Source organism: Dehalococcoidia bacterium, from assembly GCA_035310145.1.
Classification (GTDB): domain Bacteria; phylum Chloroflexota; class Dehalococcoidia; order CAUJGQ01; family CAUJGQ01; genus CALFMN01.
Genome location: DATGEL010000094.1, coordinates 56,204 through 109,100, shown reverse-complemented (window position 1 = coordinate 109,100; position 52,897 = coordinate 56,204). Strand labels below are relative to the sequence as shown.

The 52,897-nt window shown below is 70.1% G+C and carries 61 protein-coding genes and 1 pseudogene (1 of these 62 only partly in view); 30 read left to right on the top strand and 32 right to left on the bottom strand.

Translation table 11 applies throughout. The features are described 5' to 3' along the window. Positions 1-61: 61 nt before the first annotated feature. Positions 62-961, bottom strand: coding sequence for a LysR family transcriptional regulator (locus VKV26_18105; protein ID HLZ71820.1), 900 nt, complete (start codon positions 959-961; stop codon positions 62-64). A gap of 157 nt (positions 962-1,118) precedes the next feature. Here VKV26_18105 and VKV26_18100 point away from each other — a divergent pair, with 157 nt between their 5' ends. The 8 genes from VKV26_18100 (at position 1,119) to VKV26_18065 (ending at position 7,326) form a co-directional block, all read left to right on the top strand. Further along, positions 1,119-2,438, top strand: a complete 1,320-nt coding sequence (locus tag VKV26_18100; protein HLZ71819.1) for an inositol-3-phosphate synthase — start codon at positions 1,119-1,121, stop codon at positions 2,436-2,438. Between the two features lie 315 nt (positions 2,439-2,753). Further along, the gene (locus VKV26_18095) at positions 2,754-2,993 is read left to right on the top strand and encodes a hypothetical protein (protein HLZ71818.1); all 240 of its coding nucleotides are present in this window, start codon (positions 2,754-2,756) and stop codon (positions 2,991-2,993) included. A gap of 105 nt (positions 2,994-3,098) precedes the next feature. Next, positions 3,099-4,052, top strand: coding sequence for a TerC family protein (locus tag VKV26_18090; GenBank protein HLZ71817.1), 954 nt, complete (start codon positions 3,099-3,101; stop codon positions 4,050-4,052). A 44-nt stretch (positions 4,053-4,096) separates the two neighbouring features. After that, on the top strand, positions 4,097-4,264 hold the full coding sequence (locus VKV26_18085; GenBank protein HLZ71816.1) for a hypothetical protein: 168 nt from the start codon (positions 4,097-4,099) through the stop codon (positions 4,262-4,264). Between the two features lie 63 nt (positions 4,265-4,327). Then, positions 4,328-5,515, top strand: a complete 1,188-nt coding sequence (locus VKV26_18080) for a site-2 protease family protein (protein ID HLZ71815.1) — start codon at positions 4,328-4,330, stop codon at positions 5,513-5,515. Between the two features lie 45 nt (positions 5,516-5,560). Beyond that, positions 5,561-6,076: a heavy metal-binding domain-containing protein gene (locus VKV26_18075; protein HLZ71814.1), complete on the top strand. Its 516-nt coding sequence runs from the start codon at positions 5,561-5,563 to the stop codon at positions 6,074-6,076. A gap of 81 nt (positions 6,077-6,157) precedes the next feature. Then, positions 6,158-6,658: a DUF3995 domain-containing protein gene (locus tag VKV26_18070; protein ID HLZ71813.1), complete on the top strand. Its 501-nt coding sequence runs from the start codon at positions 6,158-6,160 to the stop codon at positions 6,656-6,658. A gap of 218 nt (positions 6,659-6,876) precedes the next feature. Then, a complete protein-coding gene (locus VKV26_18065) occupies positions 6,877-7,326 on the top strand; it encodes a hypothetical protein (GenBank protein HLZ71812.1) in 450 nt (149 codons plus the stop codon). Positions 7,327-7,429: 103 nt separating this feature from the next. Here VKV26_18065 and VKV26_18060 read toward each other — a convergent pair whose 3' ends face one another. The 6 genes from VKV26_18060 to VKV26_18035 all read right to left on the bottom strand — a co-directional run bounded on the left by VKV26_18060 (position 7,430) and on the right by VKV26_18035 (position 10,490). Beyond that, a complete protein-coding gene (locus tag VKV26_18060) occupies positions 7,430-8,125 on the bottom strand; it encodes an alpha/beta family hydrolase (protein ID HLZ71811.1) in 696 nt (231 codons plus the stop codon). A gap of 165 nt (positions 8,126-8,290) precedes the next feature. Further along, a complete protein-coding gene (locus VKV26_18055; GenBank protein ID HLZ71810.1) occupies positions 8,291-8,473 on the bottom strand; it encodes a hypothetical protein in 183 nt (60 codons plus the stop codon). Positions 8,474-8,665: 192 nt separating this feature from the next. After that, positions 8,666-8,836 (bottom strand): hypothetical protein, encoded by a 171-nt coding sequence (locus tag VKV26_18050; GenBank protein HLZ71809.1) that lies wholly within the window; start codon positions 8,834-8,836, stop codon positions 8,666-8,668. 44 nt (positions 8,837-8,880) lie between these two features. After that, positions 8,881-9,162, bottom strand: a complete 282-nt coding sequence (locus VKV26_18045; GenBank protein ID HLZ71808.1) for a hypothetical protein — start codon at positions 9,160-9,162, stop codon at positions 8,881-8,883. Between the two features lie 396 nt (positions 9,163-9,558). Continuing rightward, positions 9,559-10,161 carry an HPP family protein gene (locus VKV26_18040; GenBank protein ID HLZ71807.1) on the bottom strand — a complete coding sequence of 201 codons (603 nt, stop codon included), beginning with the start codon at positions 10,159-10,161 and terminating at the stop codon, positions 9,559-9,561. Then, positions 10,158-10,490, bottom strand: a complete 333-nt coding sequence (locus VKV26_18035; protein HLZ71806.1) for a hypothetical protein — start codon at positions 10,488-10,490, stop codon at positions 10,158-10,160. Before VKV26_18035 ends, VKV26_18040 begins: the two co-directional genes overlap by 4 nt. A 314-nt stretch (positions 10,491-10,804) precedes the next feature. Here VKV26_18035 and VKV26_18030 point away from each other — a divergent pair, with 314 nt between their 5' ends. Together VKV26_18030 and VKV26_18025 are read left to right on the top strand one after the other, a co-directional pair. Then, positions 10,805-11,836 carry a zinc-binding dehydrogenase gene (locus tag VKV26_18030; GenBank protein HLZ71805.1) on the top strand — a complete coding sequence of 344 codons (1,032 nt, stop codon included), beginning with the start codon at positions 10,805-10,807 and terminating at the stop codon, positions 11,834-11,836. Between the two features lie 133 nt (positions 11,837-11,969). After that, positions 11,970-12,764, top strand: coding sequence for an SDR family NAD(P)-dependent oxidoreductase (locus tag VKV26_18025; GenBank protein ID HLZ71804.1), 795 nt, complete (start codon positions 11,970-11,972; stop codon positions 12,762-12,764). A gap of 45 nt (positions 12,765-12,809) precedes the next feature. Here the strand turns inward: VKV26_18025 and VKV26_18020 are convergent, their stop codons facing one another. Then, positions 12,810-13,202 carry a type II toxin-antitoxin system VapC family toxin gene (locus VKV26_18020; protein ID HLZ71803.1) on the bottom strand — a complete coding sequence of 131 codons (393 nt, stop codon included), beginning with the start codon at positions 13,200-13,202 and terminating at the stop codon, positions 12,810-12,812. A 15-nt stretch (positions 13,203-13,217) separates the two neighbouring features. Further along, positions 13,218-13,592 (bottom strand): AbrB/MazE/SpoVT family DNA-binding domain-containing protein, encoded by a 375-nt coding sequence (locus VKV26_18015; GenBank protein HLZ71802.1) that lies wholly within the window; start codon positions 13,590-13,592, stop codon positions 13,218-13,220. 344 nt (positions 13,593-13,936) lie between these two features. On the opposite strand from VKV26_18015, the gene VKV26_18010 reads away from it, so the two are divergent. The 5 genes from VKV26_18010 to VKV26_17990 all read left to right on the top strand — a co-directional run bounded on the left by VKV26_18010 (position 13,937) and on the right by VKV26_17990 (position 18,872). After that, positions 13,937-15,292, top strand: coding sequence for an aspartate aminotransferase family protein (locus tag VKV26_18010; GenBank protein ID HLZ71801.1), 1,356 nt, complete (start codon positions 13,937-13,939; stop codon positions 15,290-15,292). Positions 15,293-15,494: 202 nt separating this feature from the next. Beyond that, on the top strand, positions 15,495-16,766 hold the full coding sequence (locus tag VKV26_18005) for an MFS transporter (protein HLZ71800.1): 1,272 nt from the start codon (positions 15,495-15,497) through the stop codon (positions 16,764-16,766). Positions 16,767-17,461: 695 nt separating this feature from the next. After that, positions 17,462-17,740: a hypothetical protein gene (locus tag VKV26_18000; GenBank protein HLZ71799.1), complete on the top strand. Its 279-nt coding sequence runs from the start codon at positions 17,462-17,464 to the stop codon at positions 17,738-17,740. A gap of 137 nt (positions 17,741-17,877) precedes the next feature. Beyond that, positions 17,878-18,483, top strand: coding sequence for a hypothetical protein (locus tag VKV26_17995; GenBank protein ID HLZ71798.1), 606 nt, complete (start codon positions 17,878-17,880; stop codon positions 18,481-18,483). A 71-nt stretch (positions 18,484-18,554) separates the two neighbouring features. Next, positions 18,555-18,872 (top strand): hypothetical protein, encoded by a 318-nt coding sequence (locus VKV26_17990; GenBank protein ID HLZ71797.1) that lies wholly within the window; start codon positions 18,555-18,557, stop codon positions 18,870-18,872. A 105-nt stretch (positions 18,873-18,977) separates the two neighbouring features. On the opposite strand, the gene acs is transcribed toward VKV26_17990, so the two are convergent. From acs to VKV26_17955, 7 genes are all read right to left on the bottom strand, one after another. Further along, positions 18,978-20,879, bottom strand: coding sequence for an acetate--CoA ligase (acs, locus tag VKV26_17985; protein HLZ71796.1), 1,902 nt, complete (start codon positions 20,877-20,879; stop codon positions 18,978-18,980). A 201-nt stretch (positions 20,880-21,080) separates the two neighbouring features. Further along, on the bottom strand, positions 21,081-22,277 hold the full coding sequence (locus VKV26_17980) for an acyl-CoA dehydrogenase family protein (protein HLZ71795.1): 1,197 nt from the start codon (positions 22,275-22,277) through the stop codon (positions 21,081-21,083). A gap of 109 nt (positions 22,278-22,386) precedes the next feature. After that, positions 22,387-23,571, bottom strand: coding sequence for an acyl-CoA dehydrogenase family protein (locus VKV26_17975; protein ID HLZ71794.1), 1,185 nt, complete (start codon positions 23,569-23,571; stop codon positions 22,387-22,389). Positions 23,572-23,848: 277 nt separating this feature from the next. Next, a complete protein-coding gene (locus tag VKV26_17970) occupies positions 23,849-24,271 on the bottom strand; it encodes a hypothetical protein (GenBank protein HLZ71793.1) in 423 nt (140 codons plus the stop codon). After that, a complete protein-coding gene (locus VKV26_17965) occupies positions 24,268-25,560 on the bottom strand; it encodes a Glu/Leu/Phe/Val dehydrogenase (GenBank protein HLZ71792.1) in 1,293 nt (430 codons plus the stop codon). The genes VKV26_17970 and VKV26_17965 overlap by 4 nt, the downstream gene beginning before the upstream one ends. 194 nt (positions 25,561-25,754) lie before the next feature. Beyond that, the gene (locus VKV26_17960; protein ID HLZ71791.1) at positions 25,755-26,114 is read right to left on the bottom strand and encodes a cupin domain-containing protein; all 360 of its coding nucleotides are present in this window, start codon (positions 26,112-26,114) and stop codon (positions 25,755-25,757) included. Positions 26,115-26,252: 138 nt separating this feature from the next. Beyond that, entirely contained in the window at positions 26,253-27,656 is a 1,404-nt protein-coding gene (locus VKV26_17955; protein ID HLZ71790.1) for a glycoside hydrolase family 3 N-terminal domain-containing protein, read from the bottom strand. A gap of 126 nt (positions 27,657-27,782) precedes the next feature. Here VKV26_17955 and VKV26_17950 point away from each other — a divergent pair, with 126 nt between their 5' ends. After that, positions 27,783-28,454, top strand: a complete 672-nt coding sequence (locus tag VKV26_17950; GenBank protein ID HLZ71789.1) for a nitroreductase family protein — start codon at positions 27,783-27,785, stop codon at positions 28,452-28,454. A gap of 111 nt (positions 28,455-28,565) precedes the next feature. Here the strand turns inward: VKV26_17950 and VKV26_17945 are convergent, their stop codons facing one another. From VKV26_17945 to VKV26_17935, 3 genes are all read right to left on the bottom strand, one after another. Next, on the bottom strand, positions 28,566-28,838 hold the full coding sequence (locus VKV26_17945) for a hypothetical protein (protein HLZ71788.1): 273 nt from the start codon (positions 28,836-28,838) through the stop codon (positions 28,566-28,568). 175 nt (positions 28,839-29,013) lie between these two features. After that, on the bottom strand, positions 29,014-31,029 hold the full coding sequence (locus tag VKV26_17940) for a radical SAM protein (GenBank protein HLZ71787.1): 2,016 nt from the start codon (positions 31,027-31,029) through the stop codon (positions 29,014-29,016). Positions 31,030-31,376: 347 nt separating this feature from the next. Beyond that, a complete protein-coding gene (locus VKV26_17935; GenBank protein ID HLZ71786.1) occupies positions 31,377-31,925 on the bottom strand; it encodes a hemerythrin domain-containing protein in 549 nt (182 codons plus the stop codon). 375 nt (positions 31,926-32,300) lie between these two features. Between VKV26_17935 and VKV26_17930 the strand changes: the two genes are divergently transcribed. Further along, complete coding sequence (locus VKV26_17930; GenBank protein HLZ71785.1) at positions 32,301-32,678, top strand: hypothetical protein; 378 nt, start codon at positions 32,301-32,303, stop codon at positions 32,676-32,678. Positions 32,679-32,699: 21 nt separating this feature from the next. On the opposite strand, the gene VKV26_17925 is transcribed toward VKV26_17930, so the two are convergent. After that, positions 32,700-33,446, bottom strand: coding sequence for an HAD family hydrolase (locus VKV26_17925; protein HLZ71784.1), 747 nt, complete (start codon positions 33,444-33,446; stop codon positions 32,700-32,702). Positions 33,447-33,534: 88 nt separating this feature from the next. Between VKV26_17925 and VKV26_17920 the strand changes: the two genes are divergently transcribed. Both VKV26_17920 and VKV26_17915 read left to right on the top strand, forming a co-directional pair. Beyond that, entirely contained in the window at positions 33,535-33,786 is a 252-nt protein-coding gene (locus VKV26_17920) for a hypothetical protein (GenBank protein HLZ71783.1), read from the top strand. A gap of 6 nt (positions 33,787-33,792) precedes the next feature. After that, complete coding sequence (locus VKV26_17915) at positions 33,793-34,044, top strand: DUF5615 family PIN-like protein (GenBank protein HLZ71782.1); 252 nt, start codon at positions 33,793-33,795, stop codon at positions 34,042-34,044. Between the two features lie 139 nt (positions 34,045-34,183). On the opposite strand, the gene VKV26_17910 is transcribed toward VKV26_17915, so the two are convergent. The 3 genes from VKV26_17910 to VKV26_17900 form a co-directional block, all read right to left on the bottom strand. Then, complete coding sequence (locus tag VKV26_17910) at positions 34,184-34,945, bottom strand: methyltransferase domain-containing protein (GenBank protein HLZ71781.1); 762 nt, start codon at positions 34,943-34,945, stop codon at positions 34,184-34,186. An 11-nt stretch (positions 34,946-34,956) separates the two neighbouring features. Further along, a complete protein-coding gene (locus VKV26_17905; protein HLZ71780.1) occupies positions 34,957-35,487 on the bottom strand; it encodes an O-acetyl-ADP-ribose deacetylase in 531 nt (176 codons plus the stop codon). A gap of 131 nt (positions 35,488-35,618) precedes the next feature. Continuing rightward, complete coding sequence (locus VKV26_17900; protein HLZ71779.1) at positions 35,619-36,380, bottom strand: SDR family NAD(P)-dependent oxidoreductase; 762 nt, start codon at positions 36,378-36,380, stop codon at positions 35,619-35,621. A gap of 235 nt (positions 36,381-36,615) precedes the next feature. Here VKV26_17900 and VKV26_17895 point away from each other — a divergent pair. Continuing rightward, a pseudogene (locus tag VKV26_17895) lies at positions 36,616-36,948 on the top strand (FKBP-type peptidyl-prolyl cis-trans isomerase). Between the two features lie 9 nt (positions 36,949-36,957). On the opposite strand, the gene VKV26_17890 reads toward VKV26_17895, so the two are convergent. Together VKV26_17890 and VKV26_17885 are read right to left on the bottom strand one after the other, a co-directional pair. Next, positions 36,958-37,743, bottom strand: coding sequence for a hypothetical protein (locus VKV26_17890; GenBank protein HLZ71778.1), 786 nt, complete (start codon positions 37,741-37,743; stop codon positions 36,958-36,960). Continuing rightward, positions 37,740-38,063, bottom strand: coding sequence for a PadR family transcriptional regulator (locus VKV26_17885; protein ID HLZ71777.1), 324 nt, complete (start codon positions 38,061-38,063; stop codon positions 37,740-37,742). The genes VKV26_17890 and VKV26_17885 overlap by 4 nt, the downstream gene beginning before the upstream one ends. A 96-nt stretch (positions 38,064-38,159) precedes the next feature. On the opposite strand from VKV26_17885, the gene VKV26_17880 reads away from it, so the two are divergent. The 3 genes from VKV26_17880 to VKV26_17870 all read left to right on the top strand — a co-directional run bounded on the left by VKV26_17880 (position 38,160) and on the right by VKV26_17870 (position 39,768). After that, positions 38,160-38,693 carry a hypothetical protein gene (locus VKV26_17880; GenBank protein HLZ71776.1) on the top strand — a complete coding sequence of 178 codons (534 nt, stop codon included), beginning with the start codon at positions 38,160-38,162 and terminating at the stop codon, positions 38,691-38,693. A gap of 169 nt (positions 38,694-38,862) precedes the next feature. Beyond that, positions 38,863-39,210 (top strand): helix-turn-helix transcriptional regulator, encoded by a 348-nt coding sequence (locus tag VKV26_17875; GenBank protein HLZ71775.1) that lies wholly within the window; start codon positions 38,863-38,865, stop codon positions 39,208-39,210. Next, positions 39,211-39,768, top strand: a complete 558-nt coding sequence (locus VKV26_17870; protein ID HLZ71774.1) for an RES domain-containing protein — start codon at positions 39,211-39,213, stop codon at positions 39,766-39,768. A 23-nt stretch (positions 39,769-39,791) separates the two neighbouring features. Here the strand turns inward: VKV26_17870 and VKV26_17865 are convergent, their stop codons facing one another. After that, positions 39,792-40,751: a peptidyl-alpha-hydroxyglycine alpha-amidating lyase family protein gene (locus VKV26_17865; GenBank protein ID HLZ71773.1), complete on the bottom strand. Its 960-nt coding sequence runs from the start codon at positions 40,749-40,751 to the stop codon at positions 39,792-39,794. A 116-nt stretch (positions 40,752-40,867) separates the two neighbouring features. On the opposite strand from VKV26_17865, the gene VKV26_17860 reads away from it, so the two are divergent. Beyond that, the gene (locus VKV26_17860; GenBank protein ID HLZ71772.1) at positions 40,868-41,230 is read left to right on the top strand and encodes a DUF5615 family PIN-like protein; all 363 of its coding nucleotides are present in this window, start codon (positions 40,868-40,870) and stop codon (positions 41,228-41,230) included. Here VKV26_17860 and VKV26_17855 read toward each other — a convergent pair. From VKV26_17855 to VKV26_17845, 3 genes are all read right to left on the bottom strand, one after another. Next, a complete protein-coding gene (locus VKV26_17855; protein ID HLZ71771.1) occupies positions 41,206-41,556 on the bottom strand; it encodes a hypothetical protein in 351 nt (116 codons plus the stop codon). The two genes, VKV26_17860 and VKV26_17855, sit on opposite strands and share 25 nt — an antisense overlap. A 607-nt stretch (positions 41,557-42,163) precedes the next feature. Then, the gene (locus VKV26_17850) at positions 42,164-42,724 is read right to left on the bottom strand and encodes a Uma2 family endonuclease (GenBank protein ID HLZ71770.1); all 561 of its coding nucleotides are present in this window, start codon (positions 42,722-42,724) and stop codon (positions 42,164-42,166) included. Between the two features lie 61 nt (positions 42,725-42,785). Beyond that, positions 42,786-45,725: an insulinase family protein gene (locus VKV26_17845; protein ID HLZ71769.1), complete on the bottom strand. Its 2,940-nt coding sequence runs from the start codon at positions 45,723-45,725 to the stop codon at positions 42,786-42,788. 344 nt (positions 45,726-46,069) lie between these two features. On the opposite strand from VKV26_17845, the gene greA reads away from it, so the two are divergent. From greA to VKV26_17830, 3 genes are all read left to right on the top strand, one after another. Next, positions 46,070-46,549, top strand: coding sequence for a transcription elongation factor GreA (gene greA, locus VKV26_17840; GenBank protein ID HLZ71768.1), 480 nt, complete (start codon positions 46,070-46,072; stop codon positions 46,547-46,549). A gap of 94 nt (positions 46,550-46,643) precedes the next feature. Next, positions 46,644-47,258, top strand: a complete 615-nt coding sequence (locus VKV26_17835) for a hypothetical protein (protein ID HLZ71767.1) — start codon at positions 46,644-46,646, stop codon at positions 47,256-47,258. Beyond that, positions 47,251-47,628, top strand: a complete 378-nt coding sequence (locus tag VKV26_17830; protein HLZ71766.1) for a transcriptional regulator — start codon at positions 47,251-47,253, stop codon at positions 47,626-47,628. Before VKV26_17835 ends, VKV26_17830 begins: the two co-directional genes overlap by 8 nt. 208 nt (positions 47,629-47,836) lie before the next feature. Here VKV26_17830 and VKV26_17825 read toward each other — a convergent pair whose 3' ends face one another. The 3 genes from VKV26_17825 to VKV26_17815 all read right to left on the bottom strand — a co-directional run bounded on the left by VKV26_17825 (position 47,837) and on the right by VKV26_17815 (position 50,447). Next, the gene (locus VKV26_17825) at positions 47,837-48,238 is read right to left on the bottom strand and encodes a TIGR03618 family F420-dependent PPOX class oxidoreductase (protein HLZ71765.1); all 402 of its coding nucleotides are present in this window, start codon (positions 48,236-48,238) and stop codon (positions 47,837-47,839) included. A 226-nt stretch (positions 48,239-48,464) separates the two neighbouring features. Continuing rightward, positions 48,465-49,313 (bottom strand): ABC transporter permease, encoded by an 849-nt coding sequence (locus tag VKV26_17820; GenBank protein ID HLZ71764.1) that lies wholly within the window; start codon positions 49,311-49,313, stop codon positions 48,465-48,467. A 108-nt stretch (positions 49,314-49,421) separates the two neighbouring features. Then, complete coding sequence (locus VKV26_17815) at positions 49,422-50,447, bottom strand: ABC transporter ATP-binding protein (protein HLZ71763.1); 1,026 nt, start codon at positions 50,445-50,447, stop codon at positions 49,422-49,424. 196 nt (positions 50,448-50,643) lie between these two features. On the opposite strand from VKV26_17815, the gene VKV26_17810 reads away from it, so the two are divergent. The 3 genes in view from VKV26_17810 to VKV26_17800 are tightly spaced (at most 8 nt apart) and all read left to right on the top strand, a layout consistent with a single transcriptional unit that may run on beyond the window. Further along, complete coding sequence (locus VKV26_17810; protein ID HLZ71762.1) at positions 50,644-51,363, top strand: response regulator transcription factor; 720 nt, start codon at positions 50,644-50,646, stop codon at positions 51,361-51,363. Then, positions 51,360-52,883, top strand: a complete 1,524-nt coding sequence (locus tag VKV26_17805; protein ID HLZ71761.1) for a HAMP domain-containing sensor histidine kinase — start codon at positions 51,360-51,362, stop codon at positions 52,881-52,883. Before VKV26_17810 ends, VKV26_17805 begins: the two co-directional genes overlap by 4 nt. An 8-nt stretch (positions 52,884-52,891) precedes the next feature. After that, positions 52,892-52,897, top strand: partial view of a phosphotransferase gene (locus VKV26_17800; protein ID HLZ71760.1) — the 5' portion only. It continues 1,020 nt past the right edge of the window; only the first 6 of its 1,026 coding nucleotides appear in the window; the start codon lies at positions 52,892-52,894; its stop codon lies off the right edge, out of view.

The window sequence follows — 52,897 nt, the reverse complement described above, 5'->3', positions numbered from 1 at the left end:
GCGTAGCGCGGGGCCGACGGCAGCGGCCGCCGCCGACCAGTACCGATCCGCCCGTACTACGCTACTCCGTGGCCTGCCCAGCGGCGAGCGCCAGGCGCAGGAAGACCTCCGCCCGCGGGTCGGGCGGGCTGGCGCGGCGGCGCACCACGCAGAGCGGCCGTTCGGCCAGTACTTCGTCGCGGCGCAGGCCGGCGGCTTCGGGGCCGCTTTCGGCGATCGCCGGCGGCAGCACGCTCCAGCCCAGGCCCATCGCCACCATCTGGCGCAGCACCTGCGGGTTGCCGCTCTCCAGCGCCACGTCGGGCCGGATACCCGCCCGCGCGAAGGCCGCGTCGATGATGCCGCGGGTGTGCGAGCCTTCGGGATAGAGCACCCAGCGCGCCGCCCGCGGATCGAGCGCGTGGCCGGCGGGGGCATAGAGATAGAGTGGCTCGCGCAGGATTTCGACGGCGTGCAGATCGGGCGCCTCGGCCGGGCCGACGACGAAGGCCAGGTCCAGCGCGAAGGCGCGCAGCCGCGCCAGCAGCTCCTCGCTCGTCGCCACCGTGAGTTTCAACTCGACCTGCGGATGCTCGTCGCGGAAGCGCCGCACCACGGCGGGCAGCACGTAGAGGCTGGCAGCGTCGATCATGCCGACGCTGAGCGGCCCGGCGTTGCCGCCGCGGTAGGCGGCCAGCCGTTGCGCCAGCGCCTCAGCCAGCGCCAACGTCTCCTCCGCGAAGGCGATCACTTCCTGCCCCGCCGCGGTGGGCCGGCGGCCGCGTCCGGCGCGCTCGAACAGCGCCAGGCCGAACCTGCGCTCCAACTCGGCGAGCGCCTGCGAGAGCGCCGGCTGGCTGACGTGCAGCGCCTCTGCCGCCCTGGTCAGGCTGCCCTGCCGCGCCACCTCGCGCAGATAGGCGAGTTGCTGCAGGTGCAGGTTCGGCGCGGCGCGCTCGGGGAGCGGTGTATCGCCGATCATCGTCTACCCGGCTCCGTATGTGCCACGACACCGCGGCCCGTCAGCGGCTTTAGCATAAGCATACGTTACACTATTCATAAGATACATCAGCTTGGCGGAAGTGTGGAGCGCCACCTAGGGTTGAAGAAGAGCCACTCTTCGCCAAGGAGCAGCCACCATGGCGCTAGCCACCGATATTCGCCCCGCCGGCGGCCGCCTCGGGATTCTCACGCCGGGCATGGGCGCCGTCGCCACAACGACCTACGCCGGCATCCTCGCCGTGCGCCAGGGCCGCGCGAAGCCGATCGGCTCGCTCACGCAGATGGGCCGCATCCGCCTGGGCAAGCGCACCGAGCACCGCAACCCGCTGATCAAGGAGTTCGTGCCGCTGGCTGGACTCGACAGCCTCGTCTTCGGCGGCTGGGATCCGTTCCCCGACAACGCCTTCGAGGCCGCCTGCAAGGCCGGCGTCCTTTCCGCCGCCGACCTGCTGCCGCTGCGCGACGAGCTGGACGCAATCCGGCCGATGCCCGCCGTCTTCGACCGCGCCTACGTGCGCAACCTGGACGGCAGCAACGTTAAGCACGGCGAGACGAAGATGGACCTTGCCCAGCAGATCATGGAGGACATGCAGCGCTTCAAGGCGGAGCAGCACTGCGACCGGCTGGTCGTCGTCTGGTGCGCGAGCACGGAGATCTTCGCCGAGCCGACCGAGGTTCACCAGAGCGTCGCGGCCTTCGAGCGCGGCCTGCGCAACAGCGACCCCAACATTGCGCCCAGCCAGATCTACGCCTACGCCGCGCTCTCGCTCGGCATCCCCTTCGCCAACGGCGCTCCCAACCTGACCGTGGACACGCCGGCGATGATCGAGCTGGCGCAGCGCAACGGCGTGCCGATCTGCGGCAAGGATTTCAAGACCGGCCAGACGCTGATGAAGACGATCCTGGCGCCCGGCTTCAAGGCGCGCATGCTCGGCGTGCAGGGCTGGTTCAGTACCAATATCCTCGGCAATCGAGACGGCGAGGTGCTGGACGACCCGGACAGTTTTAAGACCAAAGAGGTCAGCAAGCTCGGCGTGCTGGAGACGATCCTGCAGCCCGACCAGTATCCGGAGCTGTACGGCGACCTCTATCACAAGGTCCGGATCAACTACTATCCGCCGCGCGGCGACAACAAAGAGGGCTGGGACAACATCGACATCGTGGGCTGGCTCGGCTACCCGATGCAGATTAAAGTCGATTTCCTCTGCCGCGACAGCATTCTGGCCGCACCGATCGTGCTCGACCTGGCGCTGTTCATGGACCTGGCCAGCCGCGCCGGCCAGCACGGCATTCAAGAATGGCTGAGCTTCTACTTCAAGAGCCCGCAGGCCGCGGCCGAGCTGTATCCGGAGCACGACTTGTTCATCCAGCAGACGAAGCTGAAGAACACGCTGCGCCACTGGCTGGGCGAGGAGCCGATCACCCACCTGGGCACGGAGTACTACGAGGAGGACTGAGCGTTGGCCCTTGCGCAGCGCGATGCCGGGTACGCCACGGCGCTGCCGCCTGCCCGGCTCAACGGGAGATCGGCCACGCCAGCCATCTTTCGGCTGGCGATCGCGTGCTGTTGCCACGGCGCGGCCGCTGTGGTAGGCTGCTCCTAGCAAGGGGAGTAACCCACGCCCCGTTCGCGGGGCGGGTCCGTATCGTCAAGACCCCCGACCATCTCGGGGCGGTACGGACAGCGAGCGCCTTCTCGCCGGGTAAGACCTTGGCTCCATCCTTTGAGGATGCGGCCGGGTCTTATTCCGAGCCGCGGGAGGCGTTTTTTCATGTTCGAGTTTCTCGAAGACCTGTTCGACCGGCCAGGCCGCGACCGCGACGGCCGCACGGGCAAGATCGGCGGTCTGCTCGACCGCTTCCACCGACGCGACGATCGTCACACCTGCGACCGCTGGCACGACGACCACGACGACCCCTGGGACGATGACGACGAGCGCTACGCGCGCACGCGGCGGGATGGCGATCGCCGCCCGCCCCGCCGGCGTGACCCCGACTTCGACTGGGATTAGCCGATCCTCGGTGCAGTGATGCCCGGCCGCGTACGTGGCCGGGCAGGCGCGGTTGCCGCCGGAGGATTCACGATCCCGCCCGGCGGCGCCTTTCGGGAGTAATCCGTGATCGGCGAAATTCTTCCCTGGCTCCTGTTTCTCGCCTTCGTGCTCGGCATGCTCGCCCTCGACCTGGGCGTCGTCCAGCGACGGGCGCACGCCGTCTCGCGGCGGGAGGCGCTCGCCTGGAGCGGCGTCTGGATCGGGCTGGCGGCACTGTTCAATCTTGGCGTCTTCAGCGTGCGCGGCACAGACGACGGCATCGCCTGGACGGCCGGCTACCTCATCGAGAAGAGCCTGAGCGTGGACAACGTCTTCCTGTTCCTGCTCATCTTCTCGGCCTTCGCCGTGCCGGCGGCCCACCAGCACCGCGTGCTCTTCTGGGGCGTGATCGGCGCCTTGGCGATGCGCGCCGTGCTGATCATCGCCGGCGGCGCCCTGCTCGCGCAGTTCCACGCGATCATCTACGTCTTCGGCGCCGTGCTGGTCGTCAGCGGCCTGCGCTTCCTGCGGGGAGAGCAGCAGGCGCCGTCGCTGGAGCAGAACCGGCTGATCCGGCTGGTGCGCCGGGTGCTTCCCGCCACCAGCGAGTACGACGGCCAGCGCTTCTTCACCCGGCGCGGCGGCGCTCTGGCGATGACGCCGCTCTTCCTCGTGCTGCTGCTGGTGGAGAACGCCGACCTCGTCTTCGCCGTGGACTCGATCCCCGCGATCTACGGCGTCACCGACGATCCGTTTCTGGTCTTCACCTCGAACGTGTTCGCGGTGCTCGGCCTGCGCTCGCTCTACTTCGTGCTGGCGGGCTATCTCGGCGGGCTGCGCTACCTGCGGCCGGCGCTGGCGGCGGTGCTGCTGTTCGTCGGCGCGAAGATGCTGCTCAGCGGCATCGTGACGCTCTCCGCACCGCTGAGCCTGGCGGTGATCGTCGCCATCCTCGCGATCGCGGTCGCAGCCTCGCTGCTGCGGCGCCCGCCCCTGACGGCCGCCGCTCCTGTTGCCCGGCCCGAACCGCTGCGCTGAGCTGAACGGCCGCCATTCACACGACTAAACGGAGGCAACAGACTATGCGGGAAGAAGCTATCCAAACCACGCCGAACCCGGCGCCCGCGAGACGGGACTGGGGCGAATCGTACTATCCCATCTCGCTCGTGATGACGATCATCGCCGGTGCGCTGCTGCCGGCGATCACGCTCTTCGGCTACCTGAAGTACCTGATCACCGGGCACGGTTAGCCCCGCGGCTCATCCAACGAACAACGAACAACGAACAACGAACAACGAAGGCTCGGTACAGAGATGCAGAACCACCACCTTTCACCACCCCGCGGTACACCATCGCCGGCCCGTGTGGGCGCGTTCCGGCTCGGCCACCTGTTCGGCGTCGAGATCCTGGCGCACTGGAGCTGGCCGATCGTCATTGCCCTGCTCACCTGGTCGCTGCAGGCGGGCTTCCTGCCCGCGGCCTACCCCGAGTGGACGGCGCAGCAGCGCTGGGCGGTAGGCTTGCTCACCAGCCTGTTGCTGTTTGGCTCGGTGCTCGCGCACGAGCTGGCGCACGCGCTGGTCGCCCGGCGGCGCGGTTATTCCGCCGAGCGGATCGTGCTCTACCTGTTCGGCGGCGGCACGGAGCTGGCCGACGAGCCGCGGCGGCCGCGGGACGAGTTCTGGATCGCGGCCGCCGGCCCGCTGACAAGCGTCGCCGCCGTTGCGGCCTGCGCCGGGCTGTGGCTGTTCGGCCGCGCCCTCGACCTGCAGCCGCTCTACCCGCTTGCCGGCTACCTGGCGCTGATGAACGCCACCCTGGCCGCCTTCAACCTGCTGCCCGGTCTGCCACTCGACGGCGGCCGCATGCTGCGGGCGCTGCTCTGGGGCGGGCGCCGCACCCGGTTGCAGGCTACGCACACGGCCAGCATCGGCGGCCGCATCATCGCCGCACTGCTGCTCGGCCTGGGCATTCTGCGGGTGCTGGGCGGCGACGTGGGCGGCCTCTGGGTCGCGCTGATCGGCTGGTTCCTCTGGGAGGCGGCGCAGACGAGCTACCGGCGCCTGCTGATCGAGAGCGCGCTGGGCGCCGTGCCCGTCTCCGCGCTGATCGATCGCGGCGTGCCGCGTCTGCCGCCCGACCTCACCATGCGGCGCTTCGTCGACGAGTACGTGCTCGGCCGGCAGGTGCAGGCGGTGTTCGTGGCGCCAACGGAGGACGCCGACGTGCTGGGCCTGATCACGCTCTCCGACCTGCGCCGCGTGCCGGCGGAGCAGTGGTCCGAGGTCTCCCTCTACCGGGCTATGACGCCGCGCGACCGGCTGATCACGGCCACGCCCAGCACGGCGGCGCTGACGGCGCTGGAGACGATGGCGGCGCATCAGGTGCAGCAGTTGCCGGTCTTCCAGGGCCGGTCCGCGCTGGGGCTGATCACGCTCTCGACCCTGGCGCGAGCTATTCAGCTACGGCAAACGCTGCCGCCGGGGCAGCAGACGGGATAGCCACCGGCCGCGCGCCGCGGCGCCAGATCGGATGGAGAAGAGCCGATGTCTATGCTGATCACCACGACCGCGACGCTGCAGGGCCGCCTGGTGCTGCGCTATCTCGGCCTGGTCTGCGGCGAAGCGACGCTCGCGCTGCGCCGCCGGCGGCGCGGCGCGAGCGCCCTGGAGGATCCCGAGCGACTCGCCTGGGTCTGCGAACAGGAGGTGCAATGCGCCAGAGACGCCGCGATCGCGGGCATGCGCGTCCAGGCCGAACAGCTCGGTGCCAACGCGATCGTCGCGGTCGATCTCGATTTTGAGCGCCTCGACCGGGGGCTGCTGCTGATCTGCGCCAGCGGCACTGCCGTGCTCTACGAGGAGGCGACTGCCGTGGTGGTGGACGCCGCCACGCAACCGGGGGCACTGAGCGCCTGGCGGGCGTTGCACTTGCCGTCCCCGCCGGCGGTGGTGCAGCGGCGAGCCATACCCCTGGCGCCGGCCGGCGGGCGGGACTCGTCGTATTGCCGCCGACGGCCACCTTCCGTACGCCAGGAGCGGGCGGATGCAAACCCCGGCTGATGCCATTCAGCGATACCCGCGCCCGTTGCTGGTGGCGGGATGTGCGCCTCTGCCGACAATGGCGGGCGGAAAGCGGCGGCGATGTTAACCACGGCGATTTCCAGCAAGCGTTCGCCCTCGCTGGCCTGGGCGGGGTACGCGGCCTTCGCCTGGGCCATGCTTTTCGCTGCGCTGAGCTTTTACTGGGCGGCTGGCGGCGCCGCGGGTGTGGAGACGAACGCACCCGCGATCACGCGGCTGGTGCTGGCACGCGACCCGGTCTGGATCGCGATCCTCTGGGCCACCGGCGCGCTGAAGGTGCTCGCGGGGCTGCTGGCGCTGGCGCTGGTGCAGCGCTGGGGCCGCGTGCTGCCGCGCCGGCTGCTGCTCGCCGCCGGCTGGGCCGCGTTTGCGATCATGGCGCTGTATGAAGGCGCTGCCAGCCTGGTGCAGCACGCGCTGATGGTGTCCGGCGCCATCTCCACGCCGGCGGGGCTGGGCGAAACCTCGGCCCGCTGGCACCTCTTCCTCTGGGACCCATGGTGGCTGCTCGGCGGCGTGCTCTTCGGTCTCGCCGCCTGGCGCCGGCAACAGCGCGATTGACCGCGCTACCGCTGGATCGGTCCCCGTTGCGATCTTGCAACGCCGGCATACATCCGGCGGCGCCGTCGATCACGTATCACCATCGACGCGGCCATCACGAGCCGCACCCCGATCGGGCTACGCCAGGGCGGCCGCCCCGCCGCATGGCGATCTTCAGAATCCGGTACAATCCCCACGAATGGGTCGAAATTCCGTTCTCCGTGCAAGGAAGGTGCGTGATGACTACTTCCACCGCGCTGCGGCTGCCTGCGACCGCTCGTCTCTGGATCCTGCTCGCTGCCCTGGCGACCCTGGCCGCGCTCGGCGCCGGCCGGGCCGCCCGAGCACAAACCAGCCCCACGGTGCTGGTCGCGCAGAACGACAACCTCGGTATGGCGATCCTGACCGACGCCAACGGCATGACGCTCTACACGTTCGCCAACGATGCGCCGGGCATGAGCACCTGCAGCGGCGGCTGCGCCAACATCTGGCCCGCGTTCCAGCCACCCGCCGGCGACCTGACCCTGCCCGACGGCGCCACCGGCACGCTGGACGTGATCACGCGCGACGACGGCAGCATGCAGGTGACCTACAACGGCATGCCGCTCTACTACTTCTCCGGTGACATGAACCCCGGCGACACGAACGGCCAGGGCATCGGCGGTGTCTGGTACGCGGCCATGCCGTAGGCAACCGCGGCCATCGCTCCTCGATACCGAACAGGGCCCAGCGCTCAGCCCGCACAGCCGGGCTGAGCGCTGGGCATTGTGGCGCCGCCGGCAATCTGACGCGTCAGGAACCCGTTGCGGGCGCCGCCGTCGCGCCGAGATGGCGGGCAAACCAGGTCGACGCCAGCCGCACGACCTGGGCGAGGGCGCCGGGCTCTTCGAAGAGGTGCGTGGCGCCGGGCACCAGCTCCAGCACGGCCTCGGCGCTCAGGCGGGCCAGCGCCTGCCGGTTCAGCTCGATCACCGCGCGGTCATCGCCGCCGACGATCAGCAGCACCGGCGCCTGCACCCGTGTCAGGGCAGCGCCGGCCAGGTCCGGCCGCCCGCCGCGTGAGACGACCGCGCCGACGGCTTTCGGCCGGGCAGCGGCGGCCAGCAGCGCCGCCGCGGCGCCCGTGCTGGCGCCGAACAGCCCGATCGGCAGCGCCCGCGTCTCCGCGGTGCGGCCAAGCCAATCGACAGCACCGATCATGCGCTGGCCAAGCAGGGGAATATCGAAGCGGTGTGCCGCGCTGCGTTCGTCGACGTCCGCCTCAGCCGGCGTGAGCAGATCGAAGAGCAGCGTGGCGAAGCCGACGACGTTCAGGGCCGCCGCCACCTGCCGGTTGCGCGGGCTGCGGTGGCTGCTGCCGCTGCCATGGGCGAAGGCGATGAGCGCCTTCGCCTGCTCCGGCAGTGTCAGATCGCCTACCAGCTGTGCGTCGCCGGCCTGCACGACGATTGGGCGCGGCTGCGCATTCCGCCCTGTATGCCCGCTCACCGCCGGCTCGCTCTCCTCTCGACCGGACGTAGTGTACCGAACCCGCGCAGCAGGGAACCCGCCGCGCGTCCCCATGGCGAGGGCCGGCGACGGGTCCAAGATGCGGTTTGCGTTGCTGCAGCGGGTGGAACGGGCGCGTCGGCGTACGTGAAGCCACGAGGCCGGTCAGTCGACGTCGTTGCCAAGCCGCCCCGCCTCGTGCGCGCGCGAGGTGCAGGTGCAGCCGCTGCCCGTGGCGCAGCCTTCGCAGCAAAACGTCTCGCGGCCGCGCTGGTAGCCCCGGCCGCCGTTGCCCTGCCAGTCCTCCCGCGGCATGCCGCAGTTGGGACACGACTGAATGAACGCCATGATCTCTCTCCTTTGCGGGCCGTATCCTCACCCCGGCCGTCGGCCCTCACCCCCGGTCAATCTCACGGTCCCAATCCTGGGCGAGGGGAGCTTCCACGCCGCGCCTTCAGCCCCAACCCATCCGCTGATAGATCTCCCCTTCCCCTGGAATTGGGGGCAAGAGAGATGAACCGGGGGGTGGGGGCCAGGGCCTTACTGCCCCTTCTTGTGGCCCTCTTCCTTGTGGCGCTTCAGCACCGTGCGGGCGGCGACCTCCTCGGCCCGGTCGCCGTAGCGGCCGGACCGCTCCGCGTCCTTCTTGATCTCTTCGTACATGCGCTGCTCTTTCGAGCCGACGCCTTTCAGGTGCTTTCCTCCGGGCATGAGATCACCTCACCTCTGCCGGTGCTCGACGCTTTTCGGCCGGCTCAGACGTGCGGCTGGTTTGGCGCCGTGTGGTCGTGGACGTGTGCCTCCTTGGGATGGCCCGCGACCTCGTCGTCCTGGTTGTAGTCGTGCGAGTGCGTCAGCAGCGCGTGGTTGTGCTCGTGCGTGTGCCAGGCGGTGCGGTGCTCCCAGTCGCCGGTGATGCCGCCTTTGTGATGATGCGTGACGTGGTAGTGATCGTGCGTATGCACGGTCGATGGATGTACATGTGTGGGCTGTTTGCCCTCGCCCTCGGTGTGCTGGGTTGCGGTCTGCATGGTCATCGCCGGACACTCCTTACCCCGTAAACTGGCACGTTGACCTGACTGCAAACGGCGGGATGCCCTGTGTGCGTTGCCCGCGCCGGCGCTGCCTCAGACCGGCCGTCGCGGTGGCTCCGGTGCGGGCGGCAGCGGATCGGGGCGGGGTGGCTCGGCGGGTGGCGGCAGCGGGTCCGGCGGCAGGGGCGCCGGCGGCACGGTAGCGTTTGCCATCTCACCGCCCTATGTCCTATGTGTCGCCACTGCCGGTGTGGCGGCCACCCTCGGAGTCCGCCGCGGGCGGGTGCGGCTGCCGTCATGCGGATCGTACCGCCGCCGGCGCGCGGCTCGATCCCTCCGACGGGCTATACGGGTGCGCCGATCAGGAAGTAGCCGCCGCCGTTTGCGCGCCGCCGAGGCTCAGACCAGGGCGTCGCGGGAATTGGGGTTGGGCGGGTCGCGGGGCGTCGCGCCGGGAGCGTTGCCCAGCCGGGCGCGGCGCAGCAGCTCGCCCGTAAGCGCCACGACGAGCACACCGACGGCGATCGTCAGTGCGTCGTGCCAGGTAGGCCGGAAACTGCCCAGCGCCAGCAGCATGCTGGTGGAAACGGCCGGCGGGTGCGAGGCGCGCAGCAGCAGCGAGCCGGCGATCGTCAGCGCCACGGCGATCACGGCGGCCCAGGTGCGCGCGGCGGTCAGGTGGTGTACGACGAGCACCGAGGAACTGCTGCTTGCTCCCACCAGCCAGACGGCGATTAGCCCGGCCGCCAACCCGACGCCGTGCCCCGCGATCACATGATAGAGGCGCGCCGTACGGTGCGCGGGATACTCGGCCTGCAAGAACGCGGTGGGGCCGAGGCTGGGAAAGAGCCACGGCTGCTGCGCCACCGTGCCCAGCGCCCCGACGATCAGCATCAACCCGGCGGCGGAGAGCGGGGCGAAGACCGCGTCGGGCACGCCGGGCGGCCAGTGGATGCGCCGTCGCCGAGGCGCACCGGGCTCGGACGCGGGCGGATCGTTCACTGCTCGCTTTGCGCGCCGGCAGCGCTTGTCGAACCGGCGACGACCTGCGCATGGTTCAGCGCCGCCACCAGCGAGAAGCCCATCGAGAGGCCGGCCGCAAACCCGGACCACGCCAGCGCGCGGGCCGGCCGGCGCAGCTCGTCCTCGCCCTCACGCCGAATCGCCTTGTAGACGACCGGCGCACGCACGGCCGAGCGCTGTTCGGCCTCCCGGTGCTCTCCCCTGGAAAGCTCGACCACCGGCGGCGCCGGCTGGCCCAGCTCATCGCGGTCGGCCGCAGCGGGCACGGAGCCGGCCCGCGGCGGATCGCCCGTCTGGTTTCGCCGCATTCACCCTCCCCGGCGTGGCGGCGCCTGCACCGCCTGCCCGATCCGTCCGCGCACAGCAAAGCACCGAGTCCGGCCGAGCAGCATCAGCCGTCCGGGTGACGGACCATGCCGGGGCGATACTGCCCGGCGACTTTGCCGTAGCCGCCGCATTGCGTACCGTGACGGTGCCCACGAGGCTGCAGCCAGACGACTGCTGGTCGGGCGACCCGGCCGCGTTCGCGGAGGAGGAGCCATCCTCCCCACCAATCCGTACTCCTTCCAAAATCCTCCCCTCTCCAGCGGCGCTGGGGAGGGGACCGAGAGGTGAGGCTACGATGCGTGCAATGCTCCTGCGCCGCGGCGGCGAACTGACGGTTGGCGAGGTCGAGCGGCCGAAGCCTGGGCCGTTGCAGGTGCTGGCGCGGGTGCGCGGCTGTGGCATCTGCGGCAGCGACCTGCATTTCGCCCGGTACGCCGACGATCTGGTCGGCTCGACCGAGGGCAACAAGCTGCCCGTCGGCTCGGTGATCGATCTCGACCGCGGCGTGGTGATGGGCCACGAGTTCGTTGCCGAGGTGGTGGAGGCCGGCCCCGGTGGCGAGGCCTTCCCACCCGGCACGCGCGTGACCAGCGTGCCGGTGCTGCCCGACCCGTCCTCGCCGCGCGGCCACCAGGCGATCGGCTACAGTACCGAGTATCCCGGCGCCTACGGAGAGTACGTGCTGCTGAGCGTGCCGCTCTTGCTGCGCGTGCCCGACGGCGTGCCTGACCACGTCGCCGCCACCACCGAGCCCTGCGGCGTCGGCCTGCACGCCGTGCGCGAGGCGAAGCTGCACGCCGGCGAGCGGGTGCTGGTGATGGGCGCCGGGCCGATCGGGCTGATGACCCTGCTCTGGCTCAAGCACGAGGGCGTTGAGCACGTGACCGTCAGCGACCCGGCGGCACCGCGCCGCGAGCTGGCGCACAAACTCGGCGCCGACGCGCTGCTCAACCCGGCCGAAGCGAACACCACGGAATGGCTGGTGGAGCACGGCGGCCTGCCGCAGGTCGTGTTCGAGTGCGTGGGCGTCGAAGGCACGATTCAGCAGGCGATCGACAACGTGGCGCTGCACGGGCGTGTGATCGTCGTCGGCGTCTGCATGACACAGGACCGTTTCTTCCCGCGCGCCGGCATCAACAAGCAGTGCTCGCTGCACTTTGTGCTCGGCTACACTGCGGAAGAGTTCGCCGAGGCGCTGGGCGCGATTGCGGAGGGCGCCGTGGACACCTCGCCGCTGGTCACGCGCATCACCGACCTGGACGGCCTGCCGGCGGCGTTCAAGGCGCTCTCCGACCCGCACGAGTGCAAGGTGGTGTACCGGCCGTAGGAACGAGGAACGAGGAACCAGGAGCGAGGTACGAGGAAATAGAATTCAGGAAATAGAAAATAGGGGGGAACGGTTCTCACCTCGGTCCTATTTTCTCTTTCCTCTCTCCTATTTCCTCGCCCCGGAGGGGCGTATGGGCAGGCTCGACGGCAAAGTCGCGCTGATCACGGGCGCGGCCTCGGGCATCGGCGCGGCGACGGCGCGGCTGTTCGCGGCCGAGGGCGCCGCGGTGTTGCTTGCAGACGTGCAGGATGAACGCGGCAAGACGGTGCTGGCCGAGATCGAGGCGGCCGGCAGCAAGGCGGCCTACGTCCACACCGATGTCTCCGTGGCCGAAGACGTGGCCGGCATGGTGCGCACCGCCGTAGAGCGTTTCGGCAAGCTCGACCTGCTCTACAACAACGCCGGGCTGGGCCGCGGCGGCAGCATCACCGAGATCGTCGAAGATGACTGGGATCTCGTGATCGACGTGGACCTGAAGTCGATTTATTTAGGCTGCAAGTACGCAATTCCGGAGCTGCGCAAGGCGGGCGGCGGCGCGATCGTGAGCACGGCCTCGGTCGCGGGCCTGCGCGGCTCGGCGCTGCTGCACGCCTACAGCGCGGCGAAGGCGGGCGTGATCAACCTCACGCGCTCGATCGCCGCCGAAGTGGGGCGCGACGGCATCCGCGTCAACTGCGTCTGCCCGGGCATCATCCGCACGCCGATCTTCCGCAACATCGCCGAGCTGCCGGCGGAGCAGCAGGAGCCGGTCTGGCAGCAGATGGGCCAGCGCGTGCTGCTGGGCCGCGTGGGCCGGCCGGAGGAGATCGCGCGAGCGGTGCTCTTTCTCTGCTCGGATGAGGCCTCGTACATCACCGGCCACGCGCTGGTGGTAGACGGCGGCCTCACCGCCGGCGACGTGCCGCGGCCGTTGCCGGGAACATAGGCCGCGAGCGAGGCGTTCTCGATCACTGAGCATCGCGGATGGAACTCACACCTGGCCGTCGTCCGCATGGTAGAGGCGCAGATCGGGGATGCGCTCGAAATGACGGCGGTTGAACGTAAGCACGGTCAGATCATGGTGGAGCGCCGTTGCTCCGAGCAGGATATCGAAGTCCGAGATGATCTGGCGACGTCGGCGCAGATAAGCGCGAATTTCCGCGAAACGGATTGCAATCGGCTCGTTGACACCCAGCAGTTGGAACGGCTGCAGAAAGGCGCGCAAACCAGCGATCCTGGCATCGGGATTCGAGGAACTGAAGGCCGCTTCGTGGATTTCCGCCGCCGTGATCACGCTGACGGCGATCGCGCGCGACGCAAGGCCGCACGAGCGTCCCCGTCGCCCGCGGCCGCCCGGCCGCCGCCTCAATGATCCAGTCGGCATCGAGGATAAAGGTCATCAGGGCCGGCCCGCTGGGCGCGAACCCACCTGCCGCCGGCGGTAGATCTCGGCAATGATCTTGTCGGGGTCGAGATCCGACCAACTCCCGGAGAACTTCACGATGGCCGCCCTCGCCGCCTCGGAGTCATAGCCGGCGTCGAGCCCTCCGTCTCGTTCACCAGCAATCTCGTGGACCTTGCGGGTGCGGCCGGCCCGGTACTCGGCCGCCGTCCCCTCTGCCAGAGCATCGAAAGGGTTTTGCGCTCTCGAAAAGCGCAGCACGGAGCCTTCGATCTCCATGTAGAAGACATCCCCAGGACGAACGGCCAGCTTGTCGCGCGCCGCCTTCGGAATCGACAGCCGCCCCTTCGCGTCGACACGTACACTGTGCATCGTTCGTACCTTCTGGTTGGTGGGATCCTCCCACCCGAGTGTAGCACGAGGATGCGAAGGAGCCGGTGGGAACCGGCCGCGAAACACCAGCAGGCCACGGTCGCAGAACCTTCATGCCGCTTAACGGCGAACATCCGCTTTCCGATTGGCGTGTTCATCGGCTCGGCTCGGTCGAGCGTTACCAATGCGATGCCCGCCGCGTTGTCTAGCAGGATGCTGTTCCGGGCCATCGCCGTACTCCGCCGTCTGGGCCGCGGCGCATGCTGGCAGCGGGGCGCGGCCGGGTCCGGCTTGCTATGATGGCCGGCAGAACCTCCTCATTCTTTCCCGGAGCGAGATCTGTCATGACCACCACCACGCAAACCGACGAGCTGGCCCGCGCCGATCTCGAGCACCTGATCCACCCGCTCTACCACCCCGCAGCGCAGCAGGGCGCGGTGATCTTCGCGCGCGGCGAGGGCGTCTGGCTCTGGGACACGAACGGCAAGCGCTATTTGGACGGCCTCTCCTGCCTGTGGAACGTGAACATCGGCCACGGGCGCAAAGAGGTGGCCGAGGCGGCGCGCGAGCAGATGAGCACGCTCGCCTTCGCCAACGGCTACACCGGCTTCTCCAACGTGCCGGCGATCCGGCTGGCCGAGCGGTTGGCGAAGCTCGCCCCCGGCGACCTCAACGCCGTCTTCTTCACCAGCGGCGGCGGCGAGTCGAACGAGTCGGCCTTCAAGATGGCGCGTTTCCTGTGGAACGTGCAGGGCAAGCCGGAGAAGTTCAAGGTCATCGCCCGCTTCGACGCCTACCACGGCGTCACCACGGCGGCGATGGCCGCGACGGGCATGGCGCCCTACTGGGAGCGCTTCGGCCCGCCCGCACCCGGCTTCCTGCACGCCGCCGCGCCGAACCCCTACCGCCTGGGCGACGGCCCGGAGGAGACGGCGAAGCTGGCGCTTGACTCGATCGAGGCGATCGTGGCGCGCGAGGGCGCGGAGACGATCGCGGCGATCATCGCCGAGCCGATCCAGGGCGCCGGCGGCGTGATCATCCCACCCGACGCCTACATGCGCGGCCTGCGCGAGCTGTGCGACCGGCACCAGTTCTACCTGGTCGCCGACGAAGTGATCACCGGCTTCGGCCGCACCGGCACCTGGTTCGGCATGGAGCAGTTCGGCGTGCAGGCCGACATGATGTCCTTCGCCAAGGGCGTGACCAGCGGCTACCAGCAGCTCGGCGGCCTGATGGTCTCCGAGCGCATCCAGGCGGTGCTGGCCGCGCAGCCGCCCGACGTGAAGTGGATGCACGCCTACACCTACTCGGCGCACCCTACCGCCTGCGCCGTGGCGATGGCCAACCTGGATATCATCGAGCGCGATGGGCTGGTGCGGCGCAGCGCGGAGCTGGGCGAGAAGCTGCTGGCGCGGCTGGAGGAGCTGCGCGAGCTGCCGAACGTGGGCGACGTGCGCGGCCGCGGCCTGCTCGCCCGCGTCGAGCTGGTGGACGACGTGAAGACCAGGCAGGCGTTCCCCGCCGCCGCCAAAATCGGCGACCGCGTGATCACCGCGGCGCGCGGGCGCGGCCTGCTGACGCGCAACCGTGGCGACGTGATCGCGCTGGCGCCGCCGCTCTGCATCACCGAGGACGAGATCGAGTTCGCCGTCACGGCATTGCGCGACGCGATCCGCGAGGTGGTGGCGACGAGGGCGTAGGGCCTGGGGCGTAAGGCGTAAGGCGTAGGCGCATCTGGCTTTCGTCCCTCGCACACCCCGGCGGACGTCCGGCAGGGGCGGCCAGAGCGCAGCGCAACGGTTCTGGATGGGCGCTGTGCGCCCATGGCAGGCCGAGACGTCCGAGGCAACCGCCCGTCGCGGCGCAGCCGCCACCAGCGGCGCGAGAACGAGGCCAATCCCCATGGGCCCAGGTCGAAAGCCGCCCGTCTTCTTCGGCTGGCATGTGGTGGCCAGCGGCTTTCTGCTGCTGTTCACCGGCTTCGGCGTCGTCTACACCTTCGGCGCCTTTCTCGACCCGCTGCGCCACGCCTTCGGCGCGGATAAGGCAGCGATCTCGGGGCTGTTCTCGGTCACGGGCGCGCTGTACTTCACGCTCGGCGCCGTCAGCGGGCCGCTGAGCGACCGCTACGGTCCGCGGCGCATCGTCGGCGCCGGCGCCGCGCTCACGGTGCTGGGGTTGCTGCTGGCCAGCCGCGCGAACGCGCTCTGGCAGCTCTACGTTTTCTACTGCGGCGGCGTGGGCGTGGGGCTGGGTTTCATGTACGTGCCGGCGGTGAGCGCGGTGCAGCAGTGGTTTCGGCGGCGGCGTGGTTTCGCCACGGGGCTGGCCGTGGCGGGCATCGGCGCCGGCACGCTGGCCGGCCCGCCGCTGGCCGAGGCGCTGATCGCGGCAACCGGCTGGCGCACGACGTACCTGCTGCTGGGCCTCGGCGCGGCCGTAGGGCTGGCCGTGGCACTGCTGCGCATGGAGGCGAGGCCGGCGGCGCGCGGCCTGGCGCCGGACGGCGAGGCGCCGGGGGTGGCGCCGGTCGCCGGCGTCGCGGTGCTGTACCCGGAGGACAACGACTCGCCCGTCTACAGCACGGCGCCGTTCTGGCTGCTCTACTTCTCCTGCCTCTTCTGCTCGCTGGCGCTGTTCGTGCCCTTCGTGCATCTCGACTCCTACGCCAGGGCCGAGGGCATCTCTTCCTCCGGCGCGGCCTGGATCCTCGGCCTGATCGGCGTGGGCAGCTTCAGCGGCCGGCTTTTTCTCGGCACCGCGGCGGACCGGCTGGGACGGCGGCGTTCGCTGGGCGGCGCCTATGGGTTGATGGCCGTGATGATGGTCTGGTGGCTGGTTTCGCACGCGGCCTGGCAGCTCGCCATCTTCTCGCTGCTCTTCGGCCTGGGCTACGGCGGCTTCGTGGCGCTCTTCCCCGCGATCACGGCCGACTACTTCGGCGCGGCGCGGGCCGGCGCGATCATCGGCCGGCTCTACACCAGCGCCGCCGTCGGCAACCTGATCGGTCCGGTGATCGCCGGCGACATCTACGACCAGACCGGCCACTACACGATCGCGATCGCCGCCGGCGTCGCCGTGAACCTGCTCGCCGTGGCCTGCATCGTCGCGCTGCGACCGCCCGCCCGGCGAATCGTGGCCGCTCGCCCGCTCGCCGTGCCCGCCGCGGAGTAGCGCCCCCTTGCGACCGGCGCCGCCCGCGGTTGCCTCGCGCGTCCAGAGGCTCTTGGTCCCCTGCCCGACCCTTCGCCTTCCCGCCGCGAGCATCGGAGGAACGAGCCCGCCGGCCCGGCGATCGCCGGAGCGCCGCAAGCGCCGTCCTCCCAGCCTTGCCAAGAATCGGTGGAAACCTCGGCGCTGTGCGTGGTTGCCGCCGTCGCTTGTACTGCGGGTGCGCAGTTACAGCTTGCGGATTGCAACAATCATGTAATCTGGCAGGCGCCAATCCTGCCCACCACACCGTTCTGTTGATCGAATGGATCGGGCCGGCGCAGCGTGGCGGGCTGCCGGCAACCTTCACGGTTGGGAGTCCGAGAGCATGCGTGCCCGCAATCGCTACGGCAGGGACGACGCGCCTGCGGATCGTTGCCCTGGACGCGAAGGCCGGAGTCTCACAGCGCCGGCGCGCCCGGCGGGGTTAGCGTCCCCTGAAGCCGCCCCGTAGCTGCCCCAGCGCACGATTCCGCCGCACTGAGCCGGACATGTCGTCCGTGCCGCGGCCAGCAGTGAAAGGTGCACGACCATGGCGTCTCCCGCTTGCTTCCACCCCATTCCGAGCTCTGCCTTCGTCGATTCGACCGGTCCGCCAGAACAATTGCCGGCAGCCCGCGGCGTCAGCTGAGACGGGCGGCCATGAGAAAGGGCCAGCGATGAACAGTCCTGCTGAAGAGTTTTTGTTGGAAGCGCGTTTTGCCGATCTCGAACGTGAGATCGCGTTCACCCAGAGGGAAGCGGCGGCGCTGCGAGCCCGCGCCGACGCCGCGCCCGCCCGTGCCTGCTCCGCGCCGCGGCGCTGGGTTGCCGCCTGCCTGATCCGCGCCGGCGAAGCGCTGGCGGCCGTGGGACGGCTGCTCGCCGGCCCGCAGGCGCCCGCGAACGGCGGCCGCCCGTCATTTGAGCGGCCGCTGCCCGACGGCTACGACGGCTAGGCGTGCCCGGCGGCGATGCTGTGATCGCCGCCGGCCGCTCGCTCGGGAAACCGTCACCTCGGGAACGCGCCCGCCCGCCGGCGGCGCGACGGCGCGACGGCTCGCCGGCGGGGTACTGTGCCGCTTGGAGGAATACCATGTTCGTTCAACGTGTCAGCTTCCAGCCCGCGCCTGGCAAAGGTCCCGAACTCCGCGAATACGTGGTTTCCATGCCACGCCAGGGCCGCGGCACCGTGAGCACTCGCCTGGCCGGCCCCTCGCCTGAGTACCGGGTGACCACCCTCCACGACTCGCTCGCCGCCCTCGAACAGGCGCTCAACGACGCCTGGGCCAACCGCCCGAAGGGCGCGACGCCGCTCGCCGGCCTGGCGGCGAAGGCTCCCGCGATCGAGCTGCTCGAAGTGCTGCTGCCGGCGCCGGAAGGCCCGAATCCGGGCGCCGTTGCACAGACGGCGTTCGAGTTCGCCCCCGGCAAGGGGCCGGAAGTTCGCCGCCTGCTCGAAGAGATCGCGAAGAAGCGCAACGCCGAGGGCGCCCGCATGGGCATCGCCATGCGCGTGAGCGGCGGGCCGCCGGCATACTTTCTCACCGGCTTCCACGCCGACCTGGCCGCGGTCGAGAAGGCCCGCGCGGCCGCGCTTGCGGACCCGGAGGCGCCGGCGCGTGCCCAGCGGCTGGCGGGCCTGCTGGCGCGGCCGCCGGAACTGCCGCAGATCTTCCGCATCATCGCCCGCTTCGGCTGAGCGTGTTGGCCCCACGCCGCACGCTGCTTTCACGCGCGCAGCTACAGAGCGGAGACAACTGAGCCATAGCTATGCTTGTCACCTACTGGGAACGCTGCGACAACGCCGACCGCGATACCTTCGCCAGGGCTGCCCTCAACCTTTGCCGCGCCCAGAGAACGCAGCACGGCATCCGCAACTCCCGCTTCTACTGGTTCGGCATCGACACGCTGGTGGTGCAGACCGACGCCGAGTCGCTGGATGTCTTCAACAGCCCGCCGCCGCCGGAAGCGTCCACCGCGGTGTTTGCCCTCTCCGACCAGGCGCATCAGATCCGCATGGAACGTTGGCAAGACGCCGCCGTCGGCGAGCAGAGTTACCGGAACGCCCAGGCGGCCGCCCGCCGCTGAGCGCGGCGCCCGCAGGGATAAAGAGCGACAGGCGGCCGGGCGACGCATCTCGCCCGGCCGCCTGCGCTTTGCCACCATCGATCCGCGGAATGAATCGGCGCGCCGCTACTCCTCCTGCGCGGTGATGTCGCCGGGGTCGAGGCCGAGTTCGCGCGCCTTGAGCAGGCGGCGCATGATCTTGCCCGAGCGCGTCTTCGGCAGCCCCGTGACAAAGTCCAGCTCGCTGGGCGCGGCGATCGGGCCGGCTTCGCTGCGCACGTGGCGGATCAACGCCGCCTTCAGCTCGTCCGAGGGCTGCTGGCCCACGCGCAGCGTCACGAAGACCTTGATCGATTCGCCGCGCACCGTGTCCGGCTTGCCGATCGCCGCCGCCTCGGCCACCGCCGGATGGCTCACCAGCGCGCTCTCCACGTCCGCCGTGCCGATACGGTGGCCGGCAACGTTCACGACGTCGTCGGCGCGGCCCAACACCATGTAGTAGCCGTCGGCGTCCCTGGTCGCCACGTCGCCCGCCGTGTAGACGCCCTCGATCGTGTCGTAGTACTGGCGGTAGCGGTCCGCGTCGCCGTAGATCGTGCTCATCAGATAGGGCCAGAAGCCCTTAAGGACGAGAAAGCCGCCCTCGTTCACGCCCACGGGTCTGCCCTGGCGGTCGAACACGTCGGCTTCGATGCCGGGGAAGGGCTTGCCGGCGCGGCCGGGCTTGCTCGCCATGCAGGGCCAGGTGCCGATCGTGGGCGCCGCCGTCTCCGTCTGCCACCAGTTATCGACCAGCGGCACGCGGCCTTTGCCGATCACGCGGTAGAACCACTGCCACGCCTCCGGGTTCAGCGGCTCGCCGGCGCAGTTGACAAGCCGCAGCGAGGAGAGGTCGTAGCGGCCCGGAAACTCGTCGCCGAACTTCATGAACATGCGCACGGCCGTGGGCGCGGTGTAGATCTTGGTGACGCCGTACTTTTCGACGACCGACCAGACGACGCCGGGATCGGGCCAGTCGGGCGCGCCCTCGCGGACGATGCAGGTGGTGCCGTTGGCGAAGGGGCCGTAGACCATGATCGAGTGGCCCACGATCCAGCCGATGTCCGACGTGCACCAGTAGACGTCGTCCTCCTTGATGTCGCAGGCGAGCTTCCAGGTCGGCGTGACGCCCACGACGAAGGCGCCGTGCGTGTAGACCACCCCCTTCGGCTGGCCCGTGGTGCCGGAGGTATAGAGAATGAACAGCGGGTCGTTGGCGTCCATCACTTCTGGCGGGCAGACGCCGGGCTGCGCGTCGCACAGCGCGTTCCAGTCCAGCTCGCGCTGCGGGTCCAGCGCGAGCTTCGGCTCGCCGCGGCGGAAAACGGCGATCTTCTGCACGAAGTCCAGCCCCTTGACCGCCTCGTCCACGATCTCCTTGAGTGGCACGGCCTTGCCGCGGCGCACGCCGATGTCGGCGGTGAGAATGACCTTGGCCTGCGCGTCCTCGATGCGGCTGCGCAGCGCCGTGTGCCCGAGGCCGGCATAGACGACGGAGTGCACCGCGCCGATGCGGGCGCAGGCGAGCATGGCGACGATGCCTTCGGGTGTGAGCGGCATGTAGATGCAGACGCGGTCGCCCTTGCCCACGCCAAGCGACTTGAGCGCGTTGGCCGCCTGCTGCACGCGGCGGCTGAGCATGCCGTAGGTGTAGATGCGCTCCTGGCCGTCCTCTGAGAGGAAGAGCAGCGCAACCTTGTTCTTGCGCTCGCCGTTGGCATGGCGGTCCAGGCAGTTGACGGTGATGTTGCACTGGGCGCCGACGAACCACTTGACGAACGGGTAATCGATCTCGCGAACTTTGCTCCAGGGCCGGAACCACTCGAACTGCCGCGCCTGCTCCTCCCAGTAGGCTTCCGGGTTCGCTGCCGCGCGGTTGAAGAGGGCATCGTAGTCGGGCGCGTTGGTCTGGGCCACGAACGCGGGCGGCGGCGCGATCACGGTCTCCGCGGTGAGATGGGCCTGGAACGAGGACGCGTCGGTGGTCACGCTGCTGCCTCCAGGAGAAGAGATGAGAAAACCGGGGTGTTGCCGATCATTGCGGCCGGGGTGGCTGGCCGGCGGCGCCAGTGTACCACGGCCATCGGCCCTCACCCCCGTCCCCCTCTCCCAATCCTGGGCGAGGGGCGATCCGGCGTCGGGCGATCCGATCTGTGATCGGTTACCCCGACGCCATCCCGCTCCAGCGCCTCAGGATCGCCCCTTTCCCTCATCCCAGATCGCGCTCCGCGCGATGTCAGACATTGGGGAAAGGGGAAGGGGGAATGGGGGCCAGTCGTGCCCGTCCTCGCGGCGCAGCAGCGCCGGATCCTGCGCCGCGAGGCCGGCGAGGAAGCGACGGTGCTCCAGCGGGCCGCCATATGAAGCGGCGGCGTCGATTGCGCGGCGGTAGAAGCCTTCCAGCGGATAGTCGCGGTAGTAGCCGACGCCGCCGGTGACCTGGTGCGCCAGCCGCAGCAGCTCGGGGACCGCCTCGCTCGCCTTCGCCTTTGCCATCGCGACTTCGCGCGCGGCCGGCAGCCCTTCATGCAACCGCCAGGCGGCCTGCGCCACCAGCAGCCGCGTGGCGACCAGGTCGCGCAGCATGTCGGCGCAGTGGTGCTGCACCGCCTGGAAGCTGCCGATCGGCCGGCCGAACTGCGTGCGCCGCCGCACATACTCCAGCGTCAGCTCCAGCGCCGCGCGGCCGATGCCCGCAAGCTCCGCCGCGCGCAGCGCCGCGCCGTGCAGCCGCAGCCGCTCCACTGCCTGCCCAACCTGGTCCTCCGCGGGCAGCGGCGCGCCAACGATCACGCCCGCGAAGCGCACCGCATGGAGTTCGTCGCCGCCGGCGCTGCGCATGGTCTCGATCTGCACACCGCCGGCGCCGCGCGGCACGGCGAACAGCGCCGGCCCGCCGTCGTCTCCGCTCAGCGCGGCGCTCACCAGCAGCGTGTCCGCCGCCGCGGCGCACTCGACGAACAGCTTGTCGCCGTCCAGCCGCCAGCCGGAGCCGTCGCGCGAGGCACAGGTCTGCCGGCGATCGTCGGGCGCGTCCTCGACGACGGGCACGACGAGCATGCGGCCGGCGACAAGCTCCTCCAGCAACCGGCGTTGTTTTTCGGCCACGCCGGCGTCGCGCAACAGCCACCCGCAGAGCACCGCGGCGACAAACGGTGTCTGCACCCCCGCCGCGCCCAGCGCCTCCGCCAGTGTGAAGGCGCTCAGTGCGCCGCTCGCCGGCCCGCCGAGCGCCACCGGCAGGCAAACCTCCAGCCAGCCGAGCGCCGTCAGCTCCCGCCAGAGGGAGGGCCAGTCTGCCTCGCGCCGCTCGCGCAACAGGCGCCGGGCGTTCTGAAAGAGCAGCTCCTGCTCCTCGCCCAGCAGCGACGGCAGCTCCAGCGGCACGGTCCGTTCCCCGTCTATTCTTTAGACATGGTTTCAAAACCGGCTCGATCGTCGTGTGCTGCGCGTGCATGACCACCAGAATGCCGGTTTTGAAACCATCTGTTAGTACCTATCGAGGCAGCCCCAAGCCCCGCGCCGCGATCACGTTGCGGGTGATATCGAAGCCACCCGCGGCGAAGTGATAGTAGAGGTGGTCGCGCTCGTCCTGCTCGAAGGCGCCGTCCGCGGGCGCGTAGGGCGAGCCGGCCTGCAGCGGGGCGAACGGCCCAAAGAGCTGCAGCGCGGCGGCCTCGATCGCGCGCTGCGTCTCGCGCTTGAAGATCAGCGCCAGCGAGGTCTCCTCCTGCGGCTCGCGGCCGGCCTCGCGCAGCGTCTCCAGCCAGCAGGCGGACAGGGCGACGACCTCGGATTCGATCGCCAGGCGGGCAAGCAGGTCGGCCGCCACCGCGTCCTCGCGCAACCGGCTTGCCGTCGCTGCAAGCAGCTCGTCGAAGGCGCCCGCGACGGCGCCGGGGCTGGCGAGCATCGCTCGTTCGTGGTCGAGCGCGCCCATGATCAGGCGCCAGCCGGCGTTCAGCTCGCCCACAAGCATGGTTCTTGGCACTTCCACGTCGTCGAAATAGACCGCGTGGTGCAGCCAGCCGCCGGCGGTGCGGCTGGCCGTGATCGTGATGCCGGGGCCGCGCATATCGACGATGAACAGCGAGATGCCGCGGTGCTTCGGCGCCTTCGGGTCGGTGCGGGCGGCGACCCAGCCGTAGTCGGCCATGTGGGCGCTGCTGGAGAACGCCTTCTGGCCGCGCAGCAGGAATGTATCGCCGTGCGCCTCGGCCCGCAGTTGCAGCGCGGCCAGGTCGGAGCCGGCCTCCGGCTCGCTGTAGCCAAGGAAGAACTCGATCTCGCCGCGGGCCAGGCGCGGCAGGAACGCGCGCCGCTGCGCCTCGTCGCCGTAGCGCAGCAGCGAGCGCGGCAGGAAGCTGATCGTGCCCGTGTCCAGACTGGGGCCGCGATGGTACTCGATCTCGCGCACGACGATCGCGTCGAGCGCGGGATCGCGCCCCTGCCCGCCGTACTCGACCGGCCAGGAGAGGCCGATGAAGCCCGCCTCGCCCAGCCGCCGATGGAAGGCGCGCGAGAACGGCACGCTCCAGCCGCCGAGCTGGTCCGAGTCGTGGTGCTCGCGCCGGGCCGCCGGCGTCAGCTCGCGGCGCAGAAAGGCGCAGACCGCGTCGCGCAGGGCGCGCTGCTCCGGCGTGTAGATAACGCGCATGGCGCCGGGCGGCTGGCCGTTCATCAAGCAGAGCTTAGCGCAGGGAGCGGTCGCGCGGCGCCTACCCCAGACGGCGCATTCCGGAGGTCGTGCCAGTGAACGAGTCCTGGGTGTCGCCAGGAGCACGGCGACGCCGCCCGGCGCACGAACTACAAACCGGCTTCATGCGGTGGCGGATCCCGCGATGATGCCCAAAGGCTGCTTCCCTCGCACGGGGTTTGCAGCGCTTCAGGAGGCCCTTCGCGAAGCGGGAAGGGGCAGGATTCGCGTGCGAACCCAGGTGGTTGGCGCCGCTTCGCGCCTACGCCGGCGGCAAGGCCGGTGGCGCGGCGCTGTAGACGTCGAGATCGAGCCGGCCCACCGGCTTGCCGTCCACTTCCAGCACCACGCTGTAGGTGCCGGGGCCAGCGAAGCTGAGGTCGTAGAAGAGCTGCACGAGCATGGTGCGCCCTTCCGGCCCGAACTGCACCGGCGTCTCGTTGGTGGAGACCACGATCTCGCTCTGTGGCGACCAGACGGTGACGATCCCCGTCGCCCGCTCGTTGGGCTGGCCGCGCAGGGCGAAGGCGATCCACATGACTTTGTGGACCGCCGGGAAGCTCATGGCGCCGACGCGCTCGAATACGCCGATGAAGGAGTACTTGCCGGCCGCGTCGATCAGGAAATGGTCGCAGAACAGGCCCCAGAGATAGCGCGGCCGCGAGCCGCCCGTGTCCTGCGTCACGGGAAGACGCCGCGCGTGATTAACGCCTCGGCCACGCGCCGCACGCCGAGCATGTTCGCCGCCTCGCGCATGCTCACGCCCTCGCGCTCTTGAATCGCGTGCACCTCGCCAAAGGCGCGGGTCATGATGCGGTGCAGCTTAACGTTGACCTCGTCCTCCTCCCAGAAGAAGGATTGCAGGTCCTGTACCCACTCGAAGTAGGAGACGACGACGCCGCCCGCGTTGGCGAGGATATCGGGGACGACTGGCACGCCGTTGGCCGCAAAGATCGCGTCGGCCTCCGGCGTCGTCGGCCCGTTGGCGCCCTCGACGATCAGCCCGGCGCGGACCTTGCCGGCGTTGCGCGACGTGAGCTGGCCCTCCATCGCCGCGGGCACGAGCAGATCGACCGGCAGCTCCAGCAGCTCCTCGTTGGTCAGGCGGTCGGTTCCCCTGATCGCCTGGGAGAGCGGCAGATGGCTGTCCTTGGCCGCGATCAGCTCGTCGGCGGAGAAGCCGGAGGCGCGGTAGATGCCGCCTTCCACATCGCTGACGGCCACAACGCGGGCGCCGGCCTGCGCCATCAACTTGGCCGTGACCGAGCCGACGTTGCCGAAGCCCTGCACGGCCACGCTGCTGCCTTCCAGCGTGCGGCCCAGGGTGCGCACGGCCTCCTGTGAGATGTAGAGCAGGCCACGCCCCGTGGCTTCAACCCGCCCCTGCGAGCCGCCGATACTGATCGGCTTGCCGGTGACCACGCCCGGCACCGAATGGCCGACGTTCATGGAGTAGGTGTCCATGATCCAGGCCATGATGCGCATGTCGGTGCCCATGTCGGGCGCGGGAATGTCGCGCTCCGGGCCGATGATGATGCTGATCTCTGCGGCGTAGCGCCGGGTCAGGTTCTCCAACTCGTGCGGCGTTATCGCCTTGGGATCGACGGCCACACCGCCCTTGGCGCCGCCGAAGGGCAGGTTGACGACCGCACACTTCCAGGTCATCCACATCGCCAGGGCGCGGACCTCGTCGAGATCGACCGACGGGTGGTAGCGGATGCCGCCTTTGCACGGCCCGCGCGCCTGGTCGTGCTGCACGCGGTAGCCGGTGAACATGCGCACGCTGCCATCGTCCATCTTCACGGGAAAGGTGACGGCCAGCTCGCGCTTGGGGTGGCGCAGCACCTCGGCCACGGAGGGCGAGAGGTGCAGGCGCTCGGCGGCGGCGTCGAACTGCGCGACGGCGGTGCGATAGGGGCTGGCGCTCTCGGGGAGAGGGCCGGGCTCGCTGGACTGCACGGCGCTCGTGGTCATCGGTCACCCTCCGCGCACGTTACATATGTGTTTCCAGCATAGCACGGCAGTGCAGCCATGCCGGACCGCGGCGGCAGCGGAGGCGTAGCCCGCTCGGATGAGTCCGGCGCGGGTTCGCGAGCGCGCCGAGACCCCTCTGCAGGCGCCGATTTCTGGCCCTGCGCTTGGAGCGGGGGCCAGGCGGGCGTTGACGGCTACTCGCCGATGATCTCCGTCGTGCCGGGGCGGCTGACGGTGAGGTGCGCCATCGTCGTCGTGGGCGTGGCGCCGTGCCAGTGTTTCTCGCCCGCCGGGATGATCGCCACGTCGCCCGTCTTGACGTGCACTTCGTTGCCTTCCGTGGCGACGATGCCCTCGCCCTCGGTGACGATCAGCACCTGGTCGAAAGTATGCTTGTGCCAGACATTGCGGGCGCCGGAGACGAACTTGACGTGCCCGACGCGGACCTGCTCGCTCTCCGTTGTGCCGACGATGGCGCGGGAGAGCACCTCGCCGCGCATGATCGGCGCCGTGTTCGGGGCGAAGCCGGAGGGGTCGTTGCGGACGATCTGCATGGCGTGGCTCCTCTCAGGCAACAGGGAACAGGCAAGAGACGAGGTGACAGGTGACAGGTTACAGGGGGGCGGCGGGACTGTCACCTGCAAAAGCCGGCCCTCTGACCTGCCGGGCGGCTGAAGCCGCCCCTACGCACGCTAGCAGCGCAGGAGGCCGGCGTTCGCCTTGGCGCTGAGCACGCGCCTGACCGATGCCTCGATCGACTGCCTGAAGGCCGGATCGGCCTGCATCTGCTGCATGACGGCGCCGGCCATTGGCTCGATGTCCGCCGGCTGGATCGTCAGCACCATGTCGCCGCCGGCCGCAAAGAACTTCCGGGCGCGCTCGGCGGGCGCGTAGCCGGCGACCGCCACGGCCGCGCCCATATCGTCGGAGACGATCACGCCGCCGAATTGGAGCTTGCCGCGCAACAGGTCGCTGATGATTTTTCCGGAGAAGACGGCGGGCACACCAGGATCGATCCGCGTGTAGCTCGCCAGCGCGACCATCACGAACTCGGCGCCGGCCTGGATGCCAGCCTGATACGGAGAGAGATACTGGTCGCTCTCACTGGTCACGCTGTCCGTGATGCCCTGCGCGGTGAAGTCCGTGTTGCCGGTGACCCGGCCGAGGCCGGGAAAGTGCTTGATCGTCACGGCCTCGCGGGCGGCGTGCATGCCCTTGATGAAGGCGACTCCCTTCGCCGCCGCCACGTCCGGCGTGTAACCATACTCGCGGTCCAGCGCCCCAATCGGCGCGTTGGCTGCCACGTTCGCCCGATCGACCGTGTCCAGCACCGGCGCGAGGTTGAGGTTCACGCCGGCCTCGCCGAGCTGTTGCCCCCACTTCGTCGCGGCCGCTTGCAGCGCGTCGCCTGTCATCTGGCCCTGCTGCAGCGCGGAGGGGATCGGGTCGAAGCCGGCGCCGTAGAAGGCCCGCAGGCTGCCCGGCTGCCCGCCTTCTTGATTGCCGGAGATGAAGAGCTTGACGCCGCCGGTGGCGTCCGACGTGGCGAGCCCTTGCAGCCAGTCCGTCGTCTGCTGCACCATCGCCATGCCGTTCCAGCCGTTGCCGAAGAGCACCACGTTGCCGGCATGTGCATTGGTGATCGCCGCGGCCGTCGCGGCCGAGCGCGGCTCGCCGCTGTTCAGGCCGACCATGAACAACTGCCCGACGCGCTGTGCGGGGGTGAGGCCGTTGAAGACCGTGTCCACGCAGCTAGCCGCCGCGCCGGGCGAACGCACCGGAAAGCCGCTGGGCGTGAGGCCGTCTGACGAAGAGGCCGTACTGCCGGCCGGCGCGCGGCCGAAGCCCGTCGTGCTGGTGCGCTGGGCCGTCGGTCCGGCCGTCGAGAATGGCGCCGTGGCAGCGCCGCGGGTGGCGGGAGCGCCGGCGGCCGTGGCCGGCACCGTTTCGGTGGTCCGCGTGGCGGCCACCGTCTGCGTGACGATCGTCACCGGGCTTGCCGGCGCCTGCTTCGCGCCGCCGCAGGCCAGGCCGAGCAGCAGCGCTGCCGCCAGCGCCGTCCCCTGCGCGAGCCGCGCTCGTGCTTTGCTGCACACGCACACCGGGCAACCGTCTCCCTCCGCCCGCCGCTGCTGGCAGGCGGGCCGCGTCGCAGAGTATCGTACCGTTGTGTACGGCAGCGGCAAACTGACGCCGCCGCTCAGCCGGCACAAGAGGCGGCGATGACCCAACAACACGAAGGCGGCGCGACCACCACGGGCGAACGTGAGCCCGGCATCTTCGAGGTGATCTACTCGGCGCGGGCGATGCGCCGGCTGAGGGCCGATCAGGTGCCGGAGGAGCTGCTGCTGCGCCTGATCGAGGCGGCGATCCAGGCGCCCACGCCGTCCAACATCCAGGGCTGGCGCTGGCTGATTGTGCGCGACGCCGAGCAGAAGGAGCGCCTCGCCGCGCTCAACCGTGAGGCCGTGCTCACATATCTCGAGCGCGGTTCGCGCCTGATTTCGCCGCAGTCGCCGGCGGAGGCCGAGCAGGCCGAGCGCAACCGCCGTGCCCTGCAGTGGCAGGCGGACCATCTGCAGGAGGCGCCGGCGCTGATCGTCGCCTGCACCGACGCCGACCCGGCGATGACGCCGAACTCGCGCCGCGCCGCCGGGGCGATCGTGATCTGGCCGGCGATCCAGAACCTGTTGCTCGCCGCCCGCGCCCTCGGTCTCGGCGCCACGCCCACCACGCTCGCGCTCAGCGACCGCGACGCCTTCCGCGCCGTCCTCGATCTGCCGGACGAGATCGAGGCGCACTGCCTGATTCCGGTCGGCTACCCGCTGGGCCGCTTCGGCCCGGTCTCGCGCCCGCCCGTGTTCGAGCTGCTGCGCTGGGACCGCTGGAGCTGAGCGGCGCCGAACCGGCTCGGCGGCCGGCGTGCGGTGTGCGGACGAGACGGGGCCAGCGCCGCTCTCCCCGGCGGCGGCGCTGGCCCCCTGCCCTGGCGATATGTGGGGTTGCTACGCTCGGGCAATGCCCTGGGCGGCGATCCCCTGGGCGGCGATCCCCTGGGCGGCGATCCCCTGCACGGCGATGCCTGGAGCCGCAATGCCCTGCGCGGCGATGCCATGCGGCCCGCCGCCGACAAAGACCTGCCGCACAAACACGCCGAACTGCTGCCCGCCGACCGTGACGTTGCCGGCGTTGATGTAGCCGGATACCTCGGCCTGATCACTGTCGGCCGGCACGAGCTGAATATCGAAGGTCAGCTGGAACGTTGTCGCTTCTGGCACGGGAGTCTCGTTCCTCCTAAACGCCTGACTGCCGCGTGCTGGCGCACGCATCTGAAGGTGCGAAGGGCCGACTGGCCGGAGGGCCAAACGGCACCCTGGGTTCGGACCGGCCTCCCGCCTGCCGGGGGTGAGCGGGGGCCGGAGGGCCGGCACGTGAGCTGCATGGCTCGACCGCCTACCGTGCAACTGGATCAGAGGGACCGATGGGAGATACCGGGTTGCCCATGCCGACCGCGGCCGGCGTACTTCCTGAAGTCGCGACGAGCGCGAGCGGATCGCCGGCGCCGGCGGGCACGATCGGCACCACACCGCTCTGCGCCAGCGTGGCGAGCAGTTCGGGCGTCGCCTCAAGTGGCACGCCGCCGCGTCGGGCCGCGTTGACGCCGCGCAGGCTTGCGGCTTGCTCCGCGCTGATCGGGCGGGCGGCGATGCGCCGCTCCTCGCGCACCAGCAGATAAGGCTGCTCGGCCGCGTCCGGCTCGGACAGGCGGCGCGGGCCGTGGATCGTCTCCGGCGCGTAGGCAAGGTTCACGACGGTGAAGGGCGCGGCAGGCAGCGACCAGATGCGGCCTTCGGCCCGTACGGGCAGCGGTGGCAAAGACGCGCCGAACGAGAGGCCGAGTTGCGCCCGCTCCAGCGCCAGGGCGCTGCGCGTCTCGCAGGAGGGCGAGAGGCGCGGCAGCTCGCGCATAAAGGTCTCCCACTCCACCTGGTAGCGGTAGAGCGGGTCGATCTTCGTGAGGTCGCCGATCTGGCTGGCCAGGTGGTCGATCAAGCCCCAGAGGGTGCCGCCGTCCACCAGTACGTATTGCACCAGCGTCTGTGGGAAGCGCAGGAAGAGCGCATAGGCGAGGTGGGCGCGGGTGATGAAGCCGTGGTAGGTCTCCGGTGCGTGGAAGGTGTTGTGAAAGGGGAACAGCTCCGGCCGCTCCCTCGCGAAGGGGTTGTCGTAGAGCAGCGGTGGCGCATCGAGCATGATGCGCGGCTTCAGCTCATTGTAGGCCCGCGGCCGGTCAGCCAGCGCCAGGTCGGTGCCGGTGCCGTTGTAGATCGTGAGCGTGTTGAGCCGCACGCCGCAGCCCAGCGCCCGCGCGAACAACGCCGTGGTCAGCGTCGCTTCCGCCTCGGCGGAGCTGTTGCCGGGCACGTCCAGCATGAAGGCACAGGTCACGCCGACGCCGCGTTCCAGCGCCGGCGCCAGCCGCGCCTCGAGCTGTTGCCAGCCCTTGAAGAAGTGCTTGGCGAACGCCTGTTGCGCGGTGGCCGAGACGGCGTCGACACCGACGAAGATATCCTGGCAGCCCGATTTGGCGAGCAGATCGAGGATCTCCGGCGTGAGCTGCGGCAGCGTGCCGTAGCCGTTCCAGGTGAGGCCGAGGCGCGCTTCGGCGATGGCGTGCAGCAGGCCCTTCGCGCTCTGCGGCGCGTTGAGGAAGTTGTCCTGCACGAAGAAGAGGTGCCGGGCGCCGAGCGCGTGCTGCTGCGCAAGCTCGCCCACGATGCGGTCGATCGTCTTCGCCTGCTCGCCCTGGCCCCAGAGCGTGGGACTGTAGCAGAACGAGCAGCGGAAGATGCAGCCGCGGCCGTGCTCGTAATCGAGCAGGCGCTGCGGGTTGGCCGTAAAGTAGGCGTTGAGATCGACGAGATGGTAGGCAGGCGCTGGGAGCGACGCCAGCGACTCGCGTGTCTTGAAAGCGCGCTGCAGCGTGACGCCGCCGGCCGTGCGCTGTGCCACGTTGATCAGCGGCGCCGCGCTCAAGCCGCGCAGGCGGCGCACCAGCGCCGCAGTCGCCTCCTCACCCTCGCCGGCCACGACATAATCGACCCAGGGGTAGTGCTCGAGCGCCTCCCGCGCGATCGCGCCGAAGTGCGGTCCGCCGAGCAGCGTGACGACGCCGGGATCTTCGGCCTTCAGCCGCCGCGCCAGCTCCAGACCCACGTGCGACTCCAGCGCCATCGAGGTGAAGCCGACCAGGTCCGGCCGTGTGTCGCGGATGGCGCGGACGGCCCGCTCGTAGAACCCGTCTGCCAGCCAGGCGGGGTTGCGCATCCCGCGCAGGTTCATGTCGACCAGCGCGACATCGACGCCGTCCTCCTCCAGCGCCGCCGCGATTGTGAGCAGGCCCAGCGGCGGAGCCAGCTCCTGCCGGTCGTGCAGCCCGTTCGGCGGCTGCACCAGCGTGACGCGCATCGCTCCCTCCTTGACGACGATGGACGATGAATGGCTGCGTGATGGCGGACTCTGCCCGGTCTCTGCGGCGAAAGTGCGTTCAGCAGCCGCTCCGATCGGCGGCCCGAAACAGGTGCCGGGTTGCCTGATGGAGGTAACCCGGCGTCGATCTGCGGCAGCGCGCCGCATCTGTCTCTATCAGGATATGCTGACAGTCAAGCGAGTTCAGGCGTGGCGCCGCATGGGCGCGCGGCGCATGCACCGCTTCGATAGCGCAAAATCCGTGCGGGCACACAAGTTTCGCGCGGTGGAGGACGCGGCAACGGACCCGCCGCGGCGGCGCCAGCAGAATCGCTACCCATGGGCGCTCAGCCGGCGGCGGCGATGCGCGGTCCCAGGGCGCCGATCAGCGCGTGCAGCCGCTCGTGTGTGCCGGCGCCGAGGCGCTCGGTTTCGATGCGTTCGAACTGCTCCACCAGCTCCGCGTCGGCGGCGGAGTCGAGCTGCCGCTCGAGCAGCGGGAAGAGCTCGTCCGTCTCGCGTGCGATGTGGGCGCGGAGAAAGGCGCCGTACTCTCGCGCCGCGACCCGCAGCCGTTCCGCTGCCCCCGCATTGCCGGGCGCCCAGGCGGCCGCGGCCTCGATCAACTCGGCGGCCAGCCGGCGACCGGATGCATGGTCGGCTTCGAGCTGGGCGACGATCGCCGCGCCCGCCTTGCCCAGGCGCGGGAAGATGGCGTCTTCTTCCTTGGCGTGGTGGCAGCGGTCGACAAACACCGTGAAGAACTCGCCGAGATCGGCGAAGACCGAAGGCGGCACCGGGACGCCGTCCATCGCCCTGGCCACGGCACGGTCGAGTTGATCGAGCACGGCAAGCACTGCCTCGTGCTCCTCGCGCAGGGTTTCGATAGTGCGCATCATCTCTTCCTCTGCGAACAGCGAATTCGGCGGGCGCCGTCGCGTTTCTTCGCGTTGGCTCCATTGTCGTGGGCGCCACCGCGTCGCGCTGCGAGGCAACGACCGGGACTTATGCGGGGTGAAGCCCCGCAAGCCAGGAGGACTCTACCCGGCAGACAGCACGACTGCGCTGGTGGGAGCTAAACGTATCTCAGTACGATTGGCATGGCGGGACTGAGGCCGCGGGGGCGGGAGATGGACAGCCCGTTGAGCTATGTCTACGTCGACGAGCGCTGCAACGCCTGCGGATCGACCTATCCGCTCAGCCTGCATGAGCTTTACTTGAAGCAGTGCTCAATGCAGTAAGCAAACCGGAAACCCGGAGAGGAGCACCCGATGGCCGAGCACGTTCCTGAAGACATCCGCGAGCACGGGCCGCTGCAGTCCGAGCTGCGGCTGGTGCAGATCGCCGACGAGGTGCAATCGCTGAAACAGGAAGCTGCCTGGCAGCGCGGCGATCGCGCGGCGCGCACGCTGGTCAAAGAAGGAAAGTTGCGGGTCGTGCTCACGGCCATGCGGGCGCGCACCAGCCTGCAGGAGCACCGCACCGAAGGGGCAACGACGATCCAGTGCATCGACGGACGGCTGCGTGTGCTGGCGCTGGAACGCTCGATCGAGCTGCTGCCGGGCGCGTTGATCGCACTGGACGCCGGCCTGCCGCACCGTATTGAGGCGACGGCGGAGTGCGCGTTTCTGCTCACGATCGCGCGGTGAGGGCGGCGGCCGACATCGCCCTCACTGCGCCGGCTGCAGCAGCTCGGCCAGCGAACGGATGATGCGATCGGGCCGCACGGTTGCCCCCGCGGGCAGCCCTTCCCCGGCACGATCGAGCCAGATGCCGCGCAGTCCCAGCCGCTGCGGCACCGCCACCTCCCACTCCAGGTTGTCGCCGACCATCCAGGCCGTGGCCGGCGCGGCGTCGAGCGCCCGCAGCGCGGCGCGGTAGACCCGCTCATCCGGCTTGCCCCAGGGGTTTTCGCCCTCGATCAGCACGACCTCGAAGTGCCGCGCCAGGTCGAAGCGCTCGATCTTCGCCCGTTGCGGCGGCCCGGCGCCGTTGGTGAGCAACGCCAGGCGCACGCCGCATGTGCGCAGCGCCGCCAACGCCTCGATCGCGCCGGGCAGCGGGCAGATCGCCGCCTCACGCCGAGTATGCACGATCCGGGCCAGCTCGCCGGCGAGCGCATCGCAGTCGACGCCGCCGGCGTCCAGCGAGGCGATCGCCTGCCGCAGGATCAGCCGCCGCGAGGCGAGCAGATCGAGCCGGCCTTCGCGGTGCCGCGCCGCGTCTGACCAGTACCAGCGCCGGGCGCGCTCGACCGCCTCGCGCAGCGCCGCGGCGTCCAGGCCGGGCTGCCGCGCGCACGCTTCCGTGCAGGCAGCGGCCCACGCCGCCTCCGTGCCGCCGCTGTCGTCGAGGATCGTGTCGTCCAGGTCGAGCAACATCGCGGCGGGCAGAGCGCCGGTTGTGGGCGGGTGCATGCCTGATCGATACCCGATCGGCCGCGGAGGTGCAAAGCACCAGGTGCACCGCCCATATACTGAGAGCGAACAGCGCGGAGCAAACACCATGACCGACGACGAACTGATCGCCAAATGGATCGAGCCGAACCCGCATAAACCATGGGCGGAGGAGGCGGTCGTGCGCGATACCCTGATCCCGGTATGGTCGCTCGTCGGCTACCGCGATGCCTATGAGGGCGATTTGCAACGGGTCGCCTTAGGCTTCCGCCTGCCTATTGAGGCTGTGGAGGCAGCGATGGCGTACTACGCGGCGCACAAGTGCATTATTGATAACCGCATCGCCGCAAACGCGGTTTAGCCAGGCGTGTTCAATTTCCTTATCGACCACAACATTAATCAGGATCTGGCCGATCTTCTCAGAGCAAAAGGACACTCGGTCGAGACGGCGCTCGGACGGGGCCTGGCGCGCGTTGGCGACGAGGCGCTCCTGCTGCACGCGGCCACCCACGGAGAGATCCTGGTCACGCACAATATCAAGGACTTCGAGCTGCTGCACGACGCCTGGCGGCGCTGGACGGCCGCGTGGGGTCTGGACCAGCCCACGCCGGCATCCTGATCCTGCCTCAGCCTCGGCCTGCGGACGCTTCAGCCATGCTGCTGGAAGCGTTCCTCGGTCTCGGCCTGCCGCTGACGAACGAGCTGTACCGCTGGCGCATGGCGGCGGGCTGGCAGCGGCGGCCGTAGCGCCGCGCGGCTCAGCCCGGCTTCTGCGCCACGATGATGAAGCGGCTCTCGGTCAGCACCAGGCCGTCTTCGGTGAGACAGGCCCGCTCCAGCGCCAGCAGCGGGTCGAGATCGCGGTTGAGCGCGAAGTCCGGGATCTCCCACGGCATCACCGAGAGCAGATAGACCAGCTCGCTCAGCGAAGGATAGGCGACGCGGTACTCGTGCTCACGGTCGAGCACGATCGCCAGGCCGGCCGCCACGAAACCGGCGGCGTACTCGTGGTGCAGACCGTCGAAGCGCTGTTTGCGCGGGAAGAAGCGCTGCAGCTCCCGCCAGTTCCGCCCGCCCACCTGCTGGGTGACGATGTGCCCGCCGCTGTGCAGCACCCGCGCGATTTCAGCGCAATCCAGATATTCGTGCCGGTTGAGCACCAGGTCGAAGGCGCCGTCGCGGAACGGCAGGCGCAGGCTGTGCGCGGCCAGCACGGAGACGCCGAGCGGCGCCAGCCGTCGGGCGGCGACCGGCGCGTTGGGCGGCCACTCCTCCGTGGCGAGCACACACGCGGGCAAGTCGGGCCGCAGCGAGGAAAGCACTTCGCCGCCGCCGGTGCCCATGTCCAGCGCGGCGTGCCCGCCGGCGGCATACTGCCGAACCAGCGCCTCGTAGCTCCACGGCGGACCGGGGTCCAGCAGACGAGCGCGCACGGCGCTCAGATCCCAGCCGGAGAAGGCGCCGGCGCGCGCGGCCGATCGCTCCAGCCGCTGGCGGGCCGCTTCATGCCGCTCGTGCATCCGCGTATGCCCTACCCGCCGGCGGCCGGCCGCACTTCGCCCAGCGCCTGCCGGTACAGATCCAGGATCGCGGCTTCGAAGCAGACGAAGCGCACCTCCGCGACGGCAGGGGCCGAGGCCAGCGCCTCGCGCGTGGCAGCCACGGCGATCGGCGCGGCCCGCGCGGCAGGGAAGCCGTAGATGCCCGTGCTGATCGCCGGGAAGGCGAGACTGCGCAGACCGTGCTGCTGTGCGAGGGCGATAGAGGCGCGGTAGCAGCTCGCCAGCGTGGCGTCTTCGTCGAAGCGCCCGCCTTCCCAGATCGGCCCGACCGTGTGGATGACGTGCGGCGCGGGCAGCCGGTAGCCGCCGGTGAGCACCGCCTCACCCGGGTCGCAGCGGCCGATTCCACGGCACTCTTCCCAGAGGCCGGGGCCGGCGGCACGGTGGATCGCGCCGCAGACGCCGCCGCCCGGCAGCAACGCCTCGTTCGCCGCGTTGACGATGGCATCGACGCGCTCGCGCGTGATATCGCCCTGCACCGCCGTCAGCGTTGCCGTCATCGCCGCCTCTCCACGCTGCTGCCCTCTTTGTCCATGGTACGCGCGTACGCGCGTATGCGTCGATGCGTCATGCTCGGGCGGAGGGAGCGTGATCGTGATGCTGGCCCGTCGTGTTCACAACTGCCCGGCGCTCAGCGGGCGACGTAACCGCCGTCCACCACCATCGCCGCGCCGGTGACGAAGGTGGACTCGTCCGAGGCGAGGAACAGCGCCATGCGGGCGATGTCTTCCGCCTCGCCCACGCGCGGCATCGGCTGCATGCGCTTCAACCGCTCCAGCGACTCGGCCGTGCCGCCGGTGATCCGCTCCACCATCGCCGTGTTGATCACGCCGGGGCAGATGCAGTTGACACGCACGTTGTAGCGGGCGTATTCGAGCGCCGCCGTGCGCGTGAGGTTGACGACGCCGGCCTTCGAGGCGCTGTAGGCCGCGGCGCCGTGCCAGCCGACCAACCCCGCCACCGAGGCGGTGCTGATGATGCTGCCCGCGTTCTGCTGCGCCATCACCGGCAGCGCGTATTTCATCCCCAGAAAGACGCCGGTCAGGTTCACCGCCAGCACGCGCTGCCACTCTTCGAGGCTCTGCTCGGCGAGGCGCGCGGACGGCCCTTCGATGCCCGCGTTGTTGAAGAGAATGTCGAGCCGGCCGTGCGCCGCAAGGACGCGCCCGATCAGCGCCTGCACCGCGCGCTCCTCGCTGACGTCCGTCTGCTGAACGATCGCGTCGCCGCCGCCGGCAGAGCGGATGCCGGCCGCGGTCTCTTCGCCGGCTGCGACGTTGACGTCGGCGAGCACCAGCTTCGCCCCTTCCGCGGCGAACAGCCGCGCCGTCGCCCGGCCCATGCCCGAGCCGGCGCCGGTGATGATCGCCGTTTTGCCGTCCAGTCTGCCCATGCGCGGTACTCCTGCCTGCTGCTGGCGGCAGCGTAGCACGGGAGGGAAGAGGGAACAGGGAATAGAGGGCGTTGGGCGGAGAGCGTACGGGTAACGCGACGGGTGACAGCCCTCGCCGCCCCCTGTACCTTGTATCCTGTATCCTGTTCCCTTATTCCCTAACCGGGGGTTGGTTATGGCGTTGGGAGGCTCGTCCGGGGCGCCGCCGCTGCCGCCGGGCGCCGGGGCGGTACAGACGACGGCATCGGGATTGCAGTACCACGAGATCGCCGAAGGCAGCGGCGCTGAGCCGCAGCAGTACCAGAAGGTGAGCGTGCACTACACGGGCTGGCTGGAGGATGGCAAGAAGTTCGACAGCTCGCACGACCGGCGCGAGCCGTTCTCGTTCACACTCGGCGTGAGGCAGGTGATCGCCGGCTGGGACGAGGGCGTGGCGACGATGCGCGTGGGCGGCAAGCGCCGCCTGCTGATTCCACCCGAGCTTGGCTACGGCGTCCGCGGCGCCGGCGGGGTGATTCCGCCGAACGCGCGCCTGATCTTCGACGTGGAGCTGCTCGGCGCGAAGTAGCCGCACGGGCTACGCGGCGAGCGGCAGACGCAGGGTGCGCAGGAACGCCAGCGCAAAGGCGGCGAATGCCGCCAGGGCGATCAGGCCGCCCGAGAGCAGGCCGCCGGCGCCGGCGGCCTGGCCGAACAGCAGTTGCATGCTGCTCATGCCCAGCAGCCCCGTTGCGGCCAGGCCGAACAGTGCCGCGCCGATCGTCGCGCTGAAGCTGTCGGACAGCAGTCCGCTGCGGCGCCGCATGGCCGTCCGCTGAAGCAGCCACCAGCCGCCCAGCGTCAGCAGGCCCAGCACGCCAGCGGCAAGCCGGTACCGCACGACTTCATCGAAGTGGTGCGCCGTGGCGGCCGCCTCGCAGCTCCCAGCCCGTGGATAGTATTCGAGGAAGTCGGCGCAGCGGGCGGGGACGTAGGTGACGCCGTTGCTGTCGCCGGCGACGAAGCTCTTGCCGAAGGCCGCGCCGAAGGCGCCGGCCACGAGGCCGCTGGCGCCGATCGCGCTCATGCCGATGCCGAAGAGGAGACCGAGCGCCAGGGCCAGCTCGGCGCCCAGCCGCGGCAGCGAGGCATCGCCCGCCTCGGCAGCGAAGCGGCGGGCGACGGTGCGTGGCGAGCCGAAGCGGTCGATCGCGCGCTGCTCGGCCTCGCGCCAGGACCGGCCCTCACCGCCGAGTTGCCGTGCCGTTTCGCGCAGATGATCTTCGGCTTCGAGCAGGATGCGGCGGGTGCGGCGGCCGTCCCCGCGCAGCTCCGACGCCAGGCGGTCGAGATACGCGTCGATCGGGCCCAGCTCGGGCGTCATGCCGTCCCTCCCAGCACCGCCTCCACGCCGCGGGCGAAGGCGCCCCAGGTCTGGCGGCGTTCCTGCAGCGCCTCCGCGCCCAGCGCCGTGATCGCGTAGACGCGGCGGCTGCGGTTCGCCCCCGGCGCCCAGCCGCTGCTCAGCAGCCCGGCGCGCTCCAGCCGGTGCAGCGCCGGGTAGACGGTGCCCTCGGGTAGGTCGAAGGCGCCCGCGCTGTGCTCACGCAAGGCGGCGATGATCGCGTAACCGTGCGCCGGGCGCTCGGATACGATCGTCAGCAGCAGCAAATCGAGGTGGCCCTTGAGCAGTTCGGCCCTCATACTTTGCAATGCTAGGTATAAACACCGGCCACGTCAACCAGCGCGCGAAGCAGCTGGGGCGCCTGCAGCGCTGCTGGTGGTAGGCTGCCCGGCGCCGTGCTGCGCCTGCCGATGGTCTGCGGCCCCGGCGACGATCAGCACCGCCTGCACCTCTTCCCCAGGCGAATGGACGACGGCCGGCGGGTGATTCCGCTGCCGGAGCGCGTGGCGCGCTGGCGCTGGTCGCGGGGGTACGTCGAGAACGCGGCGGATGCTGTCGTGCTCGCGCTCCGCGACGAACGCGCCGCCGGCCGCACCTTCACTATGGCCGAGCCGCAGGCACTGAGCATGGCCGAATGGGTACGCGCGATCGGCGTGCCTGCCGGCTGGGATGGAGAAGTCGCCGTTGTGCCGGATGGCACGGCGCTCTACGGCGGCACCCTTGCCGGCCTCGACTTTCGGCACGAGTGGATCGTCGATTCGGGCCGCCTTCGCCGCGAGCTGGGCTGCACCGAGGCGCTCCCACGCCCGGAGTCGCTGTGCCGGACCGTTGCCTGGGAGCGAGCGCACCCACCGGCCGCCCCACACGAAGCGCTCTTCGAGTACGCCGCCGAGGATGCCGCGCTTCGCGCAGCCGGGTGGCGCCCGTAGCGCCCGTGTATGCCGCAGCCGGTGCGCCGCAGCTTCTCCAAGCTGCGCAGCGTGCGCGGCGGGTCTATGCGGCTGCCGGGAACGGTCACCGATCTTGCCGGCCTCTGTCTTGACATATGTATAGACTACCTGAAAACTGAGATCAGAAACTCGCAGGCAGGTGAAAGCCGTGGCGATCTCTGCGCGAGCGACAATCCATCTTAGCGCGGTGCGGCAGTCGCTCGGAATCTCGCGCGAAGCGATGGCGCGTCTGCTCGACGTCAGCGCCAAGTCGATCGAGCGTTGGGAGGAGCGCGACGCGCTGCCGGCCAGTGTGCTGCTGCGTCAGCGCCTGGCGGAGGTGCAGGAGATCGCCACGCTGGCGCACATGGTCTTCGAAGCCGACGCGATCCGCGGCTTCTTTGCGACGCCGCTGCCGGCCCTGGCGGGCCACACTCCGTTGCAGGCCATCGCCAATGGAGACGGAAGCCGCGTGCTCAGTATGCTTGCCGCCGCTTACGAGGGAGCGGCGGTGTAGGTGGCGCTTGACGATCAGCTGCATCGCTGGCACGGCGCCGCCTACCGCCATATCCCCCACGGCTCCGGCTTCGATGTCCTGGACTTCCGTTTCGCCGGCCGCAGCGCAGACAACCGCTGGAACGCCGCCGGCGAACCGACGCTGTCCCTGGCCGGTGACCTCGCCACGGCGATCGCCGAGTTCGCCCGTCACTTCCAGGTGTTGCAGTCACCGCAGCTTGGTCCCTTCGCCGTGGAACGGCAGGTTTACCGCCTCGAACTGCGCCTCGAACTGCTCGATCTGCGTGAGCCGGCCGTGCTGGAAGCGCTCTCGCTGGCCGGAGCGCCGCAGCGCTTCCTCGACCGTGCTGTGGCGCGAGCGACGGCGCGGTTCGTTCGCCGTACGACGGCCGCGCAGGCGATCATTGTGCCGTCAATGGTCTTCCTCGATCAGCCCGATCGCTGGATTCTGGTCGTATTTCTCGAGTGCTTGCCCGCCGATCCGCGGCGCTTCATCAGTTCAGCCGTAGCAGACACGGCCTTCCGGCTCACAGCGGCTGACCTTGAACCGCCGCGGTGACACGAATAGCCCGCCGGCCAGCCTCAGCCGACGCGCCGCAGCTTGGAGAAGCTGCGCAGCTCGCGCGGCGGATCCATGTGACTGCCGCGGATCGTGTAGCTGACCTCGCCCACGTAGATGTCGCCGTGCGAGTCGACGGCGATACCGTGCGGCGCGATGAACTGCCCCGGCGCCTCGCCTTCGTGCGCATCGCCGAGACGGCCGAGCAACTCACCCTTGGGGCTGAGGATGCTGACGCGGTGGCCGAGGCCGGGCGCATCGTCCGGACCGCTCATGCCGTTCAGCTCGCCGATGTAGATGTTGCCGTCCGGGCCGATCGTCATGCCGTCCGGGCGGTGGATGTTGTTCCACATCGTGAGGAAGGCGCCGTTGGCGTCGAAGATCTGCACGCGGTGCGCCTCGCGGTCGGCGATCAGGACGCGGTCGTCGTCGTCGACGGCGATGTTGTGCGGCCAGATGAACTGGCCGGCGTCGATGCCGGTGCCGCCCCAGGTGCTGACGTACTCGCCGGACTCCGTGTATTTGTGCACGTGCGAGTTGCCGTAGCCGTCGCTGATGAAGATGTGGCCGGTCTTGCGCGACTGCGCCGCGTGCGTGGGCCGGTTGAAGGGCTTGCCGCTCCACTTCGGCGCCGGCTCGCCGCGCCTGCCGATCGTGAGCAACAGCTCGTCTTTCGGTGAAAACTTCGTGATCACATGCGTGCCGTCGTCGGCGCAGTAGACCGTGTCGTCGGGCGCGATCCAGAGGCCGTGCGTGCGCTCGCTGAACAGCCCCTGGCCAAAGCTGCGCAGGAAACGGCCGCCCCGATCGAAGACCAGCACCGGATACGCTGCATTGCGCGTCATCACATACACGTGGTCCTGGGAGTTGACGGCCACCGCAGGGCATTCGCGTGGCGTCATCCCCGCCGGCATCTGCTCCCAGGCCGGCAGCGCCTCGTAGCTGAAGTTGCCGCTGCCCACGATCACACCCGCGCTCGTCATTGTCGCCCTCCCGCGCTGTTCTGCCGTTGCTCCGCGCGGCCATTATGCCAGCGCCGCTCGATCGTTGCACCGCCGTTCCACCACGATGCAGCAGACGACGTGGGCGCGAGGGATGGATGCGCTATCTGCTGGACGAGCACCTCTCTGCCGCGAGCGCGAGGATCTGCCGCCTGCGCTTTCAACTCGATGCCGTCTGCGTCGAGGAACTGGGGCGCAAGGGCCGCACGGACGAGGAACAGCTCGACTACGCCGCGGCAGAGGGGCGGGTGATCGTCACGCGCGATCGGGAGGACTTCACCGAGTTGACCTTCGCCTTCGCGGAGGACGCTCGCCCTCACGCCGGGGTGCTGCTCGTCCCAGAATCCATAGGCCAAGGCGATCACTTTGGCATCGCCGCATCGATCGCGCGTTACGAGCGGGAGCATCCGGACGGCATGCCGGCGTACATGGTCGATTACGTCCGCGGCGGGCGCGGCTGACCGGGCAATCGCGGGAAATGTGCTCGCACCCATTCGGGCGTGATCGCGTCCTGACGGGCGAGGTGGGCGTCGATCTCGTCGGGGAAGGCCGCGTAGTAGTCGAGCGCCGCTTGCCGCTGCGCGGGCGTGAGCCAATCGTAGCCCAGGGCCACCCGCTCGGCGAGCGAGAGGCCTGGCTCGGTGATCGTGCGGGCGCCGTCGATGATCTCCCAGACGCCGATGCCCGTGCCCGCGACCTTGGCGCAGCGGCCCGACGGCTCGGTGGCGAAGTACACTCCGGGCACGCGCCGCATTTTCTCCGCTTCGCTTACCGTCTCGGTCGCCATTGCCGCAAGCTCCCTGGGTAGCCGCATCGCCCCCACATTCAGTATAGGCGCGGCAAGGCGTTGGCCAGCGCACCCATCCGGCTGCGGCGCTCAGACGTCGGAGAGAGCATAGGCGACAGCTTGTTCCAGCGACATGGCGCGGCCCTCAGCCCAGGCAGCGTCGAAGGCAGCATTCCCTATGCCCTCTCGGATCGCCTTGGTCGCTTCGCTATAGCTCTGAATGCCGGAGCGGGGCGGCACCGGGATGCCGGTCGCTTCCCACCGTCCGACCGCTGCACCCAACAGGCGCGCCGCGGGCCCGGTGCGCCCGCAAGGCGGGCCGCACGGCCACGCCGTCATGCTGTTCGAAAATCTCGGTGAGCAGCGCATCGTGGCGGGCCATGGCCCGGCGCATGGCGACGGGGTGCTCCTCCCACGGCCGGGAGGAACCCTCCACGTCCGTGAAGAGAAACGTGATCGTGCCCGTGGGCAGGGGCCGGGCCGTCCACGCGCTGGCGCCGAACGATTCGGCCCATTCTAGCAAGGGCACGATCGCCGCGCTCACGCCGAGATCAACGTGGGCGCTGCGTGCATTGGCGAACGGGTCCGGGCCGGTCCGAGGCGGCGGTCATGCCCAGATCTCGGCCAGGTTCAGAGTGAAGCCGGGGATGACGTCTTCGCCGGAGAGGACGCCGCTCTCGGCGACGCGCATGACCGGCCGGTTCGGCGCGTAGATGAAGGCCACCCGAGCCTCCGGGTCGATCACCCAGACAAGGCGCACGCCTGAGCGCAGGTAGTCTTCGACCTTCTCGGCCATCTCGGTGAAACGGTTGCTGGGCGAGAGCACCTCGACCGCTAGGTCCGGCGCACCGGGCCAGATGCCTCGCTCCGGCGCCTCGCGCTCGATCCGCTCTGCCCGAACAAAAGCGCAATCGGGAATGCGCACGGTATCCGGATCGTGCTCCAGGACGAAGCCGCCGTCGGCTCCGAAGCAAAATCCCAGCTTGTGTAGCTTAACGAAGGAGCCGATCTCAATTGCAGCGTTCATTGCCACGACCGAGGATCGCCAGTTGGGTGGGGGCATCGGCACCAGCTTTCCGCACACGAGCTCGTATTCGTGCTCGCCGTCATCCGGCAGCGCCAGCAGATCGTCGACGGTCAGGAGCCGTTGAGCCGGGGCGTTCGCCATCGCACACCTGCGCTTTCGCTCTCAGTGTACGGCAGGCTCGTTCTCGTCGGACGAACCCTGCTCAGGCGAACACGGCGTCCACCAGCGTGATGCGGACGGCCTCCGGCGTGAGGTTCAGCGGCAGGCCGCCGGCGCGGCGATCTTCCTCCAGCAGTTCCGGCGGCTTAGGCGCGTCGTATTCGATCGTCGCCGGCTCGGCGGAGAGCAGTTGCCCGCGCAGGGCGGCGGCGTTGCCGGCCACGAAGACGGCGTGCAGGTTCTCGGCGGAGAGATGGCGGCGCACGGCGGTGTTCACCTGCGCGGCCGAGAGGGCGTGAAGCTGTCCGCGCATCCAGCCCGTGAACGCGGGCAGGCCGTGCCAGCGCTGGTCCAGCGCGTAGCCGAGTTGCTGGCTCTGCGTGCGCGTCATCAGGAAGACGTTCTTCATCAGGTAGTCGCGCGTGGCGGCGAACTCGTCTTCGGAGAGGCCGTTCTCGATCAGGCGGCGCAGCTCGTACAGCGCCAGCTTGAACGCGAAGACGGCGTGCTGTGGCTCGACCGGCCGGATCCAGATCTCGAAGAGCTGGGCGCGGCGGGCGACGTTCGGCTCGGGGAAGAGCCGGTACATGCCGCCGGGAAAGGCCTCGACGTAGGCGTAGTCGCCGTAGTTGAGGCCGCGGGCCTCGCGCAGCCGCTGGTAGAGCCGGCCGAGCGAGGCGCGGTGCTCGCCCAGCCAGGCGCGCGCCAGCCACAGCGCGGCGAAGTCGGGGTGCGCCCGCGTGACCGCGATCGGGTGGCCGAAGGAGATCGCGGTGGCGCGCGTGTCCTTGTCGATGATCTCGACCTGGAGGCCCCGGGGCCTCACCCCCCGGCCCCCTCTCCAGATGACTGGAGAGGGGGAGGCCGAGGTAGAGGATTGGATTGTGCCAGACGGCAATGTTTTCAGGTCGGCGCGGAGGCGGGTGATGAACGGGTCTGGGGCGTCGCCGGCGAGGGCGGCGGTGAGCTTGGCCCGCGTGTAGTGCGCGGCGATGAAGGCGCGCGCGTCCTCGATCGTGATCGCGTCGATGCCGGAGACGCTGCCCAGCGCGGGGTGGGCGTACGGCGTGCCGGCGAAGCAGTTGCCCTGCAGCCGTTCTTTGCCCAGCTCCTCGTCGTTGCTGCCGCGCAGGTCCTGGACGAGGGCGTTGCGCTGCGTCTCCTTGACCCGGGCGAAGTCGCTTTCGCGCAGGCCGGGACGCAGCAGTTGCGGCAGGGCGATCTCAAGAAAGCGCTCGGCCGCGTCGCGGTGCACGACGCCGCTGAACACCGTCTGCTCTTTGTCCACCTGCGCCTCGAAGCTGGCCGCCAGCGGGAAGAGGGCGCGCGTGATCTCCTCGTAGCGCAGCTCGCGGCTGCCGCCCTCGGCGATCAGCGCGGCGGCAAGCTCCGCCAGCCCCTCCCTGCCCGGCGGATCGTCCACCGAGCCGGCGGCGAACAGCAGCTTCAGCCGCAGCACCGGCAGCGGCGAGGGCTGCTGAAGCCAGGCGTCGCCTGCCCCTGCATCGCTGGGGATCGGCTGTGCGTTGAACGCCTCCGATGATTGCGCCGCGCTCTGGCCCGCAGGGGAGGGCTCATCTGCGACCTCCCGGAAACCTTCGGTCAGCCCTTCCCGCGTCGGCAAGGGAGACGCGGCCTGCCGCGGCGGAGTTAGCTCTCCGGCGAAGGAGTCCAGCGGCGGCGCCGCGGCCAGCGCCTCCGGCAGCGGCTCATGCGAGAGCGTGGTCTGCACGAGGCGGGCGTCGCGGAAGTAGCGCCGCGCGGCGGCGAGCAGGTCGTCGGGCGTGAGCGCGTCGTAGACGCGGAAGAGGTTATTGAGCGTGTCGTAGCTGCGGCGGAAGCGCACGAAGCGCGCCAGCGTGCCGGCGATCGCCTCCGAGTTGTCGAGCGAGCGGGCGAAGGCGTAGCGGTTGTGCGACTTCGCCTCCTGCAGCCGCGCGGCGGCGACGGGCTCGCGGCGCACGGCGGCGATGGTGTGCAGGATCGCGTCGCGCACCCAGTCCGCGTCTTCCGGCCGTTTCAGCCTTGCCAGCACGCCGGCCAGCTCCGGGTCCTGCGTGCTGGGCAGATTGGGCAGCAGGCGATCGACGATCTGCTCCTCTTCGACCAGCCGGTGGTACAGCTCCGAGGTTTCGCCGAAGTGCAGGTCGAGCAGCGTGTCCAGCGCCGCCCAGTCCGGCTCGCTTTCGGAGAAGGCGGGGCCGTGGAAGGCGACGGTGACCCAGGGCAGCGTCGGCGACGGCCAGGGCACGTGCGCCGCGATCGGGCCGCTCGGCGCCGGCTCCCGTGGAATCGCGGGCGGCGGCGTGTCCTGCGCGGGGCCGTGCCAGGCGCCCCAGTGCCGCTCCACCAGCGCCAGCGTCTCGCGCGGATCCACGTCGCCGGCGACGATCACGCTGGTGTACTCGGGCCGGTACCAGCGGGCGAAGAACGCGCGCGAGTAAGTGAACTGCTCGGGCATCGCCTCGATGTCCTGGAGGAAGCCCATCGTCGTGTGCCGGTAGGTGTGGACGCGGAAGGCGTGCTCGCGCTGGACCTCAAACAGCTTGGTCAGCGGGTTGGAGGCGCTCTTGTTGTACTCACCTAAGATCGCGCGGGCCTCGGTACGAAACGCCGGCTCTGCGTAGTCGAGGTGCATGAAGCGGTCGGCTTCGATCTCCAGCATCGTGGCGAGGTCTTCGCGGGCGCAGGTGACGTGGTAGTTGGTGTAGTCGTCGGTGGTGTAGGCGTTCTGGCGGGCGCCGGCGCGCGTGATCAGCGCTTCATAGGCTTCGGGCGAGAAGCGCGGCGTGCCGCGAAACATCATGTGCTCGAAGAAGTGCGCGAAGCCGGACTTGCCCGGCTCGACCTCGTTGCGCGAGCCGGCCTGCACGGGAATCTGCAGCGAGACCAGGTTGGGGAAGCCGGTGGGCACGACGATCACGCGCAGGCCGTTGGCGAGCGTGGCCTCGGTCGCCGCGAAGGGCAGAATCTCGCCGCTCATGGGCGGGCCGCCGCTGAGACGGGATCGTGCGTACGGATCATCATTTCCCCTCGCTGCCGTGCCGGCTGGGCCTGATTATCCCGTGCGGCGGCAGCGCAAGGCCAGACACTGGCATTCCTGTCTCCGGCGCCGGCCGCGGGCTACTTCTTGCGGCCGGCAAACGGCGTCTGGGCCGGTATCGCGGCGCGCGGGGGTGGGCTACACTAGCATCTGGTTTTGCCTGCCGGCGCCGGCGGGCGCGGGCGGTGAATCCGCTACGATGGCTGCGGTTGCGGCGCGCATGCGCGCCGCTGCCGCATTTTGGGAGCACGGCCGGCCTTGCCGCCGGCCGGGGGAACAACGCCGTGGCCGAAGATCGAGTCGCTCTCACCCGCGATGGGTTGGCGAAACTGCAGGAAGAGCTGGAGTACCTGCGCAACGTGCGCCGGCCGCAGATGGCCGCCTCGTTGGAGCAGGCGCGCGAGAGCAATCTCAGCACCGAAGACGAGCCGGGCTTCGAGTTCGCCAAGGAAGAGCAGGCGCAGGTCGAAAAGCGCATTCTATTGCTTGAAGACACGGTGGCCCGCGCCGAGATCATCGATCCGGCCGCGGCGAAGCGCACCGGCACCGTGCAGCTCGGCAGCACTGTCGTCGTCAAACCGGAGGACGGGCCGGAGCAGACCTACCAGATCGTCGGCTCGATCGAAGAGGTGGACGTGATCCGCGGCAGGATCAGCGACGGCTCGCCCGTGGGCAAGGCGCTGCTGGGCCGCCGCGCCGGCGATCTGGTGGAAGTGGCCGCGCCCAACGGCAACCGGCGGCTCACGATCGTCTCGCTCACCTGACCTTGCCGGGCGCCGCGCGGGCGCGGAGCGGCGGGCTGCTACTTGGCATCGCAAAGTACTTGACACGCGTGGCGCGCCGGCGTAGCGTGCCGCTATGGCGTCCAGACGGCCGATCTCGCCCTGGCCCCCGGAGCCGGCTTCGCTGCACGGCCGCGCAGTCGACAACCTGCGCTTCATCCGCGAGACGATGGAGTCGGCCGGGTCGTTCACCGCCGTCTCCGGCGTTGGCGTCGTGCTGATGGGGCTGACGGCGCTGCTGGCGGCGCCGCTCGCCGCGGCGCAGGCGAGCCGCCACGCCTGGCTGGCGGTCTGGATCGGTGAGGCGCTGCTGGCCCTGGCGATCGCGGCGGTCTGCATCGGGCGGCGGGCGCACCTGGCGCAGGTTTCCGTGGTGCGCGGCCCGGCGCGGCGCTGCCTGATCAACTTCGCGCCGCCCTTTCTTGCCAGCATCGTGCTGACACTGGTGCTCGATCACAACGGGCTGTTCGCCGCGATTCCCGGCACGTGGCTCTTGCTCTACGGCGCCGGCGTCATCACCGGCGGCGCCTTCTCGATCAAGATCCTGCCGCTGATGGGCGCCTGCTTCATGGCGCTGGGCGCCGTGGCGCTGGCGGCGCCGGCCGCCTGGGGCGACGCCTTCATGGCGGCCGGTTTCGGCGGACTGCACGTCGCCTTCGGCCTGGCGATCGCGAGGAGGCACGGTGGCTAAGGAACGCGCCCTCAGGCGTGATGACGACGATTCGAGCTTTGCGGCCCTGGCAGGCGGCGCCCAGGCCGCCGACCTCGATCGGCTTGTGCACGATCGCATGCGGCTGGGCATCCTCAGCGCCCTCGCCGTGAACGAGACGCTGAGCTTCACCGATCTGCGGCGCCTGCTGCGCGCCACGGACGGCAACCTCTCCGTGCACGCGCGCCGGCTGGAAGAGGCGGACTACATCGCCTGCACGAAGTCGTTCGACGGCCGCGTGCCGAAGACGGAGTTCCGGCTGGCCCCCGCCGGGCGCCGCGCCCTGGAGCGGTATCTGGATCACATGGAGGCGCTGATTCGTGCAGCACGAGGACAGCAGAACCCGGCGTGACCTCTTTTTTTGCCCGCTGACTTTGCGGTACGAAGTCCTTTGCCCGCTTGGCCCCGGCTGGGGTTGCCCGCACGCGACCGAGGCAGGCGCGGCGCGCCCGGCAGAGGCCGCGGCAGGCAGGGTACCGCCCTCCGCGCTGTTCGGCGCTTCGCGCGCCGCCCGCGAGGCGCTGCAGGTGGCCGGTGCGGCCTGGCGCTGAGCGTGCGCGTCAGCGCGGATAGAACTCCTGCGGCGTGATGCGCAGGATCACGCGGCCGTCGCGGTGAATCTCCTCGCGCGCCTGCTCCCGCTCGGCGCCCTCCAGCTTCTTGCGGCGGAACATCTCGAACAGGCGCAGCGTCATCGCCTCGTCTTCGTAGACCTCGGCCTGGCCGTAGACGGTGAGGTATTCGCCCCGGTTTTCCAAATTGATGATGCAGACGGTGACGCGCGGGTCGGCCTTCGCCGTGCGGCCGCCGCCGCGTGTGCGCGTGGTGGAGATAATGATCTTGCCGTCTTCGTAGAGATAGGCCATCGGCGAGAGCCGGGCGCGGCCGTCCTTGCGCAGCGTGCCCAGCACACAGAAGCGGTGTTGCGCGAGGAACGCTTCGCGCCCGGCGGCGTCTGGCATAGCCGGCTCCTTCGTGGCTGACGCGGTTGACATCGAGGCTTCCCGCCCCGCCGCATCGTGGATCGCCGCAGCCAGGGCTGGCAAGCCGGCGCACCGCAGAAAACCCCTCTCCCAGGATTGGGAGCAGTGCATCCAGATTCACGGCCCGCACGATCTCGGCGGCGCACCGCAGAAAACCCCTCGCCCAGGATTGGGAGAGGGGCAGGGGTGAGGGCCGAACGCCCGCCTACTGCAACTGCTTGCGCGTCAGCCGCCAGCAGGCGAAGGCGACGAGCAGCGGTGTCAGCAGCAGCCAGACCACCAGCGCCTCAAAGCTGCGGACCGCCGTTCCCCGCGCCAGCGGCGCCGCCACGGCCGGCCCCATCCAGACCGGGGCGCCGAAGATCGTCCAGGCGATCAGCCGGACCGACTGGGCGCCCGCCGCGACCAGGGGAAGAAAGCCGAGGCCGATCACGATGCCCGCCACCGGCGCCTGCGAGCGGAACAGCGTGCTCAGCGCCAGGATGATGCCGATCACGACCGCCGCATGGAACGAGGCGATGCCCAGCGCCCCGAAGGCGCCGCCCCAGTGCTCGATGCCGTTGCTGAACAGCAGGTTCGTCAGCCCGATGAAGACCAGGCCGGGCACAACGACCGCGGCGAGGATCGCGACCAGCGCGTTGGCGGTGTACTTCGCCAGGCCGTAGCCGGCGCGTGAGACCGGTTTGGTGAACAGCCATTGCGCCGTGCCCGTCTCCTCTTCCCGCACCAGCATGCCCATCGTCAGCGCGATCATCAGGTAGTTGCCCAGCGTAACGGAGAGCGCGATCCACGCCTCCATCATGTTGTCGTAGGTGCCGTGCGCGAGGACGAAACGGCCGTGGCTCAGGCCGCCCTCGTGCAGGAAGACGCCCACCGGCACGACGCCCAGCAGCAGCGTGGTCAGCAGGCTGGCGACGAGAAAGCGCCGTGTGCGAAACCACTCCAGCACTTCCTTGCGGAAGATGTTTTGTGCGCCCGCCAGGAACGCGGTCTTCTCCGGCCGTCCGGCCGGGGAGCGGTGCAGGACTGCTGCCGGTGTGTCTGAGGAGACCATGTCCGTCGTCCTTTCGTTGTGACGGTGTTCGTTTCGTAAGGAGACAGGAACGAGCAACCGGAAGCGAGAGGCGAACGCCGCTCCTCCCAATTTCCTGGCTCCTCGTGCCTATTTCCTCGTAATGTCGCCGCTGTCGCCGTCGGTCAGGTCGAGGAAGACCTCTTCCAGCGAGCGCTGCTCCGGCCGGCAGCCGACGAAGAGCAGGCCGCTGCGCACAACGATCGGGGGCACCGCGCGGCGGGCGGCGGCCAGGTCGCGCACCTCCAGGCGCAGGCGCTGCAACGCCGTGTCGCCCGTCTGCTCCCACTCCACGCTCTGGATCGAGCGCTCGCGCCGCAGCACCGCGATCAGGTCGACCGGATCGCCCTCGACTTCGACCAGCAGCGTCGTGCGGCTGCCGGCGAGCAGCTCGCGCAGGGTGCCCTGCATCACCGTGCGGCCGCGGGCCGTGATCGCCACCGCGTCGGCCACGCGCTCCACGTCCTGCAAGATGTGCGTGGAGTAGAAGACGGTGATCGTGCCGCGCAGCCGCTCCATGATCTGGATCACCTCCAGCCGCCCGGCCGGGTCGAGCGAGGAGCAGGGCTCGTCGAGCAGCAGCACCTCCGGCTGGCCCATCAGCGCCTGGGCGATGCCGAGCCGCTGGCGCATGCCGCCGGAGTAGGTGCCCATCGTGCGGCTTGCCGCGCCGGAGAGATCGACCAGCGCCAGCAGCTCGTCCGCCTGGCGGTCGAGCTCGGCCGCGGTCAGGTCGAAGAAGCGGCCGGTGAACTGCAGCACCTCACGCCCGGTCATCCAGGTGTAGAAGCGCGGGTCCTGGCGCAGGAAGCCGATCCGCCGCCGCACGGCCATGCCGTCGGCCACCACGTCGTGCCCGCAGATGCGCGCCTCGCCGCCGTCGGGGTGCGAGAGGCCGGCCAAAATGCTGAGCGCCGTCGTCTTGCCGGCGCCGTTGGGGCCGAGGAAGCCGAACACGGCGCCGGCCGGCACCTCAAGGTCCAATCCGTTCAGCGCCGTGACCGCGCCGTAGCGCTTGGTCAGGCCGCGTACGCTGATCGCCGTGGGGCGGGTTTCCGCCGGCCCGCTCGGCGCCACGACGGCGCCGACAACTCGCTCGATCGATTCGCGTGTCATCGGAAGTCCTCTGAGCGCAGTGGGCTCAATCTCAGGCTAGGCAGTGACGCTCAACGCGGCCTGTGGGAAAAGCTCAACAAGCGGTCAACAGCCGCTCAGCAGTCGCTGCGTTTTCGCACTCGCGCACAATCGCCGCGCGATAATGAACGCGAGGCCGGCGCGGGAGCAGGGTGATCGGCCGGAGCAGGACGGCAGTATGGCACAGACGACGGTGATGGTGGTGGACGACGAGCCGGCGATCACGGAGCTGCTGCGCGATTTCTTCGAAGCCGACGGCTTCCGCGTGCTCTCGGCGCAGAACGGGCAAGACGCGCTCGACCTGCTGGACCGCGACGCGGTGGACTGCCTGCTGCTCGACGTGATGATGCCCGGCCGCTCCGGCTTCGACGTCTGCCGGCAGATCCGCGAGCGCTCCGACGTGCCGGTGCTCTTTCTCTCCGCCCGCGACCAGGACGTGGACAAGATCCGCGGCCTCGGTCTGGGCGACGACTACATCGTCAAGTCGGCGACGCCCGGTGAAGTGGTGGCACGGGTGAAGACGGTGCTGCGGAGGGCACGGCGCGGCCTGCGGCCGGCGGCTGGCGCGACGCTCGATTTTGGCCCGCTGCAGATCGACCTGCGTGCCCACGAGGTGCGGGTCGGCGGGCAGCCCGTGCCGTTCACGGCGCGCGAGTTTGCGGTCCTTTGCCTGCTGGCCGAGCACCCGCGCCAGGTCTTCACCCGCGACCAGATCTTCGAGCACTGCTGGGGCGAGGAGTACGGCGACCGCCACACCGTCACCGTCCACATCGGCCGCATCCGCGAGAAGATCGAGCCCGATCCGAACCGGCCGCGCTATATCGTCACCGTCTGGGGCGTCGGCTACCGTTTTGAGCGGCCGCCGGCGGCGCCAGGCGGTGGGGAGCGGGAGCGATGAGCGCCGCGTTGGTCACCGGCATCTTCATCGGCGTGCTGCTGGCGCTCGCCACGCTGCTGGTGGCGGTCGTGCGCTTCCTGCGGTCGGGGCCGAAGCAGCGCACGCTGCCGGTGCGCGGCTGGCTCGGCCTCGGCCTGCTTGCGATCCTGCTCAGCCCCGTGCTTGCCACCGTCGGCTCCGCGGCGGTGGTGCACGTGCTGGCCCAGCGCGAGCTGACCGATTCGCAGGCGTTCGAGCGCGTGCGCCCGCTGGTGGAGCGCGGCGTGGCCCGCTGGACGGACCCGGCCTGGCAGGCCGAGCTGCAGCGGCGAGCGGCTACGGTAGGGGTCGACGTCGAGCTGACGGATGCGGCGGGCAACAGCGTCTACCGCAGCAGCGGCGACCCGCTCGCGCCCGCCGGCGGCGCGGACGGCCGCTCGATCACGCGGGCGGTGCTGACCTTCACCGTCGCCGCGCCGGGCGGCGGCCGCAACCTGGTGCGGCTCTATTCGTATCCGCTGCCGGCGCTGAAGGGCGAGACGGCCCTCGCCAGCACACTACGCAGCGAGCTCTCGCCGCTGATCATTCTCGGGGCGCTCGCCCTGGCGTTGCTGCTCGTGGCGCAGGCGATCCGGCCGGCGATGCTGACGCCGCTGCACGCGCTCAGCCAGGCGTCGCGCGAGATCGCCGCGGGCAACCTCGACGTCTCCGTGCCGCGATCGCACGTGCGCGAGGTGAACGAGGCAGCGATAGCGTTTACGGCGATGGGCGCGGCCCTGCGCGGCTCGCTCGTGCGGCAGGCGGAGCTGGAGCAGGAGCGGCGGCTGTTCATCACCGCCGTGGCGCACGACCTGCGCACGCCGCTCTTCGCCCTGCGCGGCTACCTCGAAGGACTGGAGCAGGGGATCGCGTCGACGCCGGAGAAGGCGGCGCAGTACATCCGTGTCTGCCAGGAGAAGGCCGACGCGCTGGAGCGGCTGATCGCGGACTTGTTCACCTACACGCGGCTGGAGTATCTGGAACAGGAGCCGCAGCGCGAGCGGCTGGAGTTCGGCGCCGTCGTCGCCCGCGCCGTGGACGCGCTGCGCCCGCGTGCCGAGGAGAAGGGCGTGGCGCAGTTGCTCGACGGCCCCGGCTGGCCGGTGCGACTCGACGCCGACGCCCACCTGCTGGGGCGGGCGCTGGGCAACCTGCTGGAGAACGCCATCCGCTTCACGCCGCCGGGCGGCGAGGTGCGCCTGCGCTGGCGCGAGGGCGCGGGCCGTCTGGTCTTCTCGGTGGCGGACACGGGGCCGGGCATCCCGCCGCAGGATCTGCCGCGCCTCTTCGACCCGCTCTTCCGCGGCGAATCCTCGCGCAACCGCCAAACGGGCGGCGCCGGGCTCGGCCTGACGATCGCGCAGCGCATCCTCACCGCGCACGGCGGCGAGTTGACCGCCGCCAACGGCGCCGCCGGCGGGGCCGTCTTCACCGGCACGCTGCCGCTTGCCGAGGCAGGATCGCGCGCCGTGCCGCCCGTCGCCACGCCGGCCGGCGCGTGAGCGAGCCTATGCGA

What these genes read in the sequence shown, in the direction of transcription:
- VKV26_18105 (HLZ71820.1), bottom strand. Translation starts at nt 961, where the DNA reads ATGATCGGCGATACACCGCTCCCCGAGCGCGCCGCGCCGAACCTGCAC.
- VKV26_18100 (HLZ71819.1), top strand. Translation starts at nt 1,119, where the DNA reads ATGGCGCTAGCCACCGATATTCGCCCCGCCGGCGGCCGCCTCGGGATT.
- VKV26_18095 (HLZ71818.1), top strand. Translation starts at nt 2,754, where the DNA reads ATGTTCGAGTTTCTCGAAGACCTGTTCGACCGGCCAGGCCGCGACCGC.
- VKV26_18085 (HLZ71816.1), top strand. Translation starts at nt 4,097, where the DNA reads ATGCGGGAAGAAGCTATCCAAACCACGCCGAACCCGGCGCCCGCGAGA.
- VKV26_18080 (HLZ71815.1), top strand. Translation starts at nt 4,328, where the DNA reads ATGCAGAACCACCACCTTTCACCACCCCGCGGTACACCATCGCCGGCC.
- VKV26_18075 (HLZ71814.1), top strand. Translation starts at nt 5,561, where the DNA reads ATGTCTATGCTGATCACCACGACCGCGACGCTGCAGGGCCGCCTGGTG.
- VKV26_18070 (HLZ71813.1), top strand. Translation starts at nt 6,158, where the DNA reads ATGTTAACCACGGCGATTTCCAGCAAGCGTTCGCCCTCGCTGGCCTGG.
- VKV26_18065 (HLZ71812.1), top strand. Translation starts at nt 6,877, where the DNA reads ATGACTACTTCCACCGCGCTGCGGCTGCCTGCGACCGCTCGTCTCTGG.
- VKV26_18055 (HLZ71810.1), bottom strand. Translation starts at nt 8,473, where the DNA reads ATGGCGTTCATTCAGTCGTGTCCCAACTGCGGCATGCCGCGGGAGGAC.
- VKV26_18050 (HLZ71809.1), bottom strand. Translation starts at nt 8,836, where the DNA reads ATGCCCGGAGGAAAGCACCTGAAAGGCGTCGGCTCGAAAGAGCAGCGC.
- VKV26_18045 (HLZ71808.1), bottom strand. Translation starts at nt 9,162, where the DNA reads ATGACCATGCAGACCGCAACCCAGCACACCGAGGGCGAGGGCAAACAG.
- VKV26_18035 (HLZ71806.1), bottom strand. Translation starts at nt 10,490, where the DNA reads ATGCGGCGAAACCAGACGGGCGATCCGCCGCGGGCCGGCTCCGTGCCC.
- VKV26_18030 (HLZ71805.1), top strand. Translation starts at nt 10,805, where the DNA reads ATGCGTGCAATGCTCCTGCGCCGCGGCGGCGAACTGACGGTTGGCGAG.
- VKV26_18025 (HLZ71804.1), top strand. Translation starts at nt 11,970, where the DNA reads ATGGGCAGGCTCGACGGCAAAGTCGCGCTGATCACGGGCGCGGCCTCG.
- VKV26_18020 (HLZ71803.1), bottom strand. Translation starts at nt 13,202, where the DNA reads ATGCCGACTGGATCATTGAGGCGGCGGCCGGGCGGCCGCGGGCGACGG.
- VKV26_18015 (HLZ71802.1), bottom strand. Translation starts at nt 13,592, where the DNA reads ATGCACAGTGTACGTGTCGACGCGAAGGGGCGGCTGTCGATTCCGAAG.
- VKV26_18010 (HLZ71801.1), top strand. Translation starts at nt 13,937, where the DNA reads ATGACCACCACCACGCAAACCGACGAGCTGGCCCGCGCCGATCTCGAG.
- VKV26_18005 (HLZ71800.1), top strand. Translation starts at nt 15,495, where the DNA reads ATGGGCCCAGGTCGAAAGCCGCCCGTCTTCTTCGGCTGGCATGTGGTG.
- VKV26_18000 (HLZ71799.1), top strand. Translation starts at nt 17,462, where the DNA reads ATGAACAGTCCTGCTGAAGAGTTTTTGTTGGAAGCGCGTTTTGCCGAT.
- VKV26_17995 (HLZ71798.1), top strand. Translation starts at nt 17,878, where the DNA reads ATGTTCGTTCAACGTGTCAGCTTCCAGCCCGCGCCTGGCAAAGGTCCC.
- VKV26_17990 (HLZ71797.1), top strand. Translation starts at nt 18,555, where the DNA reads ATGCTTGTCACCTACTGGGAACGCTGCGACAACGCCGACCGCGATACC.
- VKV26_17975 (HLZ71794.1), bottom strand. Translation starts at nt 23,571, where the DNA reads ATGAACGGCCAGCCGCCCGGCGCCATGCGCGTTATCTACACGCCGGAG.
- VKV26_17965 (HLZ71792.1), bottom strand. Translation starts at nt 25,560, where the DNA reads ATGACCACGAGCGCCGTGCAGTCCAGCGAGCCCGGCCCTCTCCCCGAG.
- VKV26_17960 (HLZ71791.1), bottom strand. Translation starts at nt 26,114, where the DNA reads ATGCAGATCGTCCGCAACGACCCCTCCGGCTTCGCCCCGAACACGGCG.
- VKV26_17950 (HLZ71789.1), top strand. Translation starts at nt 27,783, where the DNA reads ATGACCCAACAACACGAAGGCGGCGCGACCACCACGGGCGAACGTGAG.
- VKV26_17940 (HLZ71787.1), bottom strand. Translation starts at nt 31,029, where the DNA reads ATGCGCGTCACGCTGGTGCAGCCGCCGAACGGGCTGCACGACCGGCAG.
- VKV26_17935 (HLZ71786.1), bottom strand. Translation starts at nt 31,925, where the DNA reads ATGCGCACTATCGAAACCCTGCGCGAGGAGCACGAGGCAGTGCTTGCC.
- VKV26_17930 (HLZ71785.1), top strand. Translation starts at nt 32,301, where the DNA reads ATGGCCGAGCACGTTCCTGAAGACATCCGCGAGCACGGGCCGCTGCAG.
- VKV26_17925 (HLZ71784.1), bottom strand. Translation starts at nt 33,446, where the DNA reads ATGCACCCGCCCACAACCGGCGCTCTGCCCGCCGCGATGTTGCTCGAC.
- VKV26_17920 (HLZ71783.1), top strand. Translation starts at nt 33,535, where the DNA reads ATGACCGACGACGAACTGATCGCCAAATGGATCGAGCCGAACCCGCAT.
- VKV26_17910 (HLZ71781.1), bottom strand. Translation starts at nt 34,945, where the DNA reads ATGCACGAGCGGCATGAAGCGGCCCGCCAGCGGCTGGAGCGATCGGCC.
- VKV26_17905 (HLZ71780.1), bottom strand. Translation starts at nt 35,487, where the DNA reads ATGACGGCAACGCTGACGGCGGTGCAGGGCGATATCACGCGCGAGCGC.
- VKV26_17900 (HLZ71779.1), bottom strand. Translation starts at nt 36,380, where the DNA reads ATGGGCAGACTGGACGGCAAAACGGCGATCATCACCGGCGCCGGCTCG.
- VKV26_17890 (HLZ71778.1), bottom strand. Translation starts at nt 37,743, where the DNA reads ATGACGCCCGAGCTGGGCCCGATCGACGCGTATCTCGACCGCCTGGCG.
- VKV26_17885 (HLZ71777.1), bottom strand. Translation starts at nt 38,063, where the DNA reads ATGAGGGCCGAACTGCTCAAGGGCCACCTCGATTTGCTGCTGCTGACG.
- VKV26_17865 (HLZ71773.1), bottom strand. Translation starts at nt 40,751, where the DNA reads ATGACGAGCGCGGGTGTGATCGTGGGCAGCGGCAACTTCAGCTACGAG.
- VKV26_17860 (HLZ71772.1), top strand. Translation starts at nt 40,868, where the DNA reads ATGCGCTATCTGCTGGACGAGCACCTCTCTGCCGCGAGCGCGAGGATC.
- VKV26_17855 (HLZ71771.1), bottom strand. Translation starts at nt 41,556, where the DNA reads ATGGCGACCGAGACGGTAAGCGAAGCGGAGAAAATGCGGCGCGTGCCC.
- VKV26_17850 (HLZ71770.1), bottom strand. Translation starts at nt 42,724, where the DNA reads ATGGCGAACGCCCCGGCTCAACGGCTCCTGACCGTCGACGATCTGCTG.
- VKV26_17845 (HLZ71769.1), bottom strand. Translation starts at nt 45,725, where the DNA reads ATGAGCGGCGAGATTCTGCCCTTCGCGGCGACCGAGGCCACGCTCGCC.
- VKV26_17835 (HLZ71767.1), top strand. Translation starts at nt 46,644, where the DNA reads ATGGCGTCCAGACGGCCGATCTCGCCCTGGCCCCCGGAGCCGGCTTCG.
- VKV26_17825 (HLZ71765.1), bottom strand. Translation starts at nt 48,238, where the DNA reads ATGCCAGACGCCGCCGGGCGCGAAGCGTTCCTCGCGCAACACCGCTTC.
- VKV26_17820 (HLZ71764.1), bottom strand. Translation starts at nt 49,313, where the DNA reads ATGGTCTCCTCAGACACACCGGCAGCAGTCCTGCACCGCTCCCCGGCC.
- VKV26_17815 (HLZ71763.1), bottom strand. Translation starts at nt 50,447, where the DNA reads ATGACACGCGAATCGATCGAGCGAGTTGTCGGCGCCGTCGTGGCGCCG.
- VKV26_17810 (HLZ71762.1), top strand. Translation starts at nt 50,644, where the DNA reads ATGGCACAGACGACGGTGATGGTGGTGGACGACGAGCCGGCGATCACG.
- VKV26_17805 (HLZ71761.1), top strand. Translation starts at nt 51,360, where the DNA reads ATGAGCGCCGCGTTGGTCACCGGCATCTTCATCGGCGTGCTGCTGGCG.